Below are 57,671 nucleotides of genomic sequence, written 5' to 3'. Positions count from 1 at the left end.
CCTGCTGGGCGTGCGGGTTGGGGACGGTGAAGCCGCTGGTGCGCCCGCCGTGGTTGACGGCGGTGGAGCGGATCACGGCGTGGATCGTGTCGCCGTCCGCGACCGCCCGCGAGAGCGGCTTGAGCAGCACCGCGCCGACGCCCTCGCCCGGCACGTACCCGCTGCCGCCCGCGCCGAAGGCCCGGCAGCGGCCGTCGGCGGAGAGCATCGTCTTGCGGCTGAGGTGCACGTACTTGTCCGGGTGCACGGCCACGTTGACGCCACCGGCGATGGCGTAGGAGCACTCGCCGCGGCGGATGCTCTCGCAGGCCTGGTGCAGCGCCACCAGCGAGGCCGAGCAGGCGGTGTCCACCACCACGCTGGGCCCGCGGAAGTCGCCGAAGTAGGAGACCTGGTTGGCGATCGCGGACCGGTTGGCGAGGACCACCTGGTGGTTGCCGCGTGCCGACTCGGCGGCGGCGAGGATGGCGTAGTCGTCCCACATGACGCCGACGAAGACGCCGACGTCGTGCCCCTGGCCACCGAACCGGGGTGCGGGGATGCGCGAGGGCGGGTAGCCCGCGTTCTCCAGCGCCGACCAGGCCGTCTCCAGGAAGAGGCGCTCCTGCGGGTCCATCGAGCGGGCCTGCATCGGCGAGATCTGGAAGAAGAGCGAGTCGAAGGAGTCCACGTCGGACAGGAAGCCGCCCCAGCGGCTGTAACTGCGGCCCGGCGCCGCGGGATCGGCGTCGAACAGCGCCTCGGCGTCCCAGCGGTCGGCGGGGACCTCGGTCACGCAGTCGCGGCCGGCCGCGAGGTTGCGCCAGAACTCGTCCAGGTCGCGGGCCTGCGGGTAGCGCCCGCTGATCCCGATGATCGCGATCGGCTCCTCGGTGGCCGGCTGCGGGCGCACCGGGGTGCTCACGGCGGGGACGGGGGCGGCAACCGGCTCCGCCCGGTGGTGGGTCGGTGCGGGGGCAGCGGTTTCGGGGAACCTGCGGGCCACCGCCTCCGGGTGCTCGGCGAGCAGGTGGTCGGCCAGCTCCTCCACGGTGCGGCACTCGAAGAAGACGGTGCCGCGCAGCCCCGGGAAGTCCTTGCCGAGCAGGGTGTTGGACTCCATGACCAGCACCGAGTCCAGACCGTAGTCGTCGAGCGCGACGCGGCTGTCCAACCGCCCCACGGGCAGCTTGAGCACCCCGGACAGCACCGTGCGCAGGTGCTCGACCACGGCGGCCCGGGTGCGCCGGCCCTCGCTCGCCGGAGCGGTCACCGGCGCGGGGGTGGAGACGGGCGCGGGGGTGGCGAGCGGCGCGGGCCGCGGCGGCTCGCCCAGCAGCGCAGCATCCAGTGCCGCCGCCTCGCCCCAGGCGGGCAGCAGCCAGGGCGCGTCGCCGGCCGTCAGCGCGTGCTCGAAGGCGCCCAGCCCCTGTTCGGCGGTGAGCGCGGGCATGCCGCTGCGCCGGGTGTAGGCGGTCAGCTCCTCCTCGCGCACCAGGGCATCGACCCCGCCGACCGACCAGAGCGGCCAGTCCAGCGCGAGGCTGCGCCCGCTGCGGGCGCCCTCGCGCACCCAGGCCTGGCGGCGCGCGGTGTAGAGGTCGGCGAAGCGGTTCGCCGTGGCGTAGCTCGCCGCGCCGAAGTCGCCGACCAGCGAGGAGACCGAGGAGAAGACCGCGAAGAGGTCGAGGGCGTCCGCGCGGGTCAGCTGGTCCAGCTGGACCAGGCCGCGGGTCTTGGCCGCCAGCACCCGAGCGAAGCGCTCCCGGCCGCCGTCGGTGGCCCGGCCGTCGTCGGCCACCCCGGCCAGGTGGAACACCCCGTGCAGCGCACCGAAGCGCTCCCTGGCCATGGCCAGCGCGGCGGCCAGCTCCTCGGCCCGGGCCACGTCGGCGCGCAGCGCGAGCACCTCGGCGCCGCGCTCGGCCAGCGACTGCTGCCAGCGCGCCGCCTCGGCGTCCGGCGCGGAGCGGCCGATCAGCACCAGGCGGGCCCGGCAACTGCGCGCCAGGTGCTCGGCCAGCAGGCGGCCGATCGCGCCGCTGCCGCCGGTGATCACGTAGACGCCCTGCTCGCGCAGCGGCGAGTCGGCAGCGGCGCCGTCCGGCAGCGGTTGCAGCGCGCGCAGCTCGCGGTCGCCGGCCGGGGTGCGGCGCACCTCCAGCCCGGCGGCGCGCGGCGCGGCGCGCAGCTCGACGGCCAGCGCGGCGGCCAGTTCGGCGGCGGGGGCGCTGGCGGGCAGGCCCAGGGTGAGCAGTTCGAAGCGCGGGGCGATCGCGCCGGTGGAGCGGGCGAACCCGGCCAGCGCGGCGCGGCCCGGGCGGTCCTGCCCGTCGTCCTGCAGGTGGGCGAGCAGGCAGCGCACCCGGCCCCGGAGCGCGCCCGACTCGGCGGCGCGCAGCACCTCCAGCACGGCGAAGCAGGCCTGGTCCAGCTCGGCGTCCAGCGCCAGGGCGTCGGTGGAGTCCTGCCCGAGGGCGGGCGCGTCGGCCAGGCCCGCGACGAACGCCACGTCCAGGCCCGGCAGTTCACCGAGTTCGGGGAGCAACGCGCCGATCCGGTCGGGGTCTTCGGCGATGGTGACGATCCGCTGCCAAGCTCCGGTCGCGGCCAGGGCGGGCTCCAGGCCCGGCAGTTCGCCGACCAGCAGCAGGGTGCCGGCCGTCGCACCGGGCTCCGGCTCGGCGGCGGCATGCCAGTAGGGCTGGTAGGCGCGCGGTGAACCGCTCCCGGGGCTCGGGGCGTTCGGCATCCGGCCGGCGAAGTCCCGCAGCTCGGCGAGCACCTGGCCCTGCTCGTCGTGGACGGTGAGGTCGAAGCGGCGCACCCCGGCGGTCTCCGAGACCAGCCGGGCGTGCGCGTAGACGACGGCGGGCAGCGGGGCGAACAGCTCGACGGCGCCGAGGCTGAACGGCACGGCGAGTTCGCCGGCGCGGGGCGCGGTGCTCCGCCCGGCCCAGTGGCAGGCCCGCAGCGCGCCGTCGAGCAGCGCCGGCGCCGGCTCCACGCCCGCCGCCGCCTCGGGGCCGGACAGCTTCAGCAGCGCCTCGGCCGGGCCGCTGCGGATCTCGTCGATGACCTGGAAGGAGGGGCCGTAGCCGAAGCCCGCGGCCCGGTAGTCGGCGTAGGCGCCGGCCCGGTCGCGCACGGGGGCGAGCCGGGCGCGCAGCGCCGCCAGGTCGGTGGCGGCGGGCGCGGCGGCCGGTCCGGGGACGGCGCGGCCCCGGGCGTGGGTGACCCGGCCCTGCGCGCCCTCGCTGTACACCTCGAAGTCCAGCGCCTGCGGGCCGGGCCGGAAGGCCGCGTAGAGCGCCAGCTCGCCGGCCGGCAGCTCGATCGCGCGGCCCCAGACCACCTCGTGCAGCGCGTGCCCCACGCCCGGCTCGACCAGCGCGGCGGCGGCCCGGACGAACTCCAGGGTGGCCGCGCCGGCGAGCAGCGCCCGGCCCTCGATCACGTGGTCGCGCAGCAGCGGATCGCCCGCGCGCAGCGTCTTGCGCAGCCGCAGCTCCGACACGGTGGACTCGTTGGCGTCCACCAGCGGGTGCAGCGCCTGGGCGCCGGGCGCGGGCGGGGTCAGCTCGATCCAGTAGCGCTCGGCGGCGAACGGGTAGCGCGGCGCGCGCACCCGGCGCGGCGCCGGGCCGGGGCGGTCGGTGTGCTGGGCGGCCCAGTCCACCTCGGCGCCGGCGAGCCAGCGCCTGGCCGGCTCGGCTATCGGCGGGACAGGCCCTGGCGCGAACGCCGCGCCGCCGTCGGTGAGTTCGGGCAGTGGGCCACCGGCGGCGAAGTCGCGCAGCGCGGCGAGGATGCTGGCGCCGTCGGTGGCGAGCACGGCCAGCCGGGCCGCCATGGCCTCGCGGCCCACCTGGCTGGTCCAGCACAGGTCGGCCAGCTCGACGTGCTCGGTGGCCAGGAAGTGCGCCGCCTGCCCCGCGTAGGCGCGCAGCCGCTCCTCGTCACGCGCCGAGAGCAGGAAGAGGACGGGCTCGGCGGTGCGCTGCTCGCCGGCCGGGCGGTCGGCGCGCGGGTCGAGGCGCGGCGACTCGGCCAGCACCAGGTGCGCGTTGGCGCCGCCCGCGCCGAAGGAGCTGAGTCCGGCCCGGCGCGGCTGGTCGCCCGCGGGCCAGTCGGCCGCCTCGCGCTGCACCCGGAACGGCGAGCGGTCGAAGTCGATGTTCGGGTTGAGCTCGGCCGAGTGCAGCGAGGGCACCAGGGTGTGGTGGGCGAACTGGAGCAGCACCTTGGTCAGGCCGGCCATACCGGCCGCGGACTCCAGGTGCCCGACGTTGGACTTGACCGAACCGATCGGCCAGCGGCCCGGCTCGGCACCGGCCGAGCGGTAGGCGTTGGTCAGGCCGGTCAGCTCGATCGGGTCGCCCAGCGAGGTGCCGGTGCCATGGGCCTCGATGTAGCCGATCTGCTCCGGGGCGAGGCCCGCCTGCGCCATCGCGGCGCTCACCGCGCGCTGCTGGGCGTGCGGGCTGGGCACCGTGTAGCCGTTGGTCCGGCCGCCGTGGTTGATCGCGCTGCCCAGGACGACGCCGTGGATCCGGTCGCCGTCGGCCAGCGCCTGCCGGTAGGGCTTCAGCAGGACGGCGCCGACCCCCTCGCCCGGCACGTAGCCGTCGCCGCCCTCGCCGAAGGCGCGGCAGCGGCCGTCGGAGGAGAGGAAGCGGCCCTGGCTGAGGAAGGCGTACTTGTAGGGGTGGACCGAGACGTTGACGCCGCCGGCGATCGCCAGCTCGCTCTCGCCCCGGCGCAGGCTCTCGCAGGCCAGGTGGATCGCGGTCAGCGAGGAGGAGCACATGGTGTCGAGCGCCAGGCTGGGGCCGGACAGGCCGAGGGTGTAGGAGACCCGGTTGGCGATGGTCGCGAACGAGGAGCCGGTCAGCGGGCCGCCGGTGCCCAGCACGTCCAGCGCGCCGTGGAACTGGTACTCGCCGTACATCACGCCGACGTACACGCCCACCGGGCGGCCGGACAGCTCGGCGCGCCGGTAGCCGGCGTCCTCCAGCACGTGCCAGGCGCTCTGCAGGAAGAGCCGCTCCTGGGGGTCCATCAGCTCGGCCTGGCGGGGCGAGATGCCGAAGAAGAGCGGGTCGAAGCGGTCCACGTCGCGCAGGAAGCCGCCCCAGCGGGTGTGGGCGCGGCCGGGTGCGGCCGGGTCGGGGTCGTACCAGCGGTCGCGGTCCCAGCGGTCCTCGGGGATCTCGCTGATGCAGTCGCGGCCCTGGAGCAGGTTGGTCCAGAACTCGTCGAGGTCGTCGGCCATCGGGTATCGGCCGGCCAGGCCGATGATCGCGATCGCGTCGTTCTCGGGGGCGGGCTCGTTCTCGGGGACGGGCTCGGGCTCGGGCTCGGGGGCGATGCCGCGGCGGGTGCGGGCGGTCCGGGCCTGCCGCGGCGCGGCGGCGAGCGCCGGGAGCGCGGTGGTGGACGGGGTTGGCCGGTCGGAGGAGGCGCCGCGCAGGTCGGCGGCGTGCTGCTCGGCGAAGTAGTCGGCCAGCTCGCCCAGGGTCGCGTACTCGAAGAAGAGGGTCTTGGACAGGCCCGCGAAGCGGCGGTCCAGCTGACGGTTGAGCTTGGTGATCATCAGCGAGTCGATGCCGTAGCGGTCGAACGGCGCGGCGGCGGCGAGCTCCGCCGGGTCCAGGCCGGTCTCGGCGGCGATCAGCTCGCGCAGCAGGCGCAGGGCGTCGGCCCGCGGGTCCGCACCGCCGTCCGCACCGGTCTGCGCGGCGCGCTCGGCGGCGGCGCGCTCGGCCGGGGTGGGCGAGGCAGCGGTGGGCGAAGCGGCAGCGGGCGAGGCAGCGGTGGGCGAGGCGGCCGGGGCGAGCGCCGCGGCGATCCGCCCGGTGTCGCCGTAGGCCGCCAGCAGCGCACCGCGGGCGCCGAGGGCCTGCTCCAGCAGGGCCAGCCCGGTGGCGGTGGGCAGCACCCCGAAGCCCGTCCGCCCGGCGATCTCCGCCGCCGCCTCCGCGCTCTGCCGCATCCCGCCCTCGGCCCACATCGGCCAGGCGATCGCGGTCACCCGCGGGCTGCGCTCGGCGTAGGCCTCCAGGAAGGCGTTGGCGTAGGCGTAGTCGCTCTGCCCGGCGCTGCCGATGTGGGCGGCGATCGAGGAGAAGGCGAGGAAGAAGTCGAGCGGATCGTCCGCCGTGGCCTCGTCCAGCGCGCGCAGGCCGGCCACCTTGGGGGCCAGCACGGCGGCGAAGTCGGCGTCGGTCTTGGTGAGGGCGAAGCCGTCGCGCAGCACGCCCGCGGCGTGCACGACTCCGTTGATCGGGCCGAACTCCTCGCGAATCTGCGCCAGTTGCTCGGCGAGCGCGGCGGGGTCGGTGACGTCGACGCGGCGGTGGACGGCCCGCGGGTCGAGCTCCGCGCCGGACAGCTCGCTGCGGCCCAGCAGCACCACCCGGGCATCGGCCCGGCCCAGCAGGAAGCCGGCCACGGCCCGGCCGAGGCCGCCCGCGCCACCGGTGATCAGGTAGAGGCCGCCGTCGCGGACGGCGACCGGCCCGGTGTCCGCCGCCGGGAGATGGTGCGGCAGCTCGCGCCCCGCGGCGGTGTACCGCAGTTCGGCTTCGTGCCCCGGGCCGGCCAGCTCCGCGCGGAGCGCCGCCGCCCCGTCCACACCCTCGGCCAGGCCGACCACCTGGAGCGCGAGCAGCGGGTTCTCCGCCCGCACGGCGCGGGCGAAGCCGGCCAGCGCGGCATACTCCGGCCGCGCGCCAGCGGCATCATGACGGTGCGTCAGCATTACACGGACCGGCGCCTTCGGGCGGCCGCGGAGCAACTGCCGCACCAGGGCCAGCGCCTGGCCGGGCTCGGGCTCATCGGCCAGGACGGTGTCCGGGGCCGCGGCGAGCTGCGCGCCGGGGGCGAGCGCGGTGACCTGCTCGGCCCCCAAGGAGCGCAGCAGCTCGGCGAGTTCGGTGCGACGGTCTGCCTCGGCGGCGACCACCACCGCTCTGCCGATCCGCCGCCCGGGGGCCGTGACCGGCTCGGCCGAGGCCTGCGCCGCGGCCAAGGTCCATCGGCGCTCCAGCAGCGCCGAGTTGTGCGAGCCGGCCAGGACACGGACCGTCAGATCGCGCAGCTCGGCCAGCACCTGCCCGTGCGAGTCCAGCACGGTCAGCTCGGCGTGTGCGGTGCGCTCGCCGAGCCGCCCGAGCGCCACCCGCACCCAGCAGGGCCCGTCGACGGGTGCATGCACGCTCAACTCGCCGAGCGCCAGCGGCAGGAAGCCCTCGGCCGCCGATCCGTAGCAGCGGGCGAGCAGCACCACCAGGGCGTGCAGCGCGCCGTCCAGCAGTGCCGGGTTGAGCAGCGCGCCGGCCAACTCGGCCCCGGCGGGCGGTTCGAGCAGGGCGAGTGCCTCGCCCTCGCCGAGCGCCACCTCCGCAAGCGCCCGCATCCGGGGGCCGTACTCCAGCCCGTGGGACCGCAGTTCGGCGTAGCAGTCCTGGTGCGGGACCACCTCGGTGCACCGTGCGCTCAGCGCGTCGAGGTCGACCGCGACGGGCGGTTCGACGGCGCCGGTGCGGATCTCCCCCGCCGCGTACACCTCGTCCTGCTCGGTGATCTCGAAGCCGACCGCATCGCGCACCCGCCAGAGCGAGACCAGCGCGGTGCGCGGTCCCCGGGCGTAGGAGAGGAGTTGGTCGAAGGAGACGCCGCGCAGTTGGACCGGGCCGCCGCTCTGGAGCTCGCCCGCCGCCCGGGCCAGCTCCAGGTAGCCGACCGCCGGCATCACCGGCTCGCCGCCGACGACGTGGTCGGCCAGGTAGAACTCGCTGCCCGAGCGGGTGCTGCGGTAGGCCAAGGCGTCCAGGGTGGAGACGTTCTCGTCCAGCATGGGGTGCGGGCCCTGACCGGAGACGGTCGCGGCGGGGGCCTTTGGGCCGGTCATCCAGCAGCGCCGACCCTCGAAGGGGTAGGTCGGCAGCGGCACCCGGCCGCGCTGCTGCCCCGCGAACCAGGCCTGCCAGTCGATGCCCGCCCCGGCCTCCCAGGCCCGGGCCACGGCCTCCCGCGGCCCGCCCGCGCGCACCGAGTCGACGCTCAGCACCAGGCCGCGCACCTCCTCCTGCGCCCCGCGCAGCGCGATCCGCGTTCCCTTGGCGGCAGTTGACGCCGCAGTGCTCAGTGCCGCGGCGGTCCCGGCCGCTGCGGCGGCGCCGTCGGCCAGGTCGAGCGCCCCGATCACGCAGGCGGCGGCGCGGGCCGCGAGGCCGTCGCCGTGCACCGCGACCGGGCGCAGGCCCCAGCCGAGCCAGAGCCGGCCGAGCGCGTACTGCAGCGCGAACGCCGCCCCCCGCTCGCCGTGCTCGCCCGCACCGGCCGCGAGGGCGGCCCGGTAATGCTCGGCGAAGACCGGTTCGGTGGCGCACCACTGCTCGGCGAGGTCGCCGGCGCCGGTCACCTGCTCGGTGAGGACGAAGGAGAGCTCACCGCCCGCCGGCTCCGCCGGGATCGTGGACTCCCGCAGCGCACGGGCGAGTTCGGCGCGGTCGGTGCCGCAGACGGCGAGCCGGTACTCGTGCGCGCGGCGGCCCACCGCCAGGGTGTAGCCGATGTCGGCGAGGGTGGCCGCCGGTCCGCCGTCCGGCCGGTCGGCCAGGCTGTCGTCCAGGTGGTCGGCCAGGTGGTGGGCGGCCGTGCGCAGGGCGCTCGACGTCCGCGCGGAGAGCACCAGCACCTGTCGGCCGGCTGCCTCCTCGGCGACCGGCGCCGGCGGCGCCTCCTCCAGGACGGCGTGGGCGTTGGTGCCGCCGATGCCGAAGGAGCTGACCCCGGCGCGCAGCGGGCCCTCCGCCCGCCAGGGCGCGGTGGTGGTGCTGACCGTGAAGGGGCCGGCGGCGAAGTCGATCGCGGGGTTGGCGGTGCGGTAGTTGAGGGTCGGCACCAGCGTGCGGTGCTTCATCATCAGCGCGGTCTTGATCACGCCGGCGACTCCCGCCGCGGCGTCCAGGTGGCCGAGGTTGGACTTCACCGAGCCGATCGCGCAGAATCCGGTCTCCTCGGTCTGTGCCCGGAAGGCCTTGGTGAGCGCGGAGACCTCGACCGGATCGCCGAGCCGCGTGGCGGTGCCGTGCGCCTCCAGATGGCTGATCGAGCGCGGGTCCACCCCGGAGACCGCGTGCGCCTCGCGGATCACGGCGGTCTGGCCGGCGGCGCCGGGCGCGGCGAAACTCACCTTGCCGGAGCCGTCGTTGTTGGTCGCCGTGCCCTTGATGACGGCGTGGACGGTGTCCCGGTCGGCGATGGCGTCGCTGAGCAGCTTGAGTACCAGGACGCCCACGCCGTTGCCGAGCACGGTGCCGCTGGCCTCGGCGTCGAAGGTGCGCACATGCCCGTCCTCGGACAGGATGGCGCCCTCCTCGTAGAGGTAGCCCTTGGTCTGCGGCAGCTTGACGGTGACGCCGCCGGCCAGTGCCATGTCGCACTCGCCGTTGATCAGCCCCTGGCACGCCAGGTGGATGGCGACCAGCGAGGTGGAGCAGGCCGTCTGCACCGTGTAGCTGGGGCCCTTGAGGTCGAGCTTGTAGGAGAGCCGGGTGGCCAGGAAGTCCTTGTCGTTGCCGACCATCACCGCGAAGTGGTTGGAGGTGGTGGTCTGGTCGACGTTGGGCAGCACCTGCTGCTGCAGGTAGGTGTTGATGGCGGCGCCGGCCCAGACGCTGATCAGCCCGTCGTAGCGGGCCGGGTCGTAGCCGGCGTGCTCCAGCGCGGCGTGCCCGGCCGTCAGCAGGATGCGGTGCTGTGGATCGGTGAACTCGGCTTCCGCCGGGGTGAATTCGAAGTACCCGGTGTCGAAGAGGTCCACGTCCGGGAGCACCCCGTGGGCCGGCACGTAGCCCGGGTCGTCCAGCAGCCGGGCGGGCACGCCGGCCGCGGCCAGCTCCTCGCGGCTGAACCGGGTGATGCCCTCGCGCCCCTCGCTCAGCAGTCGCCAGAAGGAGTCCAGGTCGTCCGCGCCGGGAAAGCGCCCGGACATGCCGATGATCGCCACATCCGTCTCGGCCGCGATAGGAACCTCGGGGCTGCTCACTGGCCCAACTCTCCTTCGTCCTGGTCCGTGCGCCCGACCGCACGGGGGCAGCCGGAATCACCCGCGGTGTCCCGGGTGCGAGAATGCGCGACAAAGTGTGCTGATCCCGGCAAGCGGGAGCGGGCACGGAAAAATGCGGCAGGACGAAATACCCGTGGGAGACGCTCCGGCACGCTGCCGGAATACGTGTCCTGCCGACCCCTGCAGGGCATGCCTCGAAATCACCTGGCCGACCGGGTCGGCGGCGTTCGAAGTGTGCCCAGGAAACCGGTGGCACCGGCAAGAGACCGCAGTGCCACCCACCCCAGCGGACTGGGCAGATCCCGCTACGACGTCCGGAACTTCATCGTGGCCCCCCTGTCAACTTCCGCCCGACAGAACAAGCGCCTGCTGCCCCGCGGCCCCATCCCCGAGCCGCCGCACCGCAGTCAAATCCTTACAAGCTCCCCGTCTAAAGCGAGCCTAGCCCGAGCACCTGGCCAGATGCAATGAAAACTGGTGACGTGTGATCAACATGATGACGATACTTGCCAGTCGGGCACATGGTCGGGCACATGACAGTAACCCGGCGCCCGTCGCACCCCGCGAGGAGCCGACCTCGTACCCGCCAACTCCCCTTCGTACACGCCTTGATGAGTGATGCGACCCGCACTCCCCAGGTGGGACGCATCGACTCCCGGCCGCCGACCGCCCTGGTGGGCAAGCCCGCGCAAGGGAATGCTTGCGACGAGCGGGCAACCCGACAATGATGGCCGCGGGGGATCCCGATGACCCGCCATGCGTGTGCCCGGACCCGTGGCCGCCATCCCGAGTCGTCGATCTGTCGATCCGTCAGATGCGGTACATACCAATCACTTCGGCGCTGTCATCGGCGACCACCACGATGGCGTCGCCGACTGGACCAGCGTCCGCCGGGAAAGCGACTTCGATATTGCCGGCGCGGGCCCGTGGGGTTGCTCGGCGCTTACGGCCGGGCAACCGCCGAGACTGCCACACCCGCGGACCGAGCAGTCCAACGGCTTACCAGACGGGACCCGCCATGCCATCAACGACCGGCCCCGGCCAGTCGCGCTGACACCCGGAAGGAAGACTCTGCCATGAATCAGCTGGTCACCCCGCGCATCCACCACCTGGGTGTGCAGACCGCGGACCTCGACAACTGCCTTGCCTGGTACCTGGAGTTCTTCGACGCCGAGCAGAAGTGGGAGCTGGACACGTTCTCCGAGCTCACCCTCAGCCGGCTGCCCGGGATCCGCCGTCTGATCGAGGTCGCCGCCGGTGACCTCCGCTTCCACCTCTTCGACCGCGCGGACCACGACGGCGTGCTGCCCGACGAGCGCGGCTTCCAGTTCCAGCACGCCTGCCTGCAGGTCGCCGAGCCGCAGGACCTCGAAGCGGCGCGCCGGCGCTGGATCGAGCTGTACGAGTCGGGCCGCTACACCTTCGCCCGGCCCGACCTGCCCACCGAGATCGTCGTCGACTCCGACGGGGTCCACAGCCTCTACGTCTTCGACGTGAACGGCCTGGAGTACGAATTCACCTTCGTGCCGGAGGGCGACCGGTGAGCGGCTCGGGCGATTCCCTGCTCGCCGAGCAGACCGGGATCGGTGACTGGGACTTCGGCGACTTCCCCTACGGGCTGGAGCCGCTGGCGATGCCGGCGGCGGGCCACTCGCGGGCCACCGGCGCCACCCCGCCCGCGACCCTGTCCTGCGACCGCGACCTGACCCTGCTGCAGCTGCGCTTCCTGGCGGACGGCCGCCCGCTGGACCTGCCAGAGTCCACCCAGGAGCGCTCCGCCGACCAGCTCTTCTGGTTCCGCTGGATCACCGGCCACCAGGTCACCTTCCTCATCTGGCACCTGATGGGCCGTCTGATCGAGCAGGCCGGCCCGCAGCAGGAGCCGGAGCCGGCCGCGTTCGCCCGGCTGGAGGCCTACGCCTACGGCTACTGCGCGATGCTGCTCTACACCGGATCCTGCCCGCTCGACCTCTACCAGGACCTGATCAGGCCGCGGATGTTCCTCCAGCACCGCAGCTTCAGCGGCGCCTGGGCCTCCGACTACGCCCCGGTGCGCGGCCTGTTCCGGGGCCGCGGCCTGGCCCGGGGCAGCACCCCGCAGGCGGCCCGGCTGGCCCAGGCCGTGGAGACCAACAAGGTGATCCACGACGGCATCGCCGCCCGGCTGGTGCCCGGCGGCAAGTCGCTGCTGCAGCAGGCCATGCTGGGCCCGGCCGTGCGCCCCTCGGAGCGCACCGCACTGCTCTACGACAACTTCTTCATGACGCTGCGCGCCCCGGTGGACGAGGACGCCATCACCAGTCAACTGCTCCGCAGACTGCGGGCGGTGGCCCTCGACGTCGCCGCCAACGGCCTCTACCCGCTCGGCCTCGGCGGCGGGGAGCTGCCCGAGGAGCTGCGCCGCGCGGAGGTGACCGCCTGCGAGGAGCGGGTCGGCCTGACCCTGCACGAGGTCGGCGCGGCCTGCGTCGCCGACCCGCTCCCCTACCCGTGACCCGTGACACCTACGAGCAGCCGAGGAGAGGAGCGTCCGGATGCGCGCCGCCGTCTTCCAGGCCCCGCACGACATCCGCGTCGAGGAGGTGCCGGACCCGGCGGTCCGGCGGCCGGGTGACGCGGTGGTGCGGGTCCTGCTGTCCTGCATCTGCGGCACCGACCTGTGGGCCTACCGCGGCGTGGCCGACCGGCAGGCGGGCCAGCGGATCGGCCACGAGTTCCTCGGGGTGGTCGAGGAGATCGGCCCCGAGGTGACGGCCCTGGCCGTCGGCGACCTGGTGGTGGCACCCTTCGTCTGGCTGGACGGGGTGTGCGACTACTGCGCCGAGGGCCTGAGCACCTCGTGCGAGCAGGGCGGCTACTGGGGGGCACCGGGCGCCGACGGCGGGCAGGGCGAGGCGGTGCGGGTGCCGTACGCCGAGCGGACGCTGGTGCGCCTCCCGGCCGAGGCGGCCACCGACCGGCGGCTGCTCACCGCGCTGCTCACCCTGTCCGACGTGCTGGGCACCGGCCACCACGCCGCGCTCGGCGCCGGGGTGCGCCCCGGCTCGACGGTGGCGGTGGTCGGCGACGGCGCGGTCGGCCTGTGCGGCGTGCTCGCCGCCAAGCGACTGGGCGCCGAGCAGATCATCATGCTGGGCCGCCACCAGCAGCGCACCGACATCGCCCGCCGCTTCGGCGCCACCGACGTGGTCCCCGAGCGCGGCGAGGCCGCCGTCGAGGCGGTGCGCGAACTGACCCGCGGCCAGGGCGCCTGCGCCGTGCTGGAAGCCGTGGGCAGCGAGCAGTCCATGGCCACGGCGGTGCACATCGCCCGGGCCGGCGGCTCGATCGGCTACGTGGGCGTGCCGCACGGCAGCACCGCGGGCCTGGACCTGGAGCTGCTCTTCGACCGGAACATCGCGCTGCGCGGCGGCGTCGCCCCGGTGCGGACCTACATCCCGCAGCTGCTGCCGGACGTCCTCGCCGGAACGATCGACCCCTCTCCGGTCTTCGACCTCACGGTCGGCCTGGCGCAGCTGCCGCAGGGCTACCGGGCGATGGACGAGCGCACCGCCCTGAAGGTCCTGATCGAGCGCTGAGCCCTCGACGAACGGCGCTGGGAGCAGCGCACCGAACGCACCGAACGCACCGAACGGAAACGAACGTGACAATGAGCGGCACCACCGGCGCGCACGCCGTCCTGCGGACCCTCGTGGACGGCGGCATCGACGTCTGCTTCAGCAATCCGGGCACCTCCGAGATGCACCTGGTGGCCGAGATGGTGGCCACACCCGAGATGCGCCTCGTGCTCTGCCTCTTCGAGGGGGTGGCGACCGGCGCGGCCGACGGCTACGGCCGGATGGCCGAGAAGCCCGCGGCCACGCTGCTGCACCTCGGCCCCGGGCTCGGCAACGGGGTGGCCAACCTGCACAACGCCCGCCGCGCCGGCACCGCGCTGGTGAACATCGTGGGCGATCACGCCACCTACCACCGGGCCTTCGACGCCCCGCTGAACTCCGACATCGCGGCGCTGGCCGGCGCGGTGTCGAAGTGGGTGGGCCGCCCGGAGAGCGCGGCGCGCGCCGGCGCCGACACCGCCGAGGCGATCGCCGCCGCCACCTCGGCCGTCGGCCACCTGCCGGGCGGGGTCGCCACGCTGATCCTGCCCTCCGACGTCTGCTGGTCGACGGGCGGGGCAGCCGCCCCCGTGCCCGCCCCCGCGCCCGCCCCGCTCGACGAGCAGGCCGTGGAGCGGGTCGCCAAGCTGCTGCTCGGCACCGAGGGCTGCGTGCTGCTGGTGGGCGGTGCGAACATGCGCCGCGCCGGGCTGAACGCGGCCGGCCGGATCGCCGCCGCCACCGGGGCCGACCTGCTGGCCGAGAAGTCCCCGGCCCGCCACGAGCGCGGCGCGGGCATCCCGCGGCTCGACCGCCTGCCCTACCCGAGGGACCTGGCCGCGGCCCGGCTGGCCGGCGCCCGGCACCTGGTGCTGGCCGGCGCGCGCTCCCCCGTGGCGTTCTTCGCCTACCCCGGCCAGCCGAGCACCCTGCTGCCGGACGGCTGTGAGGTGCACGACCTGGGCAGCGACCCCGCCGCGCTGGCCCGGCTGGCCGAGCTGGTCGCCCCCCGCACCGCCCCGGTGGTGGCCGAGGCCGAGCGCCCCGGCCTGCCCAGCGGTGAGCTGACCGCCGAGAAGGCCGCCGCCGTGCTCGGGGCGCTGATGCCGGAGGGCGCGATCGTGGTGGACGAGGCGATCACCTCCGACCAGTGGCTGCCCGAGTACACCGCGGGCGCGCCGGTGCACGACTGGCTGAACATCACCGGCGGCTCGATCGGCATGGGGCTGCCGGTCGCCACCGGCGCGGCCGTCGCCTGCCCCGACCGGCCGGTGATCAGCCTGGAGGCGGACGGCAGCGCGATGTACACCCCGCAGGCCCTGTGGACCCAGTCCCGCGAGGCGCTGGACGTCACCACCGTCATCTTCGACAACGCCTCCTACGCGATCCTGGACGGCGAACTGCGGCGCCTGGGCGCCTTCCAGGGCGCCGACGTCCAGCGCAGCAGGTCGCTGATCGACATCCCCGGGCTCGACTTCGTCGCGCTCGCGAACGGCATGGGCGTGCCGGCCACCCGGGCCCGCACCGCCGAGGAGTTCACCGCCCAGCTCCGCCGGGCGCTGGCCGAACCCGGGCCGCACCTGATCGACGCCGTGGTGCCCCCGGTCTCCTCGTGACCGGCGGCACCCTTCCCCCCGAGGAGGCAGCATGACGCAGCGCCCCACCTTCCGTCAGATCTCCGTCCTGCCCGGCGTCTGGCCCTCGGCCGACCTGCTCGCGGCGCTCGAACCGCTGAGCCAGGCACCGCCGCTGGCGCTGGCCGAGTGGCCGCCGGCCGGGCCGGCGGAGCAGGCGTTCCACCGCACGGACGCCCTGCTGGCGGGCTGGAAGGACGTCCTGGACGCCGAGCTCCTCGGCCGGCTGCCCGCGCTGCGCTACCTCGGCCTGCGCGCCACCACCACCGGCCGGGTCGACCTGGCGTACACCGAGCGGCACGGCATCACGGTGGCGCCGATCTACGGCTACGGCGACGCCGGCACGGTGGAGTTCGTCGTCGAGCAGCTGCTCGCGCACGCCCGGCACGGCCTGAAGGGCCCGCACCCCGGCGAGCTGACGGGCAAGCGGCTGGGGCTGGTCGGCTACGGCCCGGTGGCCCGCAGCGTGGGCCGGGTCGGCCTGGCGCTGGGCATGGAGGTGGCCTTCCACACGCCCACCCCCCGCAGCACGGGCGCGGCGGAGCCCCGCTGGGCGCCGCTGGCCGAGGTGCTGGGCGGCTCGGACTTCCTGTCCTTCCACTCCCCCGCCTACCGGCACGTGGTCACCCCCACGGAGCTGGCGCTGGTGCCCGCCACCGCCCTGGTGGTCGTCACCACGCTGGGCCTGCCGATGGCCGAACCCGCGCTGCGGCAGTGGCAGTCGCAGCGGGCCGGGCGCATCGTGCTGGACCTCTGCGCGGCCCACGCAGCGGCCGAGGAGACACTGCGGCTGCCCGGGGTCGAGGTGCACGACCTCTACGCGGCCCGCACCACCGAGTCGATCAAGCGCGCCGAGGCCCAGCTGGTGGAGAACCTCACCGCCGCGCTCCCCCGGCCGTAGCAGCCTGTGCAACGCCGTCGGCGGCACACCCCACGGGGTGTGCCGCCGTTCTGCGGTCTTCCTGGCGCCAGGTCAGCTCTCGGCCGGGCGCAGGATCACCGGCAGGGTCCGGTGCCCGTTGGTGATGAACGAGGCCAGCGGGATCAACTCCTCGTCGGCCAGCGCCATCTGCGGGAACCGCTCGAAGAGCGCGGGCAGCGCCACCGTGGCCTCCAGGCGGGCCAGCGCCGCGCCCAGGCAGAACTTCACGCCGTAACCGAAGGACACGTGCTCCTTGTTGGCCCGGGTGACGTCGAACTGCGCGGCGCTCTCGCCGTGCACCGTCGCATCGCGCCCGGCGGCCGCGTAGCCGACCAGGATCGCCTCGCCCTTGCGGATCAGCACGTCGCCGGCCTGGATGTCCTCCACCGCGAAGCGCAGCGGGATGTTCGCCACCGGGGCCTGGAGCCGCAGCGACTCCTCGACGACGTCGCTCCAGGTGGCCTGTCCGGAGCGGACCAGCGCCAGCTGCTCGGGGTGGCTCAGGAGCAGGTGGATGGAGTTGTCCAGCAGGTTGACGGTGGTCTCCAGGCCCGCGCTGATCAGCGCCATCAGGGTCTCCACCACCTCCTCCTGGCTGAGCGCGCTGCCGTCCTCCTCGTCGCGGACCGCGATCAGCGCGCTGGTCAGGTCGTCGCCCGGCTCCTTGAACTTGAGCGTGGCCAGCTCGACCAGGAGCCCGTAGAACCGCTCGCCGTTGGCCTGCGCGGCCTCCGGCGTGACGGTGGTGTCGAAGATCGTCTTCACGCAGACCCGCAGGTCGGGCATCCGCTCCTCGGGAACGCCGAGCAGGCTGCCGATCACCTGGATCGGGATCGCATAGGCGTAGCCCTCGCGCATGTTGGTGGCGGCACCGGCCGGGTTGGCCGCCAGCCCGTCCAGCAGCTCGGTGATGATGCCCTCGACCCGCGGGCGCAACGACTCGATCCGGCGGGCGGTGAAGGCGCCGGAGGCCAGCCGCCGCAGCCGGCGGTGGTCGGGGCCGTAGGCGGTGAACATGTTCTCGGCCGCCACCCAGACCATCAGCGACCAGTCCAGCGGGATCTCGCCGTTCTTGAAGGCGTCCCAGTGCTGCCGGGCGCTGCGGGAGACCAGCGGGTCGCCGAGCAGCTGCTTGACCAGTTGCTGGCTGCCCACCGCCCAGGCCTCCACGCCGCCGGGCAGCTCGACCTTGGCGACCGGCCCCTCCTTGAAGACGAGGCTGTTCTCGCCGTGGATGTCCTGACCACTGGGGTCCAACCGGTAGGGGCAGCGCGCTGTTTCCATCTTCGGTCTCCTGATGCGTTGTTCGGGTACAGCGGGAACGGTGATCTCGGGGCGCCGACGGCCGGGGTGGACCGGTCGGCAGCCTGATCGGCGCGCAGCTGGGGACGGGCCCGGATGCCGGGCCGACCTGCTTGCCCGGACGGGTGGTCGGCCGGCCGAGGGAGTGCCCGGCAGCCGGTCGCCGGGCCGCGGTGCGCGCGGGAGCCGGATGGCAGAGCGCCGCCGCGACGGGAAGGTGGCGGCAGGACAGGGGAGTTACGCGCGAATCATCTAAGCAGAATGCCGCCGGGAAGTCAGCGGTCCCCGATCGGGGTAGCCGATCGGGGCACCGGGGGGTGGCCGATCGGGTCCGCCGGTCGAGGCAGGGCTCCGACCTTCGGCTACGTCGTTCGCCCCTCCCGCCGGAGCCGGGTCCGCGGGAGGCTGAGAAAGATCGGCGTTCCGGCAAGGGCCCTGCGCCGATGGCGACTTCGGTGTGACCCCGGCACCATCCCGGCACGACCTCGGCACCACGACGGCACCACGACGACGACGGCACGACGATGGAGACCCAGATGACAGAGACGGGCAGCGCAGCGCAGCAGCCGTCGGCGGCCGACTGCTACGCCTTGGACATCCTGTCCGCGCTCGGCGCCGCCCCCGAGCGGGTGGCCGTGCACTGGCGCGGCCGGGAGGTCCGGGCCGGCGCGCTCGCCCGCTCCGTGGTCGACACGGTGCAGACGCTGCGCAAGCTGGGCATCGGCCCCGGCACCACGGTGGCCGTCCTGGTGGCGCCGAACAGCCCGCTGATGCTCACCGTGCGCTGGGCCACCCATCTGCTGGGCGGCGCGGTGATGTACGTGCGCGGCACCAACCCCGGCTCCACCGCCTACGTGCTCTCCGCCGACGAGCAGCTGCGGATCCTGTTCGACGCCACCGCGCAGGTGCTGTTCACCGACGGGGAGAACGCCGACCGGGCGGCCGAGCTGGCGCAGCGCGCTCCGGGCCGCTTCACGGTGGCCGAGGGCGACAGCGCGCTGACGGACGAGGGCGGCGTCGCCTCGGCCGCCGAGCTGGTCGCGGAGCTCGGCGAGCTGCCGGTGCGCGACCCGCGGCAGTACGCGCTGGTCTCGTTCAGCAGCGGCAGCACCGGCAAGCCCAAGGGCGTCTGCATCACCACGGCGGTCAACGACGCCCGGGCCCGCGCCCTGCCGGCCGAGCCGGGCACCCGCCTGCTGGTCGCCACCCCGCTGGCCTTCGTGGTCGGCGGGATCGCGGACGCGGTGCTGCTGGCCGACGGAGTCGTCGTGCTGCACGAGGGCTTCGAGGCGGTTGCGGTGGCGCGGGCCATCGCGGAGCACGGCATCACCCTGACCTTCATGGCCACCCCGCACGTCTACCAGACCATGGCGGCCGTGCAGGCCGAGGGCACCGACCTGGCCTCGCTCAAGGCGCTGATCTACACCGGCGTCGCGGCGGCGCCCGCGAAGCTGGCGGAGGCGGTCCAGGTCTTCGGCCCGGTGCTGGTGCAGATGTACGGCAGCACCGAGGCGGGCGCGGTCAGCATCCTGCTGCCCGACGGCCACTACGACCCGCGGCTGCGGGCCACCGTGGGGCGCCCGCTGCCCGGTGTGGAGATCAGCGTCCGTGACGCGGAGTCGGGCGCGGAGCTGCCGGCCGGGGAGACCGGCGAGCTGTGGGTGCGCTCCGGCAGCCTGCTGGACGCCTACCTGGGCGACCCGGCGCTCACCGCGCGGACGCTGCGCGACGGCTGGTTCCTGACCGGCGACATCGGACGGCTCGACGAGGAGGGCCTGCTCTCGCTCGCCGACCGGATCGCCGACGTGGTGAAGATCGACGGCGTCAAGATCTACCCGGCCGCGGTGGAGCGCGAGATCGCCACCCTGGCGGGCGTCGCGAACGTGGCCGTCTACGGGGTCCGGGACCTGGACAACCTGGAGCACGTGCACGCCGCAGTGGCTCTGAAGCCGCAGGCGCGGCTGAGCCACGAGGAGATCCGCGCGCACGTCGGCGCCGCGCTCTCCGCCGCCCACGCCCCCGAGGAGACCCGCTTCCTCGACGAACTTCCGCTCGGCGTCTCCGGCAAGCCGGACAAGCGACTGCTGCGTGAGCTCTACCCGATCGTCTGAGCCGGCCCCTATGGGCGGCCCCTCTGAACGACACCCCCTTCGCGAGCACCCGGCAGAGAGCGAGTTGAGAACATGACCCAGCATCTGGACTTCTTCGCCGACGAGTTGGACAAGCTCGGTGACAACCGCCGGTCCTTCCTGGAGATCGGCCGGCGCGCCGGCCAGTTCCCCAGCGCACTGGCCCGCACCGGATCGCTCGGCCCCGGCCAGGAGGTCAGCGTCTGGTGCAGCAACGACTACCTCGGCATGGGGCAGAACCCCTCGGTACTGGAGGCCATCAAGGGCGCGGTCGACGCCTTCGGCGCCGGCTCCGGCGGTTCGCGCAACATCGGCGGGACCAACCACTACCACGTCCTGCTGGAGCAGGAGTTGGCCGAGCTGCACCGCAAGGAGGCGGCGCTGCTGTTCAGTTCGGGCTACTCGGCGAACGACGGCGCGCTGACCGTGCTGGCCGGCCGGATGCCCGGCACCCTGGTCTTCTCGGACGAGCTGAACCACGCCTCGATCATCGACGGCCTGCGGCACAGCGGCGCCGAGAAGCGGATCTTCCGGCACAACGACACCGCCCACCTGGCGGAGCTGCTGGCCGCCGCCGACCCCGAGCGGCCCAAGCTGGTGGTCACCGAGTCGGTCTACTCGATGTCCGGCGACATCGCCCCGCTGGCCGAGATCGCCGAGCTGGCCGCCCGCTACGGGGCAACCTCGTTCCTGGACGAGGTGCACGCGGTGGGCATGTACGGGCCCGAGGGCGCCGGCATCGCCGCCCGGGAGGGCATCGCGGACCGCTTCAACGTCATCATGGGCACCGTGGCCAAGGGCTACGGCACCGCGGGCGGCTACATCGCCGGCAACGCCGTGCTGGTGGAGGCGGTCCGCAGCTTCTCGCGGCCCTTCATCTTCACCACCTCGCTGGCTCCGGCGCTGGCCGCCGGTGCGCTCGCCGCGGTCAAGCACCTGCGCGCGAGCGAGGTCGAGCGCGATCGGCTGCGGGAGAACGCGCTGCTGCTGCACCGGCTGCTGAACGAGCGGGGCATCCCGTTCGTCTCGCCGGACACCCACATCGTCTCGGTGCTGGTCCGCGAGGACCTGCTCTGCCAGCAGGCCTCCGCCCTGCTGCTGGAGCGGCACGGCATCTACGTCCAGTCGATCAACGCGCCCAGCGTGCGGACCGGTGAGGAGATCCTGCGGGTCACCCCGTCGGCCACCCACACCACCACCGACGTGGAGAAGTTCGCCGAGGCGCTGGACAGCATCTGGGACGAGCTGGCGCTGCCGCGCGAGGCGGTCACCGCCCGCTGACGGGCCGGCCGGCCGGCCCGCGGGTCGGCCGGCGCCCTCACCCACCGAAGGAGAGGCGCATGTCCCTGTCCCTGGCGGCCGTGCTGGCCGAGGCCGCGGCGCGGCGTCCGGAGCACCCCGCGCTCGTCTGCGGCGACCGGACGTACGACTACCGCACGCTCTGGCACCGGGCGCGGCAGTACGCCGCGGCGCTGGCCGCCGAGGGCGTGCGGCCCGGGGACCGGGTGGCGCTGCTGATCGGCAACCAGGTCGAGTTCCCGCTCACCTACTTCGGCGCGCTCGCCCTCGGCGCCGTGGTGGTGCCGGTGAACGCGCTGCTGAAGGCGCGCGAGATCGAGTACGTGCTGCGCGACGCCGGCTGCCCTGCGCTGGTCTGCGCCGGTCCGCTGCTGCCCGAGGGGCGGGCGGCGGCCGCGGCGGCCGGGGTGCGCCTGCTGACCGTGGACGCCGCCCCGGAGCCCGGCGCGAGCAGCCTCGCGGAGCTCGCCGAGCGCTGCGAGCCCGTCGAGCGCCTGGTGCCCCGCGAGCCGGGGGACCTCGCGCTGGTGCTGTACACCTCCGGCACCACCGGGCACCCCAAGGGCGCGATGCTGACGCACCTGAACGTCACGCTGAACGTGACCATCGGGATGGAGTCCCCCTTCGACCTGCGGGCCGGGGACGTGCTGCTGGGCTGCCTGCCGCTGTTCCACACCTTCGGCCAGATCTGCGGCATGGCCACCTGCTTCCGGGCCGGCGCCACCCTGGTGCTGATGGAGCGCTTCGAGGCGCCGCGCGCCCTGGCGCTCATGGCGGAGCACGGCTGCACCGTGCTGATGGGCGTGCCCACGATGCTGCTGGGCCTGCTCGACGCGGCGGAGCAGGACGCCCGCCGCCCGCCGCTGGACCGCGTCTTCAGCGGCGGCTCGGCGCTGCCCGTGCCGGTCCTGGAGCGGTTCGAGGAGGTCTTCGGCTGCCGGATCTACGAGGGCTACGGCCTGACCGAGACCTCGCCCGTGGTCGCCTACAACCAGCCCGCCTGGCCACGGCGGGCCGGCACGGTGGGGCGGCCGATCTGGGGGGTCGAGGTGGAGATCGCCCGGGCCGGGCTGGAGGGCCGGATCGAGCTGCTGCCCACGGGCGAGGTGGGCGAGATCGTGGTGCGCGGCCACAACGTGATGGCCGGCTACCTGGGCCGGCCCGAGGCCACCGCCGAGGTGCTGGTGGACGGCTGGTTCCGCTCCGGCGACCTGGGCGTGAAGGACAAGGACGGCTGCCTGTCGGTCGTCGACCGCAAGAAGGACATGGTGCTGCGCGGCGGGTACAACGTCTACCCGCGCGAGGTCGAGGAGGTGCTGGTGCGCCACCCCGCCGTCGCCGAGGTGGCGGTGATCGGGGTGCCGCACGAGCGGCACGGCGAGGAGGTCTGCGCGGTGGTGCGCACCCGGCCCGGCGCCGAGCCCGGACCCGGGCTCGGCGCGGAGCTCATCGCCTGGAGCAAGGAGCGGCTGGCCGCCTACAAGTACCCCCGGATGGTCGAGTTCGTGGACGCCTTCCCGCTCGGTCCCAGCGGCAAGATCCTCAAGCGGGAGCTGCGGACGGCTCTGCTCGGCTGAACGGGTTCACACCGGCAGCAGCCCCACGTCCCTGGCCCGGACCGCGGCGAGCGTGCGGTTGGGGCAGTTCAGCTTGGCCAGGATGTTGCCCACCAGCCGCTTCACCCCGTGCTCGGAGATCAGCAGCCGCCGGGAGACCTGCTTGTTGCTCAGGCCGTCCGCGACCAGCCGCAGCACCTGCAGCTCCCGGGGCGTCAGCGCGGCCCCGGCCGGGACCGGCTGCGGCGGGCCGGCCTGCGGCACCCGCGCCGCCCGCATGACCAGCCGCTGGGCCAGGCTCGCCGACACGTAGAACTTGCCCGCCATGACGTCGCCGACCGCGTCCGCGAGGGTCCGCGGCTCCAGCTCCGACCAGTCCAGGAAGCCCTGCGCGCCGCAGGCCGCCATCCACGGCGCGTCCAGCGCGTCCGGCCCGTCGACCAGCAGCAGCAGGCCGGGTCCGTCCTCGCAGAGCCCGCGCACCGCGTCGCGGGTGTGCTCGGGCTCCAGGTCGGCCGCCGCCGCGAGCAGGAGGTCCAGCCGCTCCCCCTCGCACCCGTGGATGGAGTCGCCGCCGAAGCCCAGATGGCGCACCGAGGCGGTGCGGACGGTCGAGCGGAGCATGCCCTCGATGCCGTAGCGGTGAATCGTCTTCTTGATGACCAGGGCGATGCGCTCCCCGGCATCGATCGCCTGACTCGCCAATGTGAGGCTCCTTCGGGTGGTTCTGGGTGGTTCGCTGATCCGAGTGGATCGCTGCTCGGTGGATCGTGGGTCGTGACGGTGGTCGTGACGGTCGTGGTGTCCGTGACGGTGGTGCTGCGGCCGGCCGCGGTCCGGGTGCGGCCCGGGACCGCGGCCGGGTCGGGCTACCCGGCCTGCTGCGACAGCAGGGCCACCTCGGAGTCCGGGGTGGCCACGACCTCCCGCAGCAGCCGCTCGTAGGCCCGTGCCAGGCGCTCGGCCGTGCCGGGCGCGAAGAGGTCGGTGCTGTACTCCAGGTAGCCGTGCAGGCCCTCCTCCCCCTCCTGGGCCACCAGGTTGAGGTCGTAGCGCGTGGTGCCGGAGTCGAAGGCCAGCGGGTGGACCGCGAGTGCACCCGGCCCGCCGGCGCCGCCGGTGGCCGCCGCGGTGCCCGGCAGCAGGTTGAACACCACCTGGCAGAGCGGCGGGTGGGCCGGGTCGGGTGCCGGTGCCAACTCCCGGACCAGGTCGGCGAAGGGCAGGTCCTTGTGCTCGTGGGCCTCGGCCGTCACCTGCCTGACCTGCGCCAGCAGCTCGGTGAAGGTGCGGTGCCCGGCCGGGTCCAGCCGCAGCACCAGGGTGTTGACGAAGTAGCCCACCAGCTGGTCCAGTTCGGCCCTCGGCCGGTTGGTGACCGCGGTGCCGATCGCCAGCTCGCTGCCCCGGCCCGGCTCGGTGTGCGCGCCGAGCAGCACGGCGAAGGCCGAGAGCAGCAGCTGGTACAGCGTGGCGCCGTGCTCCTTGGCCAGCTGCCGGAGCCCGCCGAGCAGGTCGAGCGGCACCCCGAAGGCGACCGAGGCGCCCTGGTAGGACTTCACCTCGGGGCGCGGGTAGTCGGTGCGCAGTGCCAGGCAGCCCGGCAGTCCGGCCAACTGCCGCCGCCAGTAGTCCTGCTGGCGGTCGAGCTCGGCCGCGTCCAGGACGCCGCGCTGCCAGCGGGCGAAGTCGGTGTACTGCAGCGGCAGCGGTGCCAGGCCCGGCTCCTCGCTCTGGCTGAACGCCTGGTAGAGGCTGAGCAGTTCGCTCAGCACCAGGTTGACCGACCAGCCGTCGAAGACACCCCAGGGCCGGCTGAGCACGGCGATGTGCTCCTCCTCGCCCAGCGCCAGCAGGTGGGCCCGGAGCTGGTGGTGGCCCTGCGGGGCGAAGGGGCGGGCCCGCTCGGCCCGCAGCCACGGCTGCACGGCCGCCGGCTCGACCGGCAGGACGTCGACCGTGAAACCGTCGACCGGGTGCACGCGTTGGGTGACGCCCGACGCGCGCACCAGGTAGCCGGTGCGCAGCACGGCGTGGCGTTCGACCAGGGCCCGCACGGCGCGCGCGTAGGCCTCGCGGTCCAGTCGGCCCTCGATCCGGAAGGCCATCTGCACGTTGTCGTGCGCGGCACCCAGGTGGGCGGGCCGGTTCAGGAACCACAGGTCGCTCTGCTGCAGGGCCAGCGGCGCCTCCTCGTCCGCCTGTCCGGCGGCGGGCAGCAGTGGCACGCTCTCCCGCTCGGCGGGCGCCGCCTGCTCCAGCGCCCGGGCCATCCGCTCCACCGTGGCCCCGGTGAGGACCAGTTGGAGCGGCAGCTCCGCGCCGGTCTCCTGCCGGGCCCGCAGGGTGAGCCTGGTGGCCAGCAGCGAGTGGCCGCCGAGGTCGAGGAAGCTGTCGCGCACCCCGACCCGGCTCAGCCCGAGCAGTTCCGCGATGATCCGGCACAGGGTGCGCTCGGCCACGGTGCGCGGGGCGAGGTAGACCTGCTGGGCCAGGTCGCTCTCGGCCGGTGCGGGTAGCGCCCGCTTGTCGATCTTGCCGTTGGGCGTGACCGGCAGCTCGTCCAGCACCACGAGGACGCCGGGGACCATGTAGTGCGGCAGCCGCCCGGCCAGGTACTCCTTGAGCCGCCGGGCCAGTTCCGGGCCGCCCGCGGCGCCTTCGCCGCCCGCGCTGCCTTCGCCGTCCTCGCTGTGCTTGCCGTCCTCGCCGTCCTCGCCGTCCTGCTCCGCGAGCCACTGCGGCGCGGGGCTCAGGTAGCCGACCAGCGAGACGGCCTCCGCCGACCCGCGCGGCACCACCACGGCCGCGCCCACCGCGGGGTGACCGAGCAGCGCACTCGCGATCTCGTCCGGCTCGACCCGGAAGCCGCGCACCTTGACCTGGTCGTCCGCGCGGCCGAGGTAGTCGAGCACGCCGTCGGAGCGCCACCTGACCAGGTCGCCGGTGCGGTACATCCGCGCGCCGGGGGTGAAGGGGTCGGCCACGAAGCGCTCGGCGGTCAGCTCCGGGCGGTCGAGGTAGCCGCGGGCCAGGCCCTCGCCCGCGATGTACAGCTCGCCGGCCGCGCCCGTCGGCGCCAGCCGCAGCGCCGGATCCAGCACGTACACCCGGGTGTTGTCGACCACCGAGCCGATCGGCACGCCGGTGGCCTCCGGCTCCGCGCGGTACTGCCAGGCGGTGACGGCGCCGGCCTCGGTGGGCCCGTAGCCGTTGAACAGCTCCACCGCGGGCAGGGCCCGCGCGAGCCGTTCGGCCAGCTCCACGGGCAGCGCCTCGCCCACGGCCTCCACCCGGCGCAGCTCGGTGCAGTGGGCCGCGTCCGGCTCGGCGAGGAAGGCGGCGAGCATGGACGGCGCGAAGTAGACGTCGGTGACCCGCTGTTCACGGATCAGCCGGGCCAGGTAGGCCGGGTCCCGGTGGCCGTCCGGACGGGCGATCACCAGCGCGCCACCGACCTGGAGCGGCCAGAACAGCTCCGGCACCGAGATGTCGAAGCCGACCGAGGTCTTCAGCAGCAGTCGCCCCTGTTCGCCCAGGCGGTAGCGGCGCTGGTTCCAGGCCAGCCAGTTCGTCCCGGACCGGTGCGGGACCATCACGCCCTTGGGCCGGCCGGTGGAGCCGGAGGTGTAGAGCACGTACGCGGTGTGCTCGCCGGTCACCGCGACACCGGGGTCGGTGCCGGGCCGCCCGGCGGTGTCCGGCAGCTCCTGGTCCAGCACGAGCAGCGGCTTGCAGTCGGCGAAGATGCCGTCCACCCGCTCCTGCGGCAGGTCGGGCTCGATCGGCAGGTACGCAGCCCCCGTCTTGAGCACCGCGTAGACGGCGGTCACCAGCTCGACGGAGCGCGGCAGCCTTATCGCCACCAGCTGCTCGGGGCCGGCGCCCTGCTCGATCAGCCAGTGCGCGAGCCGGTTGGCGCGCGCGTTGAACTCCGCGTAGCTGAGCTCCTGGTCCTCGAAGACCAGCGCGGTCCGCTCCGGGGTGCGCGCCACCTGCGCCTCGAAGGCGGCCGTCAGGGTCGGCTCGGCCGCCCGGTGCGCGGCGCCCCGCCACTCGGTCAGCAGCCGGTGGCGCTCGGCGGCGGGCAGCACGTCGATGTCCAGCGCCGCGGTGCGGTCGCCGTCGCCCTCGGCCAGCGCGGCGACGATCCCGGCGAGCGCGCGCTCGACGTGGTCGGCGAGCGCCTCGGGGAGCACCGCGCCGTCCACCTGGACCTCCAGCGACAGTTCGCTGCCGAAGTCGTCGAGCGAGACGGTGACCGGGTAGTTGATCGCGTCCCCGGCCGCCAGGAAGCGCACCCCGGCGTCGTTGATGGTGGGCGCGGGCTCGGCACCGCCGCCGGGCTCGAAGTGCCGGAAGTTGACCACCGCGCTGAACAGCGGCGCGTCGCCCGCCATCCCGCTGCAGCGCTGCGCCAGGCTCAGCGGGCTCTGCTCGTGGACGATCAGGTCGCGCAGCCCGGCGTCCACCTCGGCGATCAGCTCGCGCACCGTGCGGCCGGCCAGCCTGGCCCGCAGCGGCAGCGTGTTGATGAAGTTGCCGAGCATCCGCTCCACCCCGGGCACGCCCTGCAGGCGGCCGGAGAGCACGGCGCCGAAGACCACGTCGTCACGCCCCGCGGCGGCGGCCACCACGCACGCCCAGGCGGCGTGGAAGAGGCAGGCCGGGCTCAGCCGCAGGCGCCGGCCCTGCGCGCGCAGCTCCTCGGTGAGCGGGGCGGGCAGCGTGCGGCGCAGCTGGCGCACCCGGCTGCCGTTGCCGCGCACGTCGGTCAGGCCGAACGGCGTGGTCGGCTCGGTGAGGTCGCCGAGCACACCGCGGAAGTACTCCGCGACTGCCTCGGGCTCCTGGTGCCGCAGGGTGTGCGCGACGAAGTCGCGGTAGGGCGCGGGCGGTGCCAGCAGCCCGGTGCGGCCCGCCAGGTGCAGGCCGAGCTCTTCGAGGGTGAGCCGCAGCGAGGTGGCGTCCTCGATCAGGTGGTGGGCGTTGAGCAGCAGGTAGCGGCGCGGCGATCCCGGGTCCTCGGCGACCAGCAGCCGCAGCAGCGGGGCGCGCTCCAGCGGCATCCGGCCGAAGGCGTTCAGCAGGGCGCGGGCCTGCTGCTCGGCGTCCTCGCCGGGCTCCAGCAGCACGCGCTGCACGGGCAGTTCGGCGGTGCGGTGCACCACCTGCACGGGTGCGGGCAGGCCGCTGGTGAGCACGGCGGTGCGCATCACGTCGTGCCGGTCGATCACCGCCTGCAGCGCCCGGGTGAACGCCGTGCAGGCGGCCTCGTCCTCGGCGACGTAGAGGGTGGAGACCAGGTACGGGTCCTGGTCCGGGTCCATCAGGTGGTGGAAGAGGATGCCCTCCTGGGTGGAGACCAGGGGGTAGACGTCCTGGATGTTCGGCGCGCCGCCGGGCACCGCGGCCACGATCGCGTCGAGCTGCTGCCGGCTCAGGTCGATCAGCGGGAGCAGCTCGGGGGTGAGCTCCTCGCACCCCGGCGGGATCAGGTTCGGCGGGGCGGTGTACTGCGCCACGGCCTCGTCCTGGTCGATCCGGGCCGCCAGCTCCGCGAGCGTGCCGGCGCCGAACACGGCGCGCACGGTGGTCCGCCGGCCGAGCTCACCGAGCCTGGCCAGCAGCACGGTGATCAGCAGCGAGTGGCCGCCCAGGGCGAAGAAGTTGTCCTCGGCGCCGATCCGGGCCTCGTCGAAGCCCAGCAGCTCGGCCCAGAGACCGGCCAGCAGCCGCTCGGTCGGGGTGCTCGGGGCGGTGTAGGCACGCTGGGCGAAGGCGTCGATGCCGGGGGCGGGCAGCGCCTTGCGGTCGAGCTTGCCGTGCGCGGTGACGGGCAGCTCGGGCAGCGTCACGAAGGCGCTGGGCACCATGTACTCGGGCAGCGCGCGCTCCAGGTGGCGCACCAGCTCGGCCCGGAGTCCGGCGGCGGCGGAATCGGAAGCGGCCGGCTCGGCGGCGCCGTGGTCGGTCAGCACGGTGTACGCCACCAGCCGGCGGTTGCCCGGCTGGTCCTCCCGCACCAGCACCGCGCACGAGGCCACCGCCGGGTGCTCGGCCAACCGGTGCTCGATCTCGCCCAGTTCGATCCGGAAGCCGCGCAGCTTGACCTGGTCGTCGGCCCGGCCGAGGTACTCCAGGGTGCCGTCCGGCAGCCACCGTGCCAGGTCGCCGGTGCGGTACATCCGCGCGTCCGGGCCCTCGCCGAAGGGGTCGGGCACGAACCGCTCGCGGGTCAGCTCCGGCTGGTGCAGATAGCCGCGGGCCAGGCCGGCGCCCGCGATGTACAACTGGCCGACGCACCCGATGCCCTGCGGCTCCAGCGCCTCGTTCAGCACGTGCAGCCGGATGTTCTGGATCGGCCGCCCGATCGGGACCAGGCGCGGCTGCGGCCCGGCCGGCACCGGCCAGTAACTGACGTCCACGGCAGCCTCGGTGGGGCCGTAGAGGTTGTGCAGCGGCGCGCTGTGGCGCTCGTGGTGCCGGGCGCAGAGATCCGGCGGCAGCGCCTCGCCGCTGCAGAACACCTGCCGCACCGAGGTGCACCGGGACCAGCCGGGCTCGGCCACCATCGAGCGCAGCATCGAGGGCACGAAGTGCAGCGTGGTGACGCCGAACCGCTGGACGGCCTCCACCAGGTAGCCGGGGTCCTGGTGGCCGCCCGGCTCGGCGACGGCCAGCCGGGCGCCGGACAGCAGCGGCCAGAAGAACTCCCAGACCGAGACGTCGAAGCTGAACGGCGTCTTCTGCAGCACGACGTCGTGCTCGGTCAGGCGGTACTCGTGCTGCATCCACTCGATCCGGTTGACCGCCGCCCGGTGCTCGATCATCACGCCCTTGGGGCGCCCGGTGGAGCCGGAGGTGTGGATGACGTACGCCAGGTGCTCCGAGGTCAGGCCCAGCTCCGCCGCCGGGAGGTTCTCCTCGCGGCCTGCGGCGGGAGACGGACCGTCGCCGTCGGCGCCCAGGATCCGGCCGTCGGGGTGCAGGACGACCAGCGAGGCCGCCGCCAGCGGCTCGGTGTCCAGCCCCGGCTGGGTGAGCACCACCCGGGTGCCCGAGTCGGCGATCAGCTCGGCGATCCGGGCGGCCGGGTGGGCGGGGTCGATCGGCAGATAGGCGCCGCCGGCCTTGAGGCTGCCCAGGATGCCGGCCACCATCTCGGCCGAGCGCCGCGCGCACAGGCCGACCAGCCCGTCCGGCCCGATCCCGCGGTCGCGCAGCGCGTGGGCGATCCGGTTGGCCCAGGCGTTGAGTTCGGCGTAGCTCCAGGAGCGGTCGTCCTCGACCAGCGCGATGCGCTCCGGGTGGCGCGCCACCGCGTCCTCGAAGAGCTGGTGCAGGCAGCGGTCGGCCGAGAACGGGCGCGCGGTGTCGTTCCAGGTCTCCAGGACCTGGCGCCGCTCGGCCGCCCCGATCATGCCGAGCCGGGACAGCCGCGCCGTCGGGTCGGCCGCGATGGCGGCCAGCAGCTCGGTGTAGTGGCCGATGAAGCGGGTGATGGTGGACCGGTCGAACAGGTCGGTGTTGTACTCGACGGTGCCCACCAGGCCGTCGGGTGTCTCCCGCAGGTCGAGCGTGAGGTCGAACTTGGTGACGCCGGCGTCCGACTCGATCGCGGACAGCTCCAGCCCGCCCAGCCGGGCCACCCGCTCGGTCTGCGCCTGCTGGAGCACGAACATGGTCTGGAAGACGGGCGAGTGGCTGAGGCTGCGCTCCAGCTGGAGCGCGTCCACCACGGCCTCGAACGGCACGTCCTGGTGCTCGTAGGCGGCCAGCGCCGTCCGCTTCACCTGGGCGAGCAACTCGGGGAAGGCCGGGTCGCCGGAGAGGTCGGCGCACATCACCAGGGTGTTGGCGAAGAAGCCGATCAGCCCCTCCAGCTCCAGCCGGTTGCGGCCCGCCACCACGGTGCCGACCGCCACCTCGGGCTGGTCGGTGTAGCGGTGCAGCACGATGCTGTAGGCCGCCAGCAGCGTCATGTACAGGGTGGCGTCGTGCTCCTCGGCGACCCGGCGCAGCCGCTGCAGCAGCTCGGCCGGGCACTGCAGGCTCTCGCGCGCCCCCCGGTAGGTCTTGACCGCCGGGCGCTCCCGGTCGGCGGGCAGCGACAGCCGCGGCTCGACGCCCGCCAACTGCTGCTTCCAGTAGGCGACCTGGCGCTCCTGCAGACCCTCGGCCAGCCGCCCGCGCTGCCAGTGGGCGAAGTCCGCGTACTGGACGGGCAGCGGGGCGAGCGGGTCGGGCAGCCCCGCGTGAAACGCGCCGTACAGGGCGGTGACGTCCCGGATCAGCACGCCCACCGACCAGCCGTCCGAGACGCCGTGGTGCATCGTCACCAGCAGCACGTGGTCCTGCTCGGCCAGTCGCAGCAGCCGGATCCGGATCAGCGGGTCGTGCTCCAGGTCGAACGGCGCGGCGGCCTCCTGCCGGCAGAGCTCCGTCAGCTCGGCCGGGTCGGCCAGCTCCTCCTCGGCGACCGTGATCCCGCCGCCGTCGCCGATCCGCTGGTACGGCACGCCGTCGCGCTCCACGAAGCGGGTGCGCAGCGCCTCGTGCCGCTGCACCACGGCCGCCAGCGCGCGCAGCAGCGCCGGGCGGTCCAGGCTGCCGCGCAGCCGCACCGCCATCGGGATGTTGTAGGCGGCGCTGGAGCCGTCCAGCTGTGCCAGGAACCAGAGCCGCTGCTGGGTGAAGGAGAGCCGCACCGGCTCCTCGGCGGAGCGGGGCGGCCGCGGGATGGTGTCCAGCGCGTCGAGCACGTCCAACGGGCCGGGCCGCTCGGGCGCGTCGAGGCCGTCGAGCCGGTCGAGCGCCGCGAGGTCGACGCCCTGCTGCCGGAGCAGCGCCACCAGCGCGCGCCGGCGCTTGGCGGGCAGCGAGCGGATCCGCTGGACCAGGTCCGGCCCGGTGGACTGACTGGTGGTGCTCATCGTGGTCCCCTCCGCCTAGTTCTCGACGCTCTCGACGCCCAGGGCGTCGAGCTCCTCGTCGGTCATGCTCTCGATCAGGCCGATGCTCGCCAGGATCCGGTCCACCTCGGGCACCCCGAGCGCCCCGCCCGACGGCAACCGGCGCTCCAACTCGCCTGCCATCGCCGCGAGTTTGGGCGCGTCGAAGACGGCCTGGACGGACAGCTGCACGCCGGTGCGGCGGGCCAGCAGGTTGATCAGGCGGGTCGCGAGCAGTGAATTGCCGCCGAGCGAGAAGAAGTTGCTCCTCGCGCCGAGCCGGTCGGCATCGATCCCCAGCAGCTCCGACCAGGCACCGGTCATGGTCCGCAGCGCGTCACCGGCGGCCGCCGCCTGCGGCGCGGCGCCGGGGCCGGCGTCGATGTCGGGGTCGGCGTCGCCGTCGGGTCGTACCGTGACGGGCCCGGCGGGGCGGCGGCCGAGCCAGTAGGCGCCCGCCTCGAAGGCGGTCGCCGGCAGCGGCACCAGCCGGCGCGGGCCCTGGTGGAGACCGGCCCACGGCACCCGGGCGCCGCGCACCCACAGCTCCGCCAGGTGCTCCAGATCGCCGTCCGCGACCAGACCGGCCAGGAAGGCCTCGCCCCGGGCACCGGTCAGCACGCTGCCCAGCGGACCGGCGTCCTCCTCCGCGTTGCCGAGCACGACCGCCCCGGCCGCGGTTGCGCCCGGGCCCGTGGTCAGGTGCTCCGCGAGCGCCCTGGTCAGCTCCTCCCGGCTGCCCGCCACCACGGCGAGCCGCTCGGGCAGCGCCTCCCGGCCCAGCTGCGCGGTGTAGGCGAGGTCCGCGAGGCCCACCTCGTCCGCGCCGCCGCCCGGGGCCGCCAGGAAGTCGTGCAGTCGCTGGGCCGCCGTGCGCAGCCGCTCCGGGGTGCGGGCGGAGAGCACCACCAGCTGGCGCCCGGCCTCCCCCGGGTCCGCCGGGGCGGCCGAGGCGGCCTGGACCGGCGGCGGGGCCTCCACCACCAGCGTCACGTGACTGCCGCCGGCCGCCACCGAGTTGATCAGCGCACGGCGGGGCGCGGGCCGGCCCTGCGCGTCCTTGGCACCGCGCGGCTCCCAGGGGGTCAGCCGCTCGCAGAGCCGCAGCGGCGAACCGTCGAGATCCAGGTTGGGGTTGGCGGTGCCGACCTCCACCAGCGGCGCGAGCTCCTGGTGCCGCAGCTGCAGGACCACCTTGGCGAGCTGCGCGATGCCGGAGGCCGCCTCGGGGTGCCCGAGGTTCGACTTCACCGTGCCGACCGCCACCGGCTCGGTCACCGCGCCGAACACCTCGCGCAGCGCCCGCAGTTCGACCTCGTCGGAGAAGGCCGTGCCGCTGGCCGCGGCCTCCACGTACCCGATCGAGTCCGGGGTGGCGCCCGCGCGCTCCAACGCCTGGCGCAGCACCTTCACCTGGGTGCGGTGGCTGGGCGTCATGAAGCCGTTGGACCGCCCGGCGTGCATCGAGGCGGTGCCCTTGATGACGGCGTGCACGGTGTCGCCGTCGCGCAGCGCCGCCGCCAGCGGCTTGAGCAGCACCGCGCCGACCACCTCGGCGGGCAGGTAGCCGTCGCCGTCCCGGAAGCTGCGGCTGCCCGGGTGGCTGCCGAGCAGCTGCATCTCGGCCAGCGCCGTGTACTTGTCCGGGTGGACGGTGAGGTTCACGCCACCGGCGACGGCCAGCTCGCTCTCGCCGCGCAGCAGGTCGGCGCAGGCGAGGTGGATGGCCATGGTGGAGGAGGTGCACATGCTGTCCACCGCCAGGCTCGGGCCCTCCAGGCCGAAGAAGTGCGAGACCCGGTTGGCGATCAGGTTGAACGAGGCCGCCGCGGTGAGCGCCGCCAGTATCGGGTCCGACTCGTCGGCCCGGTACATCTGGTAGGCCGACCCGACGTAGACGCCGACCCGCCGCCGGTAGCGCTGCTCGATGACCTCCTGCGTCACCCCGCTCTGCTCCAGCAGGTGCCAGACGGTCTCCAGGAAGAGCCGTTGCTGCGGATCCATCGCCACCGCCTCGCGCGGCGAGATGCCGAAGTGCAGCGGGTCGAACCGGTCGACGCCGTCCAGGAACGCGCCCCACCACCCGCGGCCGGCGCCGGGGGCGTCCGGGTCGGCGCCGGGCTGCTCGGCGAAGCGGCCGGCCGGGACCTCGGTGACGCAGTCCTTGCCGCTGCGCAGGATGTCCCAGAACGCGTCCAGGTCCTCGGCCTGCGGGAAGCGCCCGCCGATGCCGATGACGGCGATGGCGTCCTCGGCCGGCCGCGGCCAGGAGGCGTGCGCGCCGTCGGCCGGGCGCGGGGCCGGCGCGGCGGCCTGCGGCTGCGGTGCAGCGGCCTGCGGCTGCGGTGCGACGGGGGCAGGAGTTGGGGCAGGGGTGCGGGGTGCTTGCGGTGCCACGGCGGGTGCGCCCACCAGCGTCCGCAGCTCCTGCGGGTGGTCCGCCACGAAGTGCCGGGCCAGCCCGCGCACCGACTGCACCTCGAAGAGCAGCGTGCGCGACAGCGGACCGAAGGTCTCCTCCAGCCGGGAGACCAGGTTCACCGCGAGGACGGAGTCCATGCCGTAGCGCTCCAGCGGCGCGTCCGGGTCCAGGCGCTCGGGGCCGAGACCCAGGGCCGTCGCCAGCAGGCGCCGCAGGTGGCCCACGGCCCGGTCCTCCAAGGCCCGGTCCTCCAGGGCCCGGTCCTGCGGGGCCTGGTCCACGCCGGGAGCCGTCGCCGGCTCGGGGCGCGGTGTCTCGGCCACCGGTCCGCCCTGCCCCGGGAGCCAGGGCAGCTCGGCGCCCCGCCGGTGCGCGACGACCAGCAGCCTGCCGTCGTCCAGCCCGTTCTCCCGCCCGGCCAGCGCGCAGCGCAGCGCCGCCAGCCCCCGGGCGGTGTCCAGCGGCGCCAGGCCCGCGCCGCTCAGCAGCTCGCGGGCGGCGGCGTCGCCCATGCCGCCCTCGGCCCACAGCGGCCAGCCGACGGAGACCGTCGCCCCGCTGCGCAGCCCTGCCGCCACCAGGCGGTTGCGGTAGCCCGCGTAGGCGTCCAGGAAGGCGTTGGCCGCCGCGTAGTCGCCCTGCCCGGGGTTGCCGAACGCCCCGCTGAGCGAGGAGAAGCAGACGAAGAGGGCGAGCGGCTGGTCCTGGCTCAACTCGTCCAGGTTGACCAGTCCGGCGACCTTGGGCGCCAGCACCCGGGCCAGCTCCTCGGGGGTCTTGCGGACCAGGTAGCCGTCCTCGATCACCCCGGCGCTGTGCAGGATGCCGGTCAGCGGCCCGTGGTTGTCGGCCACCTGGGCCAGCAGCCGGGCCACCTGCGCCCGGTCGCCGACATCGGCGCGCTGGTAGTCCACCGTCAGCCCCGCCGCCCGCAGGGCGGCCAGCTCGCCGCGCCGCGCCGCGTCCAGCGGCGAGCGCCCGGCGAGCACCACGGTGGCGTGCCCGACCGAGGCGGCGATCTCGCGCGCCACGATCAGGCCCAGCCCCCCGGCGCCCCCGGTGATGAGGTAGACGCCGTCCTGCTGCCAGGGCGCGGCGGCGGGCCGGGCACCGGTCAGCTCGGCCAGCCCGGCGACCTGCCGCCGGCCGTCGCGGTGGCGCACCTCCGGGTCGGGGCGGCCGGCCGCCTCGGCGAGCAGGCGGGCGGCGAGGGCGGCCGCCGAGGGGGCGTCCAGGCACTCCAGGTACTGGGTGTGCAGCAGCGGGTGCTCCAGCTGGGCGGTCTTCAGCAGGCCTGCCAGCGCGCCGAAACAGGCCAGCCGGTCGAGCTCGGCCGGTCCCTGCGCGGCGCCCACCAGGGCGACCTGGAGCAGCACCGGCTGCCGTACGCCCGCTTCGAGGATCCCGCGGGTCAGCGCGAAGAGCCGCTGCACCGCCTCGGTGTACTGGCGGTCGAGCGGGCCGTCCGCGAGCTCCACGAACTGCGGATCGGTGCCGGCGGGCAGCGCGGCCCGCAGGGTCTCGCGCTCACCGGCCGTGAACCGGCCGAGCAGCACCACGTGGTGCACCGCGAAGGCCGGCCCCGGCCGGTCGGCGGGCCCGGCCTCGCGCACCGACCAGACCGGGCGCAGCAGCACCTCGTCGACCTCGTACGGGAGCGGGGGCGCGGCGGGCGTGGAGGCGGGCGCGGCGGGGCCGGCCAGGGGCACGGCGGCCGCGCCGCTCGCGAGCGGGGCGGTCAGCGCCGGGCCGGCCTCCGGGTCCACCCAGTGCCGCTCGCGGGCGAACGGGTAGCCGGGCAGGCTGATCCGCCGGGCGGGCGCGCCGACCGGACGCAGCGCCGCCCAGTCCACGGCGGCCCCCTCCACCCACAGCGCCAGCAGGCGCTGGTGCGCGGCACGGTCGGACCAGTCGGCGAGCGCCGCGCGCAGCGCCTCGCCGCCCGGCGCGCGCTCGGTGCGGGCGGTGCCGCGCGCCCAGGCGCCGGGCCGCTGCGGGTCCGCGGCGAACGCCGCCAGCTGCGCCCGGGCCTCGGCCGGCGAGGTCGCGGCGAAGGCGAGCCGCTCGGGCAGCGCGAGCCGTCCGGTCTGCAGCGTCCAGGCCACGTCCGGCAGGTCGGCCTCGCCCAGCTCGGCCAGCCGCCCGCTCAGCCGCCTTGCCTGCTCGACGAGTTGGCCCTCGCTCTGGGCGGAGAGCAGCAGCAGCGCCGGTCGCCCGTCGGCGGCGGTCGCGCGGCGTCCGGCGGGCTCCTGGTACTCGGCGATGACGACGTGGGCGTTCGAACCGCCGCCGCCGAAGCTGGACACGCCGGCGAGCCGCGGCACGGTGCGCTGCTCGCCGTCGATCAGCAGCACCGGCCGCTGCCAGGGTTCCAGGCGCTGCTGGACCCGGAACGGCGTGCGGGCGAAGTCGATGTGCGGGTTGAGCGCACCGGAGTGCAGGCTCGGCACCAGCTCCCCGTGCTTCAGCTGGAGGAGCACCTTGGTGACGGCGGCGATGCCGGCCGCGCTCTCGGCGTGCCCGATGTTCGACTTCACCGAGCCGATCGCGCACTGCTGCGGCCCGCCGCCCAGGTGGCCGAAGGCCTTGGTCAGGCCGTCGATCTCGATCGGGTCGCCCAGCGAGGTCCCGGTGCCGTGCGCCTCCAGGTAGCTGAGCGCGCGCGGGTCGACGCCCGCCTCGGTGAGCGCCCGGGCGATGACCTGCCCCTGCGCCACCGGGGTCGGCACCGAGTACCCCGTGGTCCGGCCGCCGTGGTTGAGCGCGGTGCCCTTGATCACGCCGTAGACGTGGTCACCGTCGGCGACGGCCCGCTCCAGCGGCTTGAGCAGCACGGCGCCGACGCCCTCGCTGGGCACGTAGCCGTCGCCACCCTCGCCGAAGCTGCGGCAGCGTCCGTCGCTGGACAGGAACCGGCGCTGGCCGAGCATCAGGTACTTGTTCGGGTGCGGGCTGAGGTTCACCCCGCCCGCGAGCGCCGAGTCGCACTGGCCGCTCCGGATGGCCTCGCAGGCCAGGTGAATGGCGGTCAGCGAGGACGAGCACATGGTGTCCACCGCCATGCTCGGCCCATGGAAGTCGTAGACGTACGACACCCGGTTGGCGATGGTGGAGGCGCTGCCCCACAGCGCGGTCGCGCGGCCGCGCTCCTGCGCCTGCGCGCCGAGCAGCTGGTACTCCAGGTACATCACGCCGACGAAGACGCCCACCAGGTTCGGCGGGGCGCCGACGGCCGCGTCCCCGGCGGGCTCGGCGGCCGACCGGGCCAGGCTCTCGCCGGTGTAGCCGGCGTCCTCCAGCGCGTGGTGGGCGCACTGCAGGAAGAGGCGCTCCTGCGGATCGAGGTAGTCGGCCTCGAACGGCGAGATCTGGAAGAAGAGCGGGTCGAACTGGTCGATGTCGTCCAGGAATCCGCCCCAGCGGCTGGTGTTCGCGCCGTTCGGGTCGGCGTAGCGGCGGTGGTCCCAGCGCTCCGCCGGGACCTCGCGCACGCAGTCCCGGCCGGCGCGCAGGTTCTGCCAGAACTCGTCCAGGTCGGCCGCCTGCGGGTAGCGGCCGCTGACACCGACGATCGCGATGTCGGCGCCGGGGCGCGGGGGCAGCGGGCGGGCGGGCCGGGGGGCGGTGGACGGGACGGGGGGCGCCACGTGCGGGGCGACGGCCTGCGGGGCGGCGGCCTGAAGGGCGGCTGTCGCCGGGGTGGCGGCCTGCGGCAGATCCGGCAGGGCACGGGTGCTCAGTCCGGTCAGCTCCACGCAGACCCGGCCGTGCTCGTCGAGCACCGTGACGTCGAGCCGGGCCGCGGCGGCCTCGGTGCTGCTCCCCGGCTGGTGCCGGATCCAGGCGTAGGAACGCGCGGGTGTGGCGCCCGGCGTCTCGACCCGCTGCACGGCGAACGGCAGGGCGAGCGCGGCCGGGCGGCCGTCGGCGCCCGCCTCCGCCAGCCACAGGCCGATGGTGGCCTGCAGCGCACCGTCCAGGACGGCCGGGTTCAGCCGGCACTCCGCCGCGAGCTCCGCCGCCGCCGGCAGGCTCAGCTCCGCCAGCACCTGGCGCCGCCCCGCGCCGTCCGTGCCCACCCGCAGCTCCACCAGGGTGCGCTGGGCGGGCCCGTAGTCCATGCCCATGCGCTCGTACCGGCCGTAGACGTGCGCGGCGCCGTACACCGCCTCGGCGCAGGCCGCGCGCAGTTCGTGCAGGGACGGCGCGCCGGGGCCCGCGGGGCCCGCCAGGCTCGCCCGGCCCTGGCTGCACAGGGTGACCGTGCCGTCCTCGTCCACGCTGTCGATCGTGAAGTCGCAGCCGCCACCGGGCAGCGTGCGCACGCCCACCCGCAGCTCCAGCCCGCGCGGTCCGCAGACCGCCGGCCGCAGCCACACCACGCCGTCCAGCCGCACGGCCTCCGGCCGGACCCCGTCGGGCCGCTCGGCGCCCAGCGCCAGCGCGACCGCGGCACGCGCCATCTCCAGGTGCGCGACACCGGGCAGCACGCGACCGCCGCGCACCCGGTGGTCGCTCAGGTACGGCTCGCTGCCGTCGAAGTGCGCGTGGCAGGTGATGCCCCCGGCGTCCGGCACGGCCCGGTGCAGCATCGGATGCGGGCGCACCGGGGCCGCCGGGACGGCCTCGGGGGCTGCCGGGGCGGCCGCCGGGGCCGGGGATGCCGGGGCGGAGGATTCCAGGGCCGCGAACCGGTCCGGTCCGGCGTCGACCAGCTGGGCCGCGACGGCCTGCACGGTGCGGTGCTCGGCGAAGACGGCGGAGGTGAGCTGCGTGCCGTAGCGGGAGTTGAGGCGGTCGGCGAGCTGGGCCAGGCCGGCCCAGTCGAACCCGAACTCGGCCAGCTCGGTGCCCGGGTCCACCTCCCCCACCGGCACCTCCAGCAGCGCGGCCACCTCGTCGAGCAGCGCGGCCCGGACGGTGGCGAGCCGGTCGGGCTGCACCACCGGCACGGCGGGCGCCACCGGCACGGCAACCACCGGCGCGGCGGGCGCCGCCTGGACGTTCGTCTCCTCGGGCAGCTGCGTCTCCAGCCACTGCGCCAGATCGGCAACCGTCTTGTACTCGAACATCACCGTCGGCGACAACGACAACCCCAGCCGACCCTCCAAATCAGCCACCACCGACAACAAATCAGCCGAACCCAACCCCAACTCGTAGTACCCACTCCCCACATCAACCCCCGACACCGGCTCCCCCAACCGAGCCGCCACCAACTCCCGCACCAGACCCACCACATCACGCCCACCCGACACCACCACCGGCACAGCAGGCACCGGCACGGCGGGCGCCGCCTGGACGTTCGTCTCCTCGGGCAGCTGCGTCTCCAGCCACTCCGCCAGATCGGCAACCGTCTTGTACTCGAACATCACCGTCGGCGACAACGACAACCCCAGCCGACCCTCCAAATCAGCCACCACCGACAACAAATCAGCCGAACCCAACCCCAACTCGTAATACCCACTCCCCACATCAACCCCCGACACCGGCTCCCCCAACCGAGCCGCCACCAACTCCCGCACCAGACCCACCACATCACGCCCACCCGACACCACCACCGGCACAGCAGGCACCGGCACGGCGGGCGCCGGAGCGGCGTCGCCGCGCACGTCCAGGGCCGCCGCGGCACGCACCCGCTTGGCCACGAACTGACTCACCTCGGCCACCTTCTGGCCCTCGGCGTCGTAGAACTCCACGGCCAGCCTGATGAGTTCGTCGTCCCGGCGCACCGAATCGACCGGTACCCGAACGAAGCAGCGCCTGCCCAGCGGAGCCGCCGCCCGGAACGACTCGAAGACCAACGGCAGATAGAGCTCCGGACCGGCCGGCCCCTGGTGCAGCATGCTGGTACCGACGCCGCCACCGAGCAACCCGGCCTCGAACAGGGCAGGATGGAAGAGGAAGGCGTCCGCGGTGCCCTGGTGCTCCGGGGCGAGTTCGAGCTCGGCTATCCAGTCGCCGGGGCGGTGGTGCACCGCGCCGCCGATCTTCATCAGCCCCGAGTGGAACAGCTCGTACTGCCGGCACCAGGCGTAGATCTCGGTGAGAGGCGTGAGCTTCTGCACACCGTCCAACGGCAGCGCCAACCGCTCCTGGTAAGGGGCCGCCGGGCGGTGGAGCGCGGTCACCACCGCGTGCAGGACGTCGGAGGTGTCCTGCTGCCGCCGGCTGCGGACCTCGATCCGCCAGCCGCCCGCCGGCGCGGGCCGTCCCGCCACGGTGGTCAGCACCCGTTCACCCGGCGCGGCCACCAGGGGCGCGAGGATGGTCAGGTTGCGCAACTCGACGTTGGGCATCGCCATTCCGTGCCGGGCGAGGACCTGCAGCACCATGTCCACATAGCCGACACCGGGCAGCAGCGTGCGCCCGTAGACGACATGACCCGCCAGCAGGGGGTTGTCCGCGGTGACGGTCAGAGTCTCGGTGAACGTCTCGGTGAACATGGACGAATCGGTCATCGGTTTCCATCCCAGAACAGCGTCGAACCGGCGGCGGCCCGCCATGGGCGACACCGGAGGAAACTTCCAGAGCACACGAGGAGAACTGCGGTCAAGAAATAGCCGGGACCAGCGGTGAACAGACCCGGGAGCTGTGTCGGCAATCCCTATTCAGGGCATGCGTGAATTCCACCGGTTCGACGAGTGTCGACGGCGTCAGGCCTGCTCGGACGCACCCCAGTGCCCTGGCGGCACCGCAAACGCATCCAGGAACAATGCGCCCGGCAACGCCGCCGCGGCGAAGGATTGGAAGCAACCCCCCGCTAGAACGTGTAGAACCTCATAGCGATCCCCCTCGCAAGCTCGCCCGCCCAGCACTCGCATCGACATCGCGCCGTAACCCCGGATCCCCACGATGCGGAACCGCTTCACATCGCCCAGGTAGTCGGCTTCTTGGAGCCTAACGGGAGTCACCGGCGCGGCGCAATGAAAAGATTTGTGGGCCCGCGACATCTGCCGACGATGGCATGGACTGTCCCGGAGCGTGCCTGACAGGCACAGATCACCGCGTCGACCACGTCGGCAACCCGCCGCTCGCGAAGCTCTGATGACGGTTCGTCATCGACCTGACGAGGCCCCCGGCCGAACAACCGGACCCGGTCTTGACAGCACCGATCTGACACCGCATCAGGACCATTGCAGCATCGGGCAACCTTCGCCCGGGCGCGCGACCTTCGCCCCGTCGCGCAGAGGTCGCCCGACGCAGCGCTAGGCCGTGTCTCACAATTCCCGCCAGGCGCGCGACGCCGGGCATCCCGCCTGGACGCACCGGCGAATCATCCAAGTACGACCCAGTACGAGGACGCTTCGCCGGCACGCCCAGCCGGGCGCCCAACGCCGCGCGCTGATCCGACGCGAATTGTGAGACACGGCCTAGTGTCATGAGTCTTAGGAAAGCTATAGAAGTATGCTGGGTTCATGGCGCGGATGGGTCGGCCGACGGTCGAAGTGGTTCTGACGGATGACGAGCGTGAGACGTTGCTGCGTTGGTCGCGGCGGGCGACGTCCGCGCAGGCGCTGGCGCTGCGCTGCAGGATCGTCCTCGCGTGTGCCGACGGACTGTCGAACACCCAGGTCGGCGCGAACCTCGGGATTCATCCGACCACCGTGGCCACCTGGCGCAAGCGGTTCGCGGCCCAGCGACTGGAGGGCCTGGCCGATGAAAAGCGGCCGGGCCCTGCCCGCACGGTGACGGACGAGCAGGTCGAGGACGTGATCGTGCGGACTCTGGAGACGACGCCGAAGGGCGCCACACACTGGTCCACCCGCGAGATGTCGAAGCAGAGCGGGCTGAGCCAGTCGACGGTCTCGCGGATCTGGCGCACCTTCGGCCTCAAGCCGCACCAGGTCGACACCTTCAAGCTGAGCAAGGATCCGCAGTTCATCGAGAAGGTCCGCGACGTGGTGGGCCTCTACCTCGATCCGCCCGAGCGCGCCATCGTGCTCTGCGTCGACGAGAAATCGCAGATACAGGCACTGGACCGCTCCGCGCCGGTGCTGCCGATGATGCCCGGCATGCCCGAGCGCCGCACCCACGACTACCTGCGAGGAGGTGTCACCACCCTGTTCGCGGCGCTCAATACCGCCACCGGCGAGGTCATCGGCTCCCTGCACCGCCGCCACCGCGCCGTCGAGTTCAAGAAGTTCCTCGCCAAGCTCGACAAGGAGGTCCCCGCCGAACTCGACGTCCACCTGATCTGCGACAACTACGCCACCCACAAGACCCCCGCCATCAAGAAGTGGCTACTCGCGCACCCGCGCTTCCACATGCACTTCACTCCCACCAGCTCGTCCTGGCTCAACCAAGTCGAGCGCTGGTTCGGCCTACTGACGGACAAGCAGATACGGCGCGGAGTCCACAAGAACGTCCAGGCGCTGGAGAAGGACATCCGCGACTGGATTGCCCACTGGAACGAAGACCCCAAGCCGTTCACCTGGACCAAGTCCGCCGACGAGATCTTCGAACGTCTCGCCGGCTATCTGAACCGCCTGCCGAACCCCAACCCCTAGATATGCAGCCGTTCTGAGACTCATGACACTAGGAGGCTCGTGAAGATCTTGTTGAGGGGCTGTCCGGCCGTAGGCCGGGCTGCCCCTCTGGTTATGCGTTGGTTGCCGGGGTGAGTTGCCAGGTGCTGCCGGTGTGGGTGAGTCCGAGGTTGATCAGGCGGCGGAGGTTGAGGGCGGCGGCTCGGGTGTGGAGCCAGGTGTCGTTCTTGATGGTGCCGCGGTAGCGGAGTCTGCGGTTGCCCCGGTGGACGATCCAGGCGACTGCGCGTTCGACGGGTGGTCGCCAGCGGCGGTAGTCGGCTTGCCAGTCGGGGTCGGTGGCGGCCTGGCGGCGGGCGGCGGTGAGGAGGTCGTGGTGCGGGCGGATGGTCAGGGTGCGTCCGGCCCTGGCCTTGGTGCACCGCTCGCGCAGGGGGCACCCGGTGCACAGGCCGGCGAAGGTGGCCTTGCGCTGCTGGTGGCGGCCGCCGGGGTCGGAGAGCGGGACGGTGTGTCCGGCGGGGCAGGTCACGGTGGCGGCGGTGGTGTCGATGGTGAAGTCGTCGAGGGTGAAGCCGCCGGGGACGGCTGCCCGCAGTGGGGCGGGTTTGAGGAACAGTCGGTGCCCTTGCTGTTCCAGGGCCTGGCGGGCGTCGCCGGTGGAGTAGGCGGTGTCTGCGAAGGCGTCCACCGGGGCGTCCTCGTCGGCGAGCAGGTCGAGTCCGACGGCGGCCTCGTGGTGTTCTGCTCCGGCGCCGGGCCGCAGGGCGACCGCGGTGTATAACCCTGTCTCGGGCTCGATGGCGAGGTGGGCCTTGAAGCCGTCCTGCCGGTGGGTGCGGGTCTTGTGCACGTGCCGGGCCTCGGGGTCGACGGTGGAGACCATCCGGTCGTGGGCGGTGCCCCGGGTGATGCGCCAGCGTCCGTCGCGTCCGTCGGAGTCCTCGGCGGGCTCGACGTCCTGCCCGGCGACCAGGGCCAGCAGGCCGACCGCGTTCGCGGCCTTCTCGCCGAGCTGTTGCTCGGGCAGGTGCCCGAGCAGCCGCAGCGCGTCGCCGACCAGGGCGTCGACGAGGTCGGCTCGGGCCTGCTCGTCGTTCCACGCGATGCGGGGTTTGCCCGGGTCGGTGTAGTCGTGGGCGGTGCAGTGCACGGCCGCGACCGCATCCGCGCCGGGGACTTCGCGGATCACCGCCCGGACGGAGGCGATGATCTGGGTGACGGTGTCCTGGGTGGCCACCGCGTCGTCCAGCACGGTGGAGTCCAGCGCCCGCCGGTGCTTGCCCTTGAGGACACCGGTGGCCCGCACGACCTCCCGCACGGCCTCGAAGATCCGGTTGGGCCGGGGAGAGCGGGCCAGCCGGCGGCGGAAGTAGGCCAGCAGCGACGGGTCGAACGCGGTGTCGTTCAGGCCCAGTCCGCACGCGGCCTTCCACCGCAGGTCGCACCGCAGTTCCTGGACCGTCTCGAAGTCCGACAGGCCGTGCAGGGCCTGCAGCGCGATCGCCGCGGCCAGGATCTGCGGCGGCATGCTCGGCCGCCCGTTCGCCGACGGGTACATGTCCGCGAACATCACCGCCGGGAACAACTCACCACGGTGCTCGGCCAGGAACGCGAACACGCTGCCCACCGGGATCAACCCCCGGCACGTCTCCCAGACATCCGGCCCGACCGTCTCCCCGGACCACTCACCCATCGCCACAAGAAACAGTCTGGCCCCGCCGCTCGCGCGGCGAGGCCAGAACCCAAGATCTTCACGAGCCTCCTAGTGTCCTGCGCCAGGAATTCGTTCAAGATATGAGGCGAGTCGTTCGAGGATCTCGTCGGCGGTCTTGGTCCAGGTGAATGGGCGGGGGTCCTCGTTCCAGGTCTTGATCCAGGTCCGGATGTCCTTCTCCAGGGCCTGGACGGACTTGTGGACTCCACGTCGGAGCTGCTTGTCCGTCAGCAGTGCGAACCATCGCTCGACCTGGTTGAGCCAGGACGAGCTGGTCGGGGTGAAGTGCAGGTGGAACCGGGGGTGGCCGGCCAGCCACTTCTGGATCGCCGGGGTCTTGTGAGTGGCGTAGTTGTCGCAGATCAGGTGCACGTCCAGGTCAGCCGGCACCTCCTTGTCGAGCTTGGCGAGGAACTTCTTGAACTCGGCCGAGCGGTGCCGGCGGTGGAGGGAGCCGATGACCTCGCCGGTGGCCACGTCGAGGGCCGCGAACAGGGTGGTGACGCCGTTGCGCAGGTAGTCGTGGGTGCGGCGTTCGGGCATGCCCGGCATCATCGGTAGCACCGGGGCGGAGCGGTCGAGTGCCTGGATCTGGGACTTCTCGTCGACGCACAGGACCAGAGCCCGCTCCGGCGGGTCCAGATACAGCCCGACGACATCGCGGACCTTGTCGATGAACTGCGGGTCCTTCGACAGCTTGAATGTGTCGACCTGGTGCGGCTTGAGGCCGAAGGCCCGCCAGACCCGGCCGACAGTGGACTTCGACAGTCCCGTCTCGGCGGCCATCGACGCCCGGGACCAGTGGGTGGCGTCCTTGGGGGTCCGCTCCAGGGTGGCGACGACGAGTTCCTCGATCCGCTCGTCGCTGATCTTCCTTGGAGCACCGGGGCGTTGCTCGTCTGCGAGCCCCTCCAGCCGGCGCTCCAGGAAGCGCCGCCGCCACTTGCCGACCGTCTGCGGCCAGATGCCGAGCTCGGCGGCGACTTCCTGGTTCGTCTTCCCATCTGCGCAGCCGAGCACGATCCGGCACCGCTGGGCGAGTGCCTGTGACGACTTCGCCCGCCTCGACCAGCGGACCAGCGTCTTCCGCTCGTCGTCGGTCAAGGTCAACTCGGCCATCGGCCGACCCATGCGTGCCATGAAGACAGGCTACAGATATGAAGCGGATTTCAGGCGCAGGACACTAGCGCTTGCGGCGCTGCCGGCGGCGCTCCTGCTCGTGCCGGAAAGCGCGCAGCATCTCCTCCTGCGTCTCGTCGAGCTCGATCGGCGCGTCGTCCTCGTCGGGCAGCTCGCCCGCCTCGCGCAGGATGCGGTCGTGCTCCAGGACGGGCAGTTCGGGATCGTGGTCGCTGGGGCGCGACATCTCCGGGCCGTCCGGGCCGAACCGGACCAGGCGTTCGACCCGCACGATCCGCCAGCGGCGCCCCGCCAGCTTCAGGTCCGACGCCCGCTCCTCCTCGAACCGGTCGGCGGCCCGGGTGTAGGCGGCACGCTCCTTGGGGCCGAGCCGGTGCATGATCGGCGCCATCACCCGCAGGTGGACCGCCAGCACCTCCCGGGCACCCTGCGGGCTGGTCGAGTCGGCGCCGGAGAACGGTGCCCAGCGCCCGGCGGTCCGCTCGGCGCTCATGAAGGTGGCGGGCAACAGCACCCCGCCGGGGTGCGTGCGGGCGGCCACCCGCGAGTCGTCCCGGACCTCCGCCGGCACGGTGCCCTCGGCCCGGACCAGCGCCAGGAGTTCGGCCTTCAGAATCCCCTCGGACATCCCGGTGGGGGTCACCGGATCGATCACCAGGCCGTCGCCGGGATCCGGCGCCTCGCTGCCCTCGCCGAGCCCGGCCGGGTCCGGGTCGCTGGGCCGCGGGGGCTCGGGGCCGTCGGGGCCGGTGCGGATGAACCGCTCGGCGCGCACCACCCGGTAGCGGGTGCCGAGCACGGTCATCTCGTCGATCTTCTCCCAGTCGAGCCTGACCGCCGCCGCCATGCACTCCTCGTGGTCGGCGGTGCGCCCCTCCCGCTCCGCGGCCTGGGCGAGCTTCCGGAACGTCACGGACATGCTCTCGCGGGCGCCCTGGGGCGTGTCGTTGCAGAAGAACCGGTGCAGCCGCCAGCCACCCGCCTCCAGCTCACGGGCCACCCCGAAGACCGGCCCGCCACCGGACACCAGGTCGGGATAGGCGTCCCTCGCCTGCCAGGCCTCCACATCGGCCAGCACCGCAACCGGAGCCTCCAGCGCGGTCATCCGGATCGTCCGGTAACCGGGGACATCCTCACCAAGGTCAGCCATACCGGCAGGATGCCCCCGCCCGGCTCCGCTGCGCAGCCGGACCCCCACCCGCGACCCGATCGAGCGACCCGGCCGCGCCGCACCCGGGCCGCCCCCGGCCCCTGCCCTACAGTGAACTGTTTACGCCCGGCCCGGCGAGCCGGCCCGCAGGAGCTCGCCGACGGTCAGCTGTCGAGCGGGGTGGGAAGCGCGGCGGCCAGCACCTCGCTCTCCAGCGGGTTGCCGTAGTCGCGCGAGGACACGATGAGTCCGTCGACCACGCGGACGACGTTGATATAGCCGAGCGTGAACGGCTCCCGGTTTGCGGTCAGCCGCCCGTGGACGCGGAACTCGACGACGACGACCTCCGGGTCGACGGTCTCGTGCAGGGTGACGCCGTCCACGGAGTCGTACGTCCACAGCGCCTCGACGGCCTCGGCCCGTGCCCGCATCGCCCCGTTGCCTTCGGTCCGGGACGGGAAGCCCGGCCGGACGAAGGGCATCTCGATGACGACATCCGGGGCGTAGAGGTCGGCGAGGCGGCTCCGCGAGCCCTCGACCACGGTGCGCAGTAACAGTTCTACGGTCTCGCGTGGGGTGCGGGTGCCGGGAGAGGAGACGGGAGCGGGCATCAGGAGTCCTTCGGATCGGCGTGACGGCAGGCTCGGCGGCACGGCGCCGACGAGGAGGAGGCCGGCGCCTGCGTGCCGACGCACGCCGCAACCGCGCCCGGGTCCTGGAGGCCGCACGCGAGGTCTTCGCCGCCGAGGGCCTGGCGGTCCCCCTCGACGAGATCGCCCGTCGCGCCGGGGTCGGCGCGGGGACGGTCTACCGCCACTTCCCCACCAAGGAAGCGCTGTTCGAGGCGGTGGTCACCGACCGCATCAAGGCCCTGACGAAGGCCGGGCACGAGGCGCTGGCGCGGATCGACGCCGGCGCGGACCCGGGCGAGGCGTTCTTCGGCCAGCTGGCCGTGGTGGTGGCCGACGCGGGATCGAAGATGGACCTGGCCGACGCACTCGTCGGCGCCGGGGTCGACCTCCAGCAAGCCACCCTCGACGCGGCCGGCGACCTGCGCGCCACCCTCGGCGAGCTGCTGACCCGCGCCCAGTCCGCCGACGCGGTCCGGACCGACATCGACGTCGCCGACCTGCACGCCCTCGTCGCCGGCGCAGTCGCAGCCGAACGCGCCCGCGCAACCGACACCCGCCCGGGCCGGCTCACGCAGATCATCAGCGACGGCCTGCGCCCCGCGCGGAGCACAACCGGCTAACGCCCGCCGCTGCCACCGCACCCGGTGCGCCGGGCATCCCCGGCGACGGGGCTGCGCCAGGCGAACTCGTACACATGGGTGTCGGTTGGCAATCGATTCCGACCGTAAATGATCGATCTCGATTGATCCGCACAGCCCCTGGCCGCTTGGAATCCGACGCGGCCCGTCCGGGAACGTCCGGGAACGTCCGGGAACGACCGGGAAACCGGCTGACCGTTGCCCACCGTCCGTACCCGGTGCGAGGGTCGTCGCGGCAACGCCCCGGCGCGTCAGAGACCGGATGCCGCAAGGGCGTTGCCGCACCGGCCGCGCATGACCGTTGCCAGCCCGTGAGGCTGGACGAGACCCAGGGGTACACCGTGCTCAAGCTCTTGAAGACACCCAGGCTCCGCCGCACCATGGCCGCGGCCGCCGCCACGCTGACCATCGCCGGCGGCGCCACCCTCACCACCGCCGGCACGGCCAACGCGACCAGCAGCGAGCAGTGCGGTCCCGTCCAGGGCCCCTGGTACGGCTGGAGCCTGCAGCCCTGCGTCGACGAGGTCGCCCCCGGCGTGTACTACAGCAGGGTCCACATGACGGGTGGTGACACCGACGTGCGCATCTACACCGGCATCTACGACAAGTGCAACGGCGTCACGTACGGCATTCCAGGCGACTCGCCCGCCAACGACATCTTCCCGGGCTCGGCCTGGTTCTACAGCTACCAGAGCAACATCAGCTGCTCCCAAGGCGTATGGGGCATCGCACGGGTCGCCGACGACGGGGTCGGAGCCCCTTGGGCCTGGTCACAGCCGATCTACGGCTGAGCCGCCGGCGACCCGGCCGCATGCAGCCCGGCGGTCTCAGGAGCGGCGGCGCGGCTTGCCCTTCTTCGCCGTGCCACCCGAGCCGGACCCGCCCGGGCGCGGGCGGGCGCCGCGTGCCCCGGGGGCGGCGGGCTTCTTCTTCGGCTGCTCCGTCCGCTTGGCCGACTTGGCCTGCTTGGCCTGCTTGGCCGACTTGGCCTGCTGGCCGGTCCGGGCCGGCTCCCGCCCCGCGCCGCCCTTGCGGTCCGGCTGCCCCGTCTGGGCGGAGCCGCGCGAACTGTTCACCGTGCGTCCGCGGACGATGCCGATGAACTCCTCCACCAGGTCGGTGGTCCTCGCCTCCGGCCAGCAGAGCGCGACCTGGGACTGCGGCGCATCGGGCATCGGGCGGAAGGTGAGGTCGCGGCGGTGGTGCAGCCGGGCCAGCGACTGCGGGAGGACCAGCAGGCCGACGCCCGCCGCCACCACCTCGATGGCGTCCGCCGTGCTGGCGGGCCGCTCCAGGCCGGGCAGCCCGGGGCGGGTCGGCCACTCGATGGTCTCGTCCTGCGGGTGCCAGATCACCTCGTCGGCCAGGTCGTCGACCAGGACCTCGTCGGCGGCGGTGAGCAGGTGCTCCTTGGGCAGCACGACGACCGTGGTCTCGGTGTAGAGCGGGATGGCGCTGAGCACCGTGCGGTCCACCGGCAGCCGGATCAGTCCGGCATCGGCAGCACCGTCCTTGAGCAGCTGCCCGCCCTCGGGCGCAGCGACCGGGACCAGGCTGATCGGCACCTGCGGCAGCCGCTCCTCCCAGACCCGGATCCACTTGCCGGGCGTGACTCCCGGTACGTACGCCAGTCGGAAGCCGTCGGTCACCTGGTTCTCTGTCACGGGCCCAGGCTACCGTCCGTGACCGGAGCAGGGAGAATCTCGCTTATTCTGGTGACCATGACATCGCTCAAGCCGAAGACGACCCAGACCATGAAGCCCGCCACCGCGGCGAAGAAGCTCGGCGTGTACCTTTCCGCCACGCCCGCCGAGTTCCAGGAGGGCGTCGTCTCCCGCGAGGAGCTCAACAAGCTGCAGGCCGAGCCGCCGGCCTGGCTGGTGGACCTGCGTCGCAACGGCCCCCACCCGCGTCCGGTGATCGCCGCCAAGCTCGGCATCTCCGTCTCCGGCCTCGCCCGCGGCGGGGTCACCGAGGCGCTGACGACCGCCGAGATCGACGAGCTGAAGACCGCCAACCCCGACTGGCTGCAGCGCGAGCGCACCACCCAGGCGGAGGTCCGCAAGGAAGCGGTGCGGATCAAGGAGAAGCAGGAGCAGCAGGAGAAGAAGGCGGCCCAGTAGCCTCTCCGTCACCCTGTGTGAAGGCGGCTGAGCGACGGCGCCCCCGATGGGGGCGGCCCCGGCTCAGCCCGCCTGCCCCCTCCCCCGGCCTGCCGCAACATCGCCCGCAAGGGCGAGACCGTGTGGACCGCGGGGCGTGAGTCACGCGTCCCAGCGCCCCTGTAGGCGCTCAGACGGAGGAGGCCACGCGACAGCCGCCGCGCCCTACCTCCAAGCCCGGTCCTTCAGGCCGGGTCAAGTTGACGTAGGCCACGGGGATCTCCGTGCCGTCCCGTCCGAGCACGATTCCGTTGCGAAGGGTGGCCGGTCACTCTCGGCCGCGATCGGTCGGCCCGTCGGCCGGCTGGTCGCCGTGCGCCAGGGGCCACCCGGTGTCGTCGCGGCGCCCGGTCGTCCATCCGGTGTCAGGTGTGGAGTGTGCGGCTCCACTCGCGCAGGGTCCGGCTGTAGAGCTGCGGATCGCTGCCGTGCATGACGTGGCCGGCCTTCGGGAACGTCCTGTAGTCGAACCGCTGGCCGGCACCGGTGATCAGCTCGCGTGCGTGCCGGACCTGCAGGTCCGAGATGGCGCCCTGGAGTCGGCCCGACTCCTCGTCGACGTGGTGGAAGTGGTGGGTGAAGAGCACCGGGACCTTCACGGCCGCGAGCATCCGGGCATGGTCGACCGAGGCGCTGGCCGAGCCGCTGGCGAAGGCGCCGGCCCACTCGGGGTCGTACTCCTTGAACGTCTGGGGTGGTTCGTCCCCGCCCAGGAAGTCGCCCATCGCCGCCAGGCCTCGCGCGAGTGCCGGCGGCAGGTCGGTGGCCATGGCTCGTTTCAGGCCCGGCCAGTCGCCGACCGACCACTGATCGCCGAGGTACTTGTGCATCAGCTCGAACCAGGGGCCGATGACCTGGTTCATGCCCTGGCCGCAGGCGGGCGCGATCTCCGAGGAGAACAGCGGCGCGTCCTCGAAGTACGCGCCGCACAGCATGCCGGGCGGCGCGTAGGCGGAGAGCCATGCGGCGATGACGCCGCCGGAGGACAGGCCGCAGGCGATGACGGGGCGTGCGATGCGTCCGGAGACGAACCGGACCAGGTCGTTGCCCATGTTGTCGAGGGTGTAGCGGCCGGGGGTGCGGGTGGAGCGGCCCTGCCCGCGCAGGTCGACGGCGAAGACCTCGAAGTCGTCTTCGAGCAGCTTCATCGCCGCCTCGTAGCCCCACCAGGACTCGCCCTGCGCGGGGATGAGCAGCAGGGCGGGGTTGTCGGGCGATCCGGTCGTGGCGTAGTTGAGGCTGACCTCACCGGTGTCGAAGGCGTGCTCGGGGTAGTCGTGAGCGACGTAGGTCGCCTCCGGGTTGTGCGGTCCGTAGGTTCCGCAGGTCATGGGAACGTGTTCCTCTCACAGGGGGCTGGGCACGGTTCCTGCTCGGCGCGCGGGCTCCGGGCCCGGCGCCGGCCGTCGGCGCAGGCCAGGCGTCAGGGCCGTCCGGGCGTCAGGGCCGTCCGGGCGTCAGGGCCGTCCGGGCACGTCTCAGGGTTCGATGTTCTCCAGGTCGGCGAGCAGGCTCGGGTGGGTCGGCTGCCAGCCGAGGGTGGCGCGGGTGCGGGCGCTGGACGCGGGCTGGTCGGTGGCGAAGATCGGGCCGAGGGGACCGAAGTTCTCCTGCGGTACCGACTCGACGGGCAGGGCGAGCCGTCGGCCGATGACCGCGGCGATGTCGCGGACCGCGTCGCCCTCGTCGGCGACGGCGTGCCAGGAGCTTCCGGCCGGGGCCTGCTCCAGGGCGAGCCGGAACAGCACGGCGGCGTCGAGCGCGTGGACGCCCGGCCAGCGCTGCGCGCCGTCGCCGGGGTAGCCGGCGACGCCGGTACGGCGGGCGATGTCGGTGAGCAGCCCGGCGAACCCGCCCCGGCCCTCGTTGTGGACCGTGCGCGGAAGCCGTACCGCCGAGCTGCGCACGCCGCGGGAGGCGAGGTCGAGCGCGCGGGTCACCGACCGGCTGCGGCCGGCGACCGGCCCCTCGGTCGGCAGGGCGTCGTCCTCGGTGGAGGCGCGCCCCGGCTGGTGGGGCGTGCCGGCCACGGTGACGAGCGGGCGGTCCGTGCCGACGAGGGCGTCGCCGAGCGTCGCGAGCGCGGCGGCCTCCTCGGCGATGCCCCGGGCCAGGGCCTCGGGCGAGCTGAAGTCGTTGCTGAAGGCGAGGTGGATGACGCCGTCGGCCTGCTCGGCGCCGGCTCGCAGCACGGCGAGGTCGGCGAGTGCGCCGCGGAGCACCTCGGCGCCGGCGGCCTCGGCCTGCGCCGCGGAGGCGTCGGAGCGGGCGAGGGCGGTGACCGAGTGTCCCGCGGAGAGCAGTTCGGCGACGACGGCCGAGCCGATGAGGCCGGTTCCGCCGGTGATGAAGACGCGCATGACGAGCTCCAAGCAGTGATGCGACTGATGTCCCATCACCGTAGCGCATGATGCGACATGTGTCCCGTCGTCTAGGATGGCGACATGCCGAGATGGAAACCGGACGCGCGTCAGCGCCTGGTCGTGGCGGCGCTCGGGCTGTTCGCCGAGCAGGGCTACGACGAGACGACGGTCGCGCAGATCGCCGAGCGCGCCGAACTGACCCGCAGCACGTTCTTTCGCCACTTCGCGGACAAGCGCGAGATCCTCACCGCGGGGCAGCAGGCCCTGAGCCGACTGCTGGCAGAGGGCATCGACGCCGCTCCCGAGGAGGCGACGCCGATGACGGCCGTCGCGGCCGGCCTGGAGCGCGCGTCGGGGGAGATGACGGCGTTCAACCGCTCGCTCGGCCCACTGCTGCACGCGGCGATCGAGGCGAACGAGGAACTGCGCAGTCGCGAGGCACTGAAGAGCGTCGGCATGGCCGCGGCGATGGTCGACGCGCTCAAGCGGCGCGGCGTTGCGGAACCCACCGCCCAGGTGGCCGCCGAACTGGGCGTGCTGGCGTTCAGGCTGGGATACGCACGGTGGGCGGACCCCGCCCGCGACGAGGACCCCGGCGAACTGGCAGCCCTCACGCGAACGGCGTTCGACGAACTCCGCGCGGCGGTCGCAGACCTCGGCTAGTGTGCCGCTCACTTCCCGCGGGCGACGGGGGTGTTGGCGCACCCCTGGGGCGCGCCGGGAACCTGTGCTAGCGTCTTTGGCGGACGTACAGAAGTCACGGTCCGGTAGGTAGTCCGGATGGCGAACACTCGCTCGTACAGTGCCCGTCGAGGCACGTCCGGTGCGTCCCTTTTCGATTCGACCGAGAAGGGACACGACTGTGTCGGATCTGCACGTCATCATCGCAGGGGGCGGCCTGGGCGGCCTGGCCCTCGCGCAAGGACTTCAGCGGGCGGGCATCGGCGTCTCCGTCCACGAGAAGGATCCCACCGCGGGCTTCCGCAACCAGGGCTACCGCATCCGCATCAACTCCGACGGCATCACCGCACTCGAGGCGGTGCTGACCCCGCGGGCGTACGAGGTGTTCGCCGCCACCGCCGGGACCCCCGGGCCGCGCATGGACACCTTCGACCACCAGCTGAACCTGCTGCACGCCCAGGAAATCCCGCCCGTCCCGAACCTGCCCGGCGGCGGGAACCTGGCAGTCAACCGCATGACCCTGCGTCAGATCCTGCTGGCCGGCCTGGAGGAGGTCGTGCGCTACGGCGCCCGGCTCACCCGTTACGAGACCAACCCGTCGGGCTCGGTGACCGCGCACTTCGCGGACGGCACCAGCGCGACCGGTGACGTGCTGATCGGTGCCGACGGGGTCAACTCGGCGGTCCGCAAGCAGTACCTGCCCGAGGCGCAGGTCGTCGACGCCGGCCTGCGGCTGCTGTACGGAAAGGTCCCCCTCGCCGGGGACGAGGCCCGGGCCCTGGTCCCGCCCGAGCTGCTCGGACTGTGGACCACCGTCGTCGGCTCGCAGCACCGCTTCGTCGGACTCGCCCCCGTGCAGTACCGCGAGGCGATGCACGAGGTGACGGCCCACCTGGCCCCCGAGCTCGAGCTCAGCGACGACAGCGACTACCTCGCGTGCGTCTTCGGCGCCCGTCGCGAGCAGTTCCCCTGCACCGACGGCGAGTTGTTCGCCATGAACGGCGCGCAACTGCTAGCGCTGACACTGTCCCTGGTCGAAGGGTGGCACCCCCGGCTGGTCCGGATCGTGGCCCGTCAGCACCCCGCCTCGATCTTCCCGGTCACGGTCCGCACCAGCGTGCCGATCAGCCCGTGGGAGACCACCGCGGTCACCCTGCTCGGCGATGCCATCCACGCCATGAGCCCCGCCATCGGCGTCGGCGCCAACACCGCACTGCGCGACGCCCGGACCCTGGCCGACCGCCTCGCCCAGGCCGGCGGCGGTCGGCCGCTCACCGAGGCCCTGCGCGCCTACGAGCAGGAGATGACCGGCTACGGCTTCGACGCCGTCCGCGACTCGGCCGACCGCGGCCACCGGCTGGCGGGCCAAGACCCGCTGCCCTCCTGGTCGGTGCAGTCGTAGGCAGGCCCGGCGCTGTCGATCTTCCTGGAAGCCGGTGCGGTGCCGTGCGGGATCTGCTTGGGCAGGAACACCGTTCCGCCTGCGGTGAGTTCGTACTCCTGGTCGTCGCACCGGACCAGGGCGGTGCCCCCGACATGCACTCCGAATGCCGCAAGTAGCATAAAGTCAAGCAGTTCTGACGGACAGCCAGCGCAAGCAACTGCATCGATTGCAGGCGGCTTGCAAGGGCTGCACAAGCGAGCCCAAGCTGCTGCTCCACGGAACGGGTCAAGGGGAGCGGGTCGTCAGCTGTCGCTCTGCGGGCCGGTGAGGTTCTTGGTGAGCCACTGGAGGGACATCGGGATCAGCTTCTCGAAGTCCGTGGTGAGGTGCTGGCCGCCGGGCTCCTCGTAGTACTCGACGGTGGTCGGGGCGGCGGCGCTGGCGACCCACTTCTTGACCACGCCGACCTCGTGGGCGTCGCCGCCGCCGGCGGTGGCGAGCATCTTGACGTCGGCCCTGCTGGTGGAGATCAGCTTGTCGGGGCTGTTGGCGTCGTCCTCGGCCTGGTGGCCCTTCCAGAGGCTGGAGTCCGCCTTGAAGTCGCCGTCGATCGGCACGGCGGCCTTGAACAGGTCGGGGTGCTGCATGGCCAGCTTGGCGCTGCAGTCGGCGCCGCTGGAGGCGCCCATCAGGCCCCAGCTGTCGCGGCCCTTGAGAGTGCGGAAGTTGGCGCGCACGAAGTCCGGGATGTCCTGGGACAGCCAGGTGCCCATCTTCGGCTGGCCCGGGATGTCGGAGCAGTCCAGGGACTTGCGCTCGTCGGAGACCAGGTTCTGCACCGGCATGATCATGATGAACGGGTGCGCCTGCCCTTGCTGGGAGAGCTGGGCGTCCATCTCCTCGATCGGCAGCTGCTTCTCGTCCGTCCAGGTGTTGTAGCCGTTGCTCTGGCCGCCCGCGAAGAGGGTGAGCACCGGGAAGCCGAACTTCGCGTACTTCGGGTCGTCGTACTGCGGCGGCAGCCAGACCCAGACCTGGCCCGAGACACCGGACTTCCGGCCCGCCAGGGTGGTCACCATGATCGGGCCGGCCTTGGTGTCATGGGCCTTCTTCAGGTCGGCGGCCGGACCGGTCGGCATCACGACCCTGCCGTCCGCCGGCGGCGCGCTGCCCACCGGGGCGGCCGAGGTGGTCGGTGCGGCCGACTGGGTGGCCACGTTGCCGCCCGGCTTGGGCGCGGCGGCCGGCTTGCTGCCGCTGCTGCAGGCCGCCAGGGCGGCGGACAGTGCGAGCGCGGTGAGACCGGCCAGGACGGCGCGGGTGCGTATGGACTGCGACTGCGGATGTTGCACGGTGAAGGACTCTCCGATCGATATCAGGCCCGGCCGGACGGAAACCGGGCGGCGGCCTCCGGGTGAGGCCACCGGGGAGGTCGTGGGCAGCGTTCCGGCATGCCGGTGGCGGGCCGCCGGGGGGGTGCTTCCTCCCCGCCTCGGGACAGCGCACCTGCTCCGGATGGAGTGGCCTGCCCTCCTTGATCTATGACGCTGCTTCAGGCTTTGGTCGTTGCCTGGTCTCGCCACCCCGTTCGGGAAACCGCCTTCGGATCTGCTCCCGCCCTTTCCGCAGTCGTTCCCGGTCCGGAAGGATGCTCCGTGTGCGGTTGTGAGCCTGAGAGCCACTCACTCCGTGGGCCCGGCAGCCTCCTTGGCCGAGGGCCGGTCAGGGCTTGACGTACTGGCTGAGCCAGGTGAAGGCGGTCGGCACCATCGGCTTCCAGGTGTCGGTGGCATGCCGGCTGGCGCTCTCCACCGGGTTCACCGTGGTCGGTGCCTTGGCGGCCTTCTGCAGTGCCTTTGCGTCATCCAGCCCCTCGCCCGCCCTTGCGCCCCCGGTGAGGTAGAGCGCGACGTTCGGCGGGGTCTGGGCGTGGGTCAGCATGTAGAGCGGGTTGTCGACCTCGTCCAGGTGCGGGTCCTTGGCGGTCAGCGAGTCCGGCTCGCCCTTCGGGTCGTTGTAGCCGGACATCGCGATCGCCGCCCGGAACCGGTCCGGGTGGGCGATCGCGAGGCGGGTGGCGCAGTGCGCGCCGGCCGAGTACCCGGCCACGCCCCAGTGGTCGGCCGCCGGGTCGACCCGGAAGTTGTCCAGCACCATCTGCGGCACGTCGCGCCACAGCCAGGTCTCCGCGTCGACCTTGCCCGGCACGTCCGCGCACCCGGTGTCCACGTGCCCGGGAAGCAGGACGACGCGAGGAGAGACCAGGATGAACGGGGAGACCTGACCAGACTTCATCAGCGGTGCCAGTTGCTTGGACACGTCCATGCTGCCGAACCAGGCGCTGGACGAACCGGGGAAGCCGGCGAGCAACTCGACCACCGGGAAGGTCTTGTCCTTGTACGCCGGGTCGTCGTACTGCGGCGGGGTCCACACCAGCACCTCACCGTCCACCCCGGACAGGCGGCCCTTGAGCTGGGTCTCCTTCACATCCTCGGGCACCGCCGGGTCGTCCACCCCCGTGAAACTCTGGATCACCTTCGGCTGGTCCGGCGACTTGGCCGCCGCCGTGCCGTCCACGGGAGGCGGCGGTGGCACCGCACGGACGTGGCTGTCCGTGCCCAGCAGGTCGCCCCAGTCGCTGTACAGCTGGTTGGAGTTGTTCACGAGCACGAACACCATCGCCACCGCGGTCACCTGGGCGAACAGCACCAGGCCGAGCCGCCCGGCCGCTCGGACGGCCTGGGGCCCGCGTATCCGGCCCCACAACGCCATCAACAGCGCGACGGAGAACGGGACCAGGAGGATGGAGAGGACGAGGAACGGAGTGCCCGTGAGTTTCATGTGAGTGAGGACTTTCGCAGGTGAGGGACTGATGCCCATGAGTCGCACAGGTTCGCTCCGACGGGTCCCCTGGAGGTTCTCAGGTGGACCTGCACTGGCCCTCGGATGCCGGGGCCGGTCGTCAGCTGTCGCTCTCGGGACCGGTGAGGTTCTTGGTGAGCCATTCCAGGGACATCGGGATCAGCTTCTCGAAGTCCGTTATGCGGTGCTCGCCGCCGGGCTGCTCGTAGTAGTCGACCTCGGTGGGCGCGGCCGCCTTGGCCACCCAGCCCTTGACCAGCTTGACCTCGTAGGCACTGCCGCCGCTGGCGGTGGCGAGCATCTTGACGTCGGCCTTGCTGGTGGAGATCAGCTTGTCGGGGCTGTTGGCGTCCTGCTCGGCCTGGTGACCCGTCCAGAGCGTCGAGACCGACGTGAAATAGCCGTCGATCGGCACAGCGGCCTCGTAGATGTCGGGGTGCTGCAAGGCCAGCTTCGCGCTGCAGTCGGCGCCGCTGGCGGCACCCATCAGGCCCCAACTGTCGCGGCCCTTGAGGGTGCGGAAGTTGGCACGGACGAAGTCCGGGACGTCCTGGGACAGCCAGGTGCCCATCTTCGGCTGGCCCG

Annotated in this window: 30 protein-coding genes (2 of these 30 running past the window's edge); 14 read left to right on the top strand and 16 right to left on the bottom strand. The window is 73.4% G+C overall.

The window, feature by feature from the left end; translation table 11 throughout:
• On the bottom strand, positions 1–10,036 hold the 5' portion of the coding sequence (locus OG294_RS36250) for an SDR family NAD(P)-dependent oxidoreductase (RefSeq protein WP_327070808.1). It extends 4,841 nt beyond the left edge of the window; the window shows 10,036 of its 14,877 coding nt (coding positions 1–10,036); the start codon lies at positions 10,034–10,036; the stop codon falls past the left edge of the window.
• Positions 10,037–11,133: 1,097 nt separating this feature from the next.
• Between OG294_RS36250 and OG294_RS36245 the strand changes: the two genes are divergently transcribed.
• From OG294_RS36245 to OG294_RS36225, 5 genes are all read left to right on the top strand, one after another.
• Positions 11,134–11,601, top strand: a complete 468-nt coding sequence (locus OG294_RS36245; protein WP_327070807.1) for a VOC family protein — start codon at positions 11,134–11,136, stop codon at positions 11,599–11,601.
• Positions 11,598–12,551 (top strand): hypothetical protein, encoded by a 954-nt coding sequence (locus OG294_RS36240; RefSeq protein WP_327070806.1) that lies wholly within the window; start codon positions 11,598–11,600, stop codon positions 12,549–12,551. Before OG294_RS36245 ends, OG294_RS36240 begins: the two co-directional genes overlap by 4 nt.
• A 40-nt stretch (positions 12,552–12,591) precedes the next feature.
• Complete coding sequence (locus OG294_RS36235) at positions 12,592–13,635, top strand: zinc-dependent alcohol dehydrogenase family protein (protein WP_327070805.1); 1,044 nt, start codon at positions 12,592–12,594, stop codon at positions 13,633–13,635.
• Between the two features lie 71 nt (positions 13,636–13,706).
• On the top strand, positions 13,707–15,269 hold the full coding sequence (locus OG294_RS36230; protein WP_327070804.1) for an acetolactate synthase large subunit: 1,563 nt from the start codon (positions 13,707–13,709) through the stop codon (positions 15,267–15,269).
• 31 nt (positions 15,270–15,300) lie between these two features.
• Positions 15,301–16,188, top strand: coding sequence for an NAD(P)-dependent oxidoreductase (locus OG294_RS36225; protein WP_327070803.1), 888 nt, complete (start codon positions 15,301–15,303; stop codon positions 16,186–16,188).
• Positions 16,189–16,260: 72 nt separating this feature from the next.
• On the opposite strand, the gene OG294_RS36220 is transcribed toward OG294_RS36225, so the two are convergent.
• Entirely contained in the window at positions 16,261–17,493 is a 1,233-nt protein-coding gene (locus OG294_RS36220) for a cytochrome P450 family protein (protein ID WP_327070802.1), read from the bottom strand.
• Between the two features lie 554 nt (positions 17,494–18,047).
• Between OG294_RS36220 and OG294_RS36215 the strand changes: the two genes are divergently transcribed.
• The 3 genes from OG294_RS36215 to OG294_RS36205 all read left to right on the top strand — a co-directional run bounded on the left by OG294_RS36215 (position 18,048) and on the right by OG294_RS36205 (position 22,516).
• A complete protein-coding gene (locus OG294_RS36215) occupies positions 18,048–19,622 on the top strand; it encodes a class I adenylate-forming enzyme family protein (protein WP_327070801.1) in 1,575 nt (524 codons plus the stop codon).
• Between the two features lie 72 nt (positions 19,623–19,694).
• Positions 19,695–20,921, top strand: coding sequence for a 5-aminolevulinate synthase (gene hemA / locus OG294_RS36210; RefSeq protein WP_327070800.1), 1,227 nt, complete (start codon positions 19,695–19,697; stop codon positions 20,919–20,921).
• A gap of 59 nt (positions 20,922–20,980) precedes the next feature.
• Positions 20,981–22,516: a long-chain-fatty-acid--CoA ligase gene (locus OG294_RS36205; protein WP_327070799.1), complete on the top strand. Its 1,536-nt coding sequence runs from the start codon at positions 20,981–20,983 to the stop codon at positions 22,514–22,516.
• Positions 22,517–22,522: 6 nt separating this feature from the next.
• Here the strand turns inward: OG294_RS36205 and OG294_RS36200 are convergent, their stop codons facing one another.
• The 3 genes from OG294_RS36200 to OG294_RS36190 all read right to left on the bottom strand — a co-directional run bounded on the left by OG294_RS36200 (position 22,523) and on the right by OG294_RS36190 (position 40,329).
• Positions 22,523–23,200, bottom strand: coding sequence for a response regulator transcription factor (locus tag OG294_RS36200; RefSeq protein ID WP_327070798.1), 678 nt, complete (start codon positions 23,198–23,200; stop codon positions 22,523–22,525).
• 164 nt (positions 23,201–23,364) lie between these two features.
• Positions 23,365–31,431: a non-ribosomal peptide synthetase gene (locus OG294_RS36195; RefSeq protein ID WP_327070797.1), complete on the bottom strand. Its 8,067-nt coding sequence runs from the start codon at positions 31,429–31,431 to the stop codon at positions 23,365–23,367.
• A gap of 15 nt (positions 31,432–31,446) precedes the next feature.
• A complete protein-coding gene (locus OG294_RS36190) occupies positions 31,447–40,329 on the bottom strand; it encodes an SDR family NAD(P)-dependent oxidoreductase (protein ID WP_327070796.1) in 8,883 nt (2,960 codons plus the stop codon).
• Positions 40,330–41,286: 957 nt separating this feature from the next.
• Here OG294_RS36190 and OG294_RS36185 point away from each other — a divergent pair.
• The gene (locus tag OG294_RS36185; protein WP_327064604.1) at positions 41,287–42,378 is read left to right on the top strand and encodes an IS630 family transposase; all 1,092 of its coding nucleotides are present in this window, start codon (positions 41,287–41,289) and stop codon (positions 42,376–42,378) included.
• Positions 42,379–42,469: 91 nt separating this feature from the next.
• Here OG294_RS36185 and OG294_RS36180 read toward each other — a convergent pair whose 3' ends face one another.
• From OG294_RS36180 to OG294_RS36165, 4 genes are all read right to left on the bottom strand, one after another.
• Positions 42,470–44,053 (bottom strand): IS1182 family transposase, encoded by a 1,584-nt coding sequence (locus tag OG294_RS36180; protein WP_327071662.1) that lies wholly within the window; start codon positions 44,051–44,053, stop codon positions 42,470–42,472.
• Between the two features lie 69 nt (positions 44,054–44,122).
• A complete protein-coding gene (locus OG294_RS36175) occupies positions 44,123–45,205 on the bottom strand; it encodes an IS630 family transposase (protein ID WP_327071797.1) in 1,083 nt (360 codons plus the stop codon).
• Between the two features lie 52 nt (positions 45,206–45,257).
• The gene (locus OG294_RS36170) at positions 45,258–46,364 is read right to left on the bottom strand and encodes a DUF5954 family protein (protein WP_327070795.1); all 1,107 of its coding nucleotides are present in this window, start codon (positions 46,362–46,364) and stop codon (positions 45,258–45,260) included.
• A 164-nt stretch (positions 46,365–46,528) separates the two neighbouring features.
• Positions 46,529–46,975 (bottom strand): nuclear transport factor 2 family protein, encoded by a 447-nt coding sequence (locus OG294_RS36165; RefSeq protein ID WP_327070794.1) that lies wholly within the window; start codon positions 46,973–46,975, stop codon positions 46,529–46,531.
• Between the two features lie 20 nt (positions 46,976–46,995).
• On the opposite strand from OG294_RS36165, the gene OG294_RS36160 reads away from it, so the two are divergent.
• Positions 46,996–47,616 (top strand): TetR/AcrR family transcriptional regulator, encoded by a 621-nt coding sequence (locus OG294_RS36160; protein ID WP_327070793.1) that lies wholly within the window; start codon positions 46,996–46,998, stop codon positions 47,614–47,616.
• 329 nt (positions 47,617–47,945) lie between these two features.
• Positions 47,946–48,425: a hypothetical protein gene (locus tag OG294_RS36155; RefSeq protein WP_327070792.1), complete on the top strand. Its 480-nt coding sequence runs from the start codon at positions 47,946–47,948 to the stop codon at positions 48,423–48,425.
• Between the two features lie 36 nt (positions 48,426–48,461).
• Here the strand turns inward: OG294_RS36155 and OG294_RS36150 are convergent, their stop codons facing one another.
• The gene (locus tag OG294_RS36150; RefSeq protein WP_327070791.1) at positions 48,462–49,298 is read right to left on the bottom strand and encodes a LysR family substrate-binding domain-containing protein; all 837 of its coding nucleotides are present in this window, start codon (positions 49,296–49,298) and stop codon (positions 48,462–48,464) included.
• A 57-nt stretch (positions 49,299–49,355) separates the two neighbouring features.
• Here OG294_RS36150 and OG294_RS36145 point away from each other — a divergent pair, with 57 nt between their 5' ends.
• Positions 49,356–49,757: a DUF5997 family protein gene (locus OG294_RS36145; protein ID WP_327070790.1), complete on the top strand. Its 402-nt coding sequence runs from the start codon at positions 49,356–49,358 to the stop codon at positions 49,755–49,757.
• Between the two features lie 404 nt (positions 49,758–50,161).
• Here the strand turns inward: OG294_RS36145 and OG294_RS36140 are convergent, their stop codons facing one another.
• On the bottom strand, positions 50,162–51,127 hold the full coding sequence (locus tag OG294_RS36140) for an alpha/beta fold hydrolase (protein WP_327070789.1): 966 nt from the start codon (positions 51,125–51,127) through the stop codon (positions 50,162–50,164).
• Positions 51,128–51,274: 147 nt separating this feature from the next.
• A complete protein-coding gene (locus OG294_RS36135; RefSeq protein ID WP_327070788.1) occupies positions 51,275–52,156 on the bottom strand; it encodes an SDR family oxidoreductase in 882 nt (293 codons plus the stop codon).
• An 84-nt stretch (positions 52,157–52,240) separates the two neighbouring features.
• On the opposite strand from OG294_RS36135, the gene OG294_RS36130 reads away from it, so the two are divergent.
• A complete protein-coding gene (locus OG294_RS36130) occupies positions 52,241–52,822 on the top strand; it encodes a TetR/AcrR family transcriptional regulator (protein ID WP_327070787.1) in 582 nt (193 codons plus the stop codon).
• Positions 52,823–53,021: 199 nt separating this feature from the next.
• Positions 53,022–54,242, top strand: a complete 1,221-nt coding sequence (locus OG294_RS36125) for an FAD-dependent oxidoreductase (RefSeq protein WP_327070786.1) — start codon at positions 53,022–53,024, stop codon at positions 54,240–54,242.
• Here OG294_RS36125 and OG294_RS36120 read toward each other — a convergent pair.
• From OG294_RS36120 to OG294_RS36105, 4 genes are all read right to left on the bottom strand, one after another.
• The gene (locus tag OG294_RS36120) at positions 54,152–54,403 is read right to left on the bottom strand and encodes an AraC family ligand binding domain-containing protein (protein WP_327070785.1); all 252 of its coding nucleotides are present in this window, start codon (positions 54,401–54,403) and stop codon (positions 54,152–54,154) included. The genes OG294_RS36125 and OG294_RS36120 overlap by 91 nt on opposite strands.
• 123 nt (positions 54,404–54,526) lie before the next feature.
• Complete coding sequence (locus tag OG294_RS36115; protein WP_327070784.1) at positions 54,527–55,576, bottom strand: alpha/beta hydrolase; 1,050 nt, start codon at positions 55,574–55,576, stop codon at positions 54,527–54,529.
• Between the two features lie 370 nt (positions 55,577–55,946).
• The gene (locus OG294_RS36110; protein ID WP_327070783.1) at positions 55,947–57,065 is read right to left on the bottom strand and encodes an alpha/beta hydrolase; all 1,119 of its coding nucleotides are present in this window, start codon (positions 57,063–57,065) and stop codon (positions 55,947–55,949) included.
• A 121-nt stretch (positions 57,066–57,186) separates the two neighbouring features.
• Positions 57,187–57,671 carry the 3' portion of an alpha/beta hydrolase gene (locus tag OG294_RS36105; RefSeq protein ID WP_327070782.1) on the bottom strand. 637 nt of this gene lie beyond the right edge of the window, so the window shows 485 of its 1,122 coding nt (coding positions 638–1,122); the start codon falls outside the window, past its right edge — the gene reads right to left on this strand; the stop codon is at positions 57,187–57,189.

This window comes from Kitasatospora sp. NBC_01302 (assembly GCF_035976515.1).
Classification (GTDB): Bacteria; Actinomycetota; Actinomycetes; order Streptomycetales; family Streptomycetaceae; genus Kitasatospora.
Note: the sequence above shows the minus strand (reverse complement) of the source record. Positions and strands in the feature narration are given on the sequence as shown.

Coding starts and splice junctions, on each gene's coding strand:
- OG294_RS36245 (WP_327070807.1), top strand. CDS start 11,134: ATGAATCAGCTGGTCACCCCGCGCATCCACCACCTGGGTGTGCAGACC.
- OG294_RS36235 (WP_327070805.1), top strand. CDS start 12,592: ATGCGCGCCGCCGTCTTCCAGGCCCCGCACGACATCCGCGTCGAGGAG.
- OG294_RS36230 (WP_327070804.1), top strand. CDS start 13,707: ATGAGCGGCACCACCGGCGCGCACGCCGTCCTGCGGACCCTCGTGGAC.
- OG294_RS36225 (WP_327070803.1), top strand. CDS start 15,301: ATGACGCAGCGCCCCACCTTCCGTCAGATCTCCGTCCTGCCCGGCGTC.
- OG294_RS36220 (WP_327070802.1), bottom strand. CDS start 17,493: ATGGAAACAGCGCGCTGCCCCTACCGGTTGGACCCCAGTGGTCAGGAC.
- OG294_RS36215 (WP_327070801.1), top strand. CDS start 18,048: ATGACAGAGACGGGCAGCGCAGCGCAGCAGCCGTCGGCGGCCGACTGC.
- hemA (WP_327070800.1), top strand. CDS start 19,695: ATGACCCAGCATCTGGACTTCTTCGCCGACGAGTTGGACAAGCTCGGT.
- OG294_RS36205 (WP_327070799.1), top strand. CDS start 20,981: ATGTCCCTGTCCCTGGCGGCCGTGCTGGCCGAGGCCGCGGCGCGGCGT.
- OG294_RS36195 (WP_327070797.1), bottom strand. CDS start 31,431: ATGAGCACCACCAGTCAGTCCACCGGGCCGGACCTGGTCCAGCGGATC.
- OG294_RS36190 (WP_327070796.1), bottom strand. CDS start 40,329: ATGACCGATTCGTCCATGTTCACCGAGACGTTCACCGAGACTCTGACC.
- OG294_RS36185 (WP_327064604.1), top strand. CDS start 41,287: ATGGCGCGGATGGGTCGGCCGACGGTCGAAGTGGTTCTGACGGATGAC.
- OG294_RS36180 (WP_327071662.1), bottom strand. CDS start 44,053: ATGGGTGAGTGGTCCGGGGAGACGGTCGGGCCGGATGTCTGGGAGACG.
- OG294_RS36175 (WP_327071797.1), bottom strand. CDS start 45,205: ATGGGTCGGCCGATGGCCGAGTTGACCTTGACCGACGACGAGCGGAAG.
- OG294_RS36170 (WP_327070795.1), bottom strand. CDS start 46,364: ATGGCTGACCTTGGTGAGGATGTCCCCGGTTACCGGACGATCCGGATG.
- OG294_RS36165 (WP_327070794.1), bottom strand. CDS start 46,975: ATGCCCGCTCCCGTCTCCTCTCCCGGCACCCGCACCCCACGCGAGACC.
- OG294_RS36145 (WP_327070790.1), top strand. CDS start 49,356: ATGACATCGCTCAAGCCGAAGACGACCCAGACCATGAAGCCCGCCACC.
- OG294_RS36140 (WP_327070789.1), bottom strand. CDS start 51,127: ATGACCTGCGGAACCTACGGACCGCACAACCCGGAGGCGACCTACGTC.
- OG294_RS36135 (WP_327070788.1), bottom strand. CDS start 52,156: ATGCGCGTCTTCATCACCGGCGGAACCGGCCTCATCGGCTCGGCCGTC.
- OG294_RS36130 (WP_327070787.1), top strand. CDS start 52,241: ATGCCGAGATGGAAACCGGACGCGCGTCAGCGCCTGGTCGTGGCGGCG.
- OG294_RS36120 (WP_327070785.1), bottom strand. CDS start 54,403: ATGCTACTTGCGGCATTCGGAGTGCATGTCGGGGGCACCGCCCTGGTC.
- OG294_RS36110 (WP_327070783.1), bottom strand. CDS start 57,065: ATGAAACTCACGGGCACTCCGTTCCTCGTCCTCTCCATCCTCCTGGTC.